We start from the raw sequence: 56286 nt of genomic DNA on the forward strand, positions 1-56286 counted from the left end.
TCAGTCGAACACCGGGGTTTCGACGCCCAGCACCTTGTGCAGCTTGGGGCTGGTGGTGGTGTACTGCAGGTGGATTTTTTTCTCGGGGAACACGTAGGGGGCGGCGCCGAAGGCGGCCAGCGCGGCTTCGTGGAAGCCCGAGAGGATGAGCTTTTTCTTGCCGGGGTAGGTGTTGATGTCGCCGACGGCGAAGATGCCGGGCACGCTGGTCTGGAACTTCTCGGTGTCGACCACGATCTGCTTGCGCTCCAGGGCCAGGCCCCAGTCGGCGATGGGGCCCAGCTTGGGGCTCAGGCCGAAGAACACCAGCAGCATGTCCAGCGGCAGGCGGCGGGTGATGCCGTCGTTGCCGGTGACCTTGATTTCGCTGAGTTTGCCGTCGCGCTCGTCGAAGCCGCTGACCTGGCCGACCAGGAGCTGCATTTCGTGCTGCTCGCACAGCGCGCGCATGCGCGCCACCGAGCTGGGCGCGGCGCGGAAGCCGTCGCGGCGGTGCAGCAGCACCACGCTTTCGGCGCGCTGGGCTTGGTCGGTGGTGGCGAAGTGCAGCGCCCAGTCCAGCGCGGAGTCGCCGCCGCCGACCACCACCAGGTTCCTGCCGGCGAAGGGGGCCGGGTCCTTGACGCGGTAGAACAGCTGCGAGCCCTCGAAGCGCTCGAGGCCCTCGACCTTGAGCAGGCGCGGCTGGAAGGAGCCCACGCCGGCGGCGATGAACACGGTCTTGGTGACGAAGCGGGTGGCCTTGCTGGTGGCCACGAAAAAGCGCCCGTCGTCGAGCCTGCGCAGTTCGGTGACGTCCTGCCCCAGGTGGAAGGTGGGGTGGAAGGGCTCGATCTGCTTGAGCAGGTTGTCGGTGAGTTCCTGGCCGGTGCACACCGGCACGGCGGGGATGTCGTAGATGGGCTTGTCGGGGTACAGCTCCACGCACTGGCCGCCCAGGTGGGGCAGGCTGTCGATGACGTGGGCCTTGATCTCCAGCAGCCCGAGCTCGAACACCTGGAACAGCCCGACCGGGCCGGCGCCCACGATCACGGCGTCGGTTTCAATGGGCTGGCCGGAGGCGGGAGAATCGGCGGCCTGGGTGATTGCCGGGGCGATGTGCATTTCCATGGGATTCGGGATGGGGCCTGGCGTGATGCCGTCTCGGCGCTTCAGCGCTCGAGCAGCGGACGCTTGTCGTTCTTGCCGTTCCACTCCTCCGCATCGGGGAGGGCGGGCTTGCGCTTGGTGATGCTGGGCCACTTGCGCGACAGCTCGGCGTTCAGGGGAATGAAGTCCTGCTGGTCGCCGGGCACGTCTTCCTCCGCGAAGATCGCATTGGCGGGACATTCGGGCACGCACACGGCGCAATCGATGCATTCGTCGGGGTCGATCACCAGGAAGTTCGGCCCTTCCCGGAAGCAGTCCACCGGGCACACATCCACGCAGTCGGTGAACTTGCAGCGGATGCAGTTTTCTGTCACGACGAATGTCATCTCTTCGACCTTGACTTGGATATGGGGAAACTCCTTATTTTAACCCTGGGGTCCCGTCGGTTGATTTGCCGAGTGTCAATCCCTCGCGGGGGCGCGCCGGCCCTCGGGCGCGCGGGAACCCGGCGCGGTTCCTAATCCCATACAGAGTTTCCGGGTATATCGGGAGATTCCGGGGAGGCTTCGGGTGCCTTGCCCGTTGTACAGTCGGCGGGGCGACCAACAGCGATGGGAGACAACACGATGATGGGCCTGATGCAGCAGCATTCGCTGCTGATCTCCGGATTGATCGAATTCGCCGCGCGCTTCCACGGCGACACCGAGATCGTCTCGCGGCGCGTGGAGGGCGACCGCCACCGCAGCAACTGGGCGCAGGTGCGGCGGCGCGCCATGCGTCTGGCGCACGGGCTGGACGCCTGGGGGGTGGAGCGCGGCGAGCGCGTGGCCACGCTGGCCTGGAACGGCTACCGGCATCTGGAGCTGTACTACGGCGTGTCCGGCAGCGGACGAGTGCTGCACACGGTGAACCCCCGCCTGCACCCGGACCAGATCGCGTGGATCGTCAACCATGCGCAGGACCGCGTGCTGGCCTTCGACATGAGTTTCGCGCCCATCATCCAGGCGGTGGCGCCGCAATGCCCGGGAGTGCGCCGCTGGGTCGCGCTGTGCGATGCCGAGGCGCTGCCGGCCGAGCTGGAGCGCGCGGTTCCGGGGCTGCTGAGCTACGAGGCCTGGCTGGCCGAGCAATCCGACGCTCCCTACGCGTGGCCGGCGCTCGACGAGTCCGAGGCCTCGTCCATGTGCTACACCAGCGGCACCACGGGCAACCCCAAGGCGGTGCTGTACAGCCACCGCTCCACGGTGCTGCACGCCATGGCGGCGGCCCTGCCGGACGTCACCGGCCTGTCGGCCCGCGATGCGGTGCTGCCGGTGGTGCCCATGTTCCACGTCAACGCCTGGGGCGTGCCCTACACGGCAGCGATGGTCGGCGCCAAGGTGGTGTTTCCCGGGCCCGCGCTGGACGGCGCCTCGCTGTTCGAGCTGATGGACCAGGAGGACGTGAGCTACTCCGCCGGCGTGCCCACCGTGTGGCTGGGCCTGCTGGCCCGGATGCAGCAGGAAGGCCGGCGCCCGCGGTCGCTGGCCCGCGTGCTCATCGGCGGCTCGGCGGCGCCCATGGCGATGATCCAGGCCTTCCAGGACACCTGGGGCGTCGAGGTGCGCCACGCCTGGGGCATGACCGAGATGAGCCCGCTGGGCACCGCCTGCGCCTTCAAGACCAAGCACGCGTCGCTGGACGCGCAGCAGCGCCTGCAGTTGCAGACCTCGCAGGGCCGCCCGCTGTACGGCGTGGACATGCGCATCGTCGACGCCGCCGGGGCCGAGGTGGCCTGGGACGGACGCTCCATCGGCGAGCTGCAGGTGCGCGGGCCCTGGGTGCTGGCGGACTACTACCAGTCGGGCCAGCCCAGCCCGCTGCGCGACGGCTGGTTTCCCACGGGGGACGTGGTGTCCATCGACCCCGACGGCTACATGCGCATCGTCGACCGCAGCAAGGACGTGATCAAGTCGGGCGGCGAGTGGATCAGCTCCATCGACATCGAGAACGTGGCCATGTCGCATCCGGCGGTGGCGATGGCCGCCTGCGTGGCGGTGCCCCACCCGAAATGGGATGAACGCCCCTTGCTGGTGGTGGTGAGAAAGCCCGGCGCCGAGGTGGAGGCGCGCGAGCTCCTGGCCTTCTACGAGGGCAAGGTCGCCAAGTGGTGGATCCCCGACGACGTGCAGTTCGTCGAGGCCATCCCGCTGGGCGCCACCGGCAAGATCCTGAAGACCCGCCTGCGCGAGCAGCTGCTGGAGTTGCGCACCCAGGCCTGATGGGTGCCCCCAGGGCCGGGCTGCGGATTTCCCCGAAGGTCCGCGGCCGCGGCGGGGCATTGCGAGCGTGAGCTGCGGGACTCGCCGCGGCTTCGCACAATGCCCCGCATGAACCAGACAGGCAGGCCGAGCGGGGCGCTTGCCGGCGATGCGGAGCCGCCGCCCGGCGGCCCCGGCCGGGCCCTGCAATTGCGCGGCGAGGTGTTGACCGGGCTGGGCGGAGAGCGCGCCTGGAGCGTGCTGGCCCTGCGTGGCGAGGAGGCGCTGGATGCGCTGTTCGACCACCAACTGCTGCTGCGCCGCGAGCCGGGCGGCACGCCCTGCGCGCCGCGCGAGCTGCTCGGCCACGCGCTGGACCTGCGTATCGAACTCGGCTTGCCGGGGTTCGGGCCCGCGCCGGCGCCGCGCTGGATCCACGGCCTGGTGTCCCAGGCCGCCTGCCTGCACGAGGGCCCGCGCGGCACCCTGTACGCGCTGCGCCTGCGCCCGCTGCTCGCGCGCTCCCGCTTGCAGGGGCAGTGCCGCGCGTGGCGCGGGCGCAGCGTGCCCGAGGTGCTGCGTGAACTGGTGCAGCCGCTGGGCCTGGCGGTGGTTGAACGCCTGCGCGGGCCCCATGCGCCGCAGGAGTACCTGGTGCAGTTCAACCAAAGCGACTGGGAATTCTTCCAGCGGCTGAGCCGGCAATGGGGCATCCGCTTCTGGTTCGAGCACCGCCGCGGCGCGCACCAACTGGTGCTCGCCGATTACGACAGCGCGGCGCTGGAGCAGCCGGCGCCAGCCTGGCGGGAGCTGGGCGTGGGCCGCGTGGGCGAGCGCGCCGACCACGAAGCGCTGCAGGAGCTGCGCCTGCACCGCGGGCTGGACGGGCGGATCGAGAGCGCCTGGGGCTGGGGCCCGCTGCGCGGCGTGGCCGCCTGCCATCGCCTGCAGCTGCACGACCCGCGCGTGGAGCCCGCGCAGCGCGAGTTCCTGGTGCTGCGCAGCCGCCTGTACCTGCGCGAACAGCAGGCCCAAGCGTGGCCGTGGTCCGCCGGCGGGCCGGCCGACGCCGAGAGGGCCTGCGCCGGCGCGGCGCTGGACGCCGACGGTTTCGGCGACGCCGGGCGGCCCTGGGATTTCTCGGCCCCGCGCGGGCGCGTGGTGGATGGCTGGGAACTGCACGACGAGCTCTGGCTGCGGCCGGTCCGCGGCGCGCTGCAGCCAGGCGCGTGGAGCCCGCCGCCGCGTGTGCGCGGCTTGCAGTCGGCGCGGGTGGCGCAGGCGGGCCGGCCCGCGCCGGCGCCGCAGGGCGCCGAGGGGGAGGTCCACACCGAGCCCCTGGGGAGGGTGCGCGCGCGCCTCGCGTGGGACTGGGCGGGGACGCCCGCGGGGGATTCCGCCGGGCCACGGGCGGGGACGCCCGCGGGGGACGCAGCCGGGGAGCGGGCCGGGACGTCCGCCGGGGACCGCAACGGCGACCCCGGCCCGGCCACCACGCCGTGGATCCGCGTGGCCACGCCCTGGGCCGGCCGCGAACTGGGGCGGGTGCACATCCCGCGCGTCGGCCAGGAGGTGCTGCTGGGCTACCTGGACGGCGAACTGGAGCGCCCGCTGGTGCTGGGCGCGATGTACCACGCAGGGCAGCGACCATGCTGGACATTGCCGCGCAACCGCGCCCTCGGCGGGCTGCGCAGCCGCGAGCTTGCGCCGCCCGGCGCCGAGGGCGAGGGGCCGTTCCCGCGCGGCAGCCAGCTGGTGCTGGACGACACCGCGGGTCTGCTGCACGCGCAGTTGCTGTGCGAGCACACCCATGCCGGGCTCGCGCTGGGCTGCGTTGCGCGGGTCGAAGGCGAGGGCGGCCGAGGGGAACTGCGGGGCGTGGGAGCGGAGCTGCGTACCGACGCCGACGGTTTGCTGCACAGCGTGCAGGGCATGCTGCTGGGCAGCCACGGACGCCTGCCCGACGAAAGCCCCGCCGCCGACGCGAGCGAGGCCCTGCGCGGCTTGCATGAGGCCGCGCTGTGGCGGGCCGATGCACTGGCGGCGGCACGCAGCGCCGGCCTGGATGTGCCGGCGGATGCGGCGACGGATGCGCCGACGGATGCGCCGAAGAGTGCTCCGACGGACGCGCAGGGATTTCCGCAGGCGGGGCCCGAGCTGCTGCTGGACGGCGCGGACGGCCTCACGCTGGCCGCGTCGCGCCATGCGCAGTTCGGCGCCGGCGCGGGATTCGATCTCCAGGCGGGCGAGCGCCTGGGCCTGCACGCCGGCGCGGACCTGCTCGCGGTGGCGGCGCAGGGCCTGCGCGTGCATGTGCACCGCGCCGGACTTCGCCTGCTCGCGGCCAGCGGCGAACTGCACGTGCATGCCTGCGACGGGGCGCTGCTCGCCCTCGCGCGCGACCAGCTGTGCCTGCGCAGCGCGGCGGACCTGCGTGTGCGCGCCGAGCTCGGCATCGTGCTGGGAGGCGGCCCCAGCTTCGTGCGCCTGGACGCGGCCGGTATCGACTACGGCAGCCCGGGGCCGCTGCTGCAGCGCGGCGCGGCGCCCAGCCTGCGGCAGCTGTGAGCGGCGAGCCTCGGGCGCTTGCGATGCATTCGCTGCGCCCGATCCGGCCGATGAGGCCGGCGCGCCACGGCTCGGCGTCAAGGCTGGGCAGGACGAAAGGGCAGCTCGACCAAAGGGCACTTGAACGAAAGGGCATCGAAGCTTGGGGCCGTTGCACGGGCGCCCCGCACGATGGCCGGCGATTGCGTCCAATTCGAGACTCGTGCCTCGACCCGAACGGATTCCATCATGTCGATCCCCTCGCCCCAAGCGGCGCAGCCGCAGCGCTCCACGCGCATCAGCACCTGGCAGCTGGCGCTGCTGTCCACCGGCAGCATGATCGGCTCCGGCTGGCTGTTCTCTCCCTTCTACGGCCTGCAGACGGCGGGCGGCGCGGTCCTGCTGGCCTGGGTGCTGGCGGCGGCGCTGAGCCTGGTGGTCAGCCTGTCCTTCGCGCGCATGTGCACCGCCTTCCCCGTGGTGGGCGGCACCTACCGCCTGCTGGGCATCACGCACCCTCGCAGCACCGCCAACGTGTTTCTCATTCTCGGCTGGCTCAGCTACGTGGTGTTCCTGCCGCTGGAGGCGCAGTCGGTGGTGCAGTACCTGGCCTTCTGGTGGCCGGGCCTGGTGCGCCACCTGGCCCCGGGGGAGGTGCAGCTTTCCTGGAGCGGCCTGGGCGTGGGCGTGCTGCTGATCGTGGGCATCACCTGGTTCAACACCCTGCACATCACGCGCGTGGCGCAGGCGAACGCCTGGGTGAGCCTGTGGAAGGTGCTGGTGCCCGTGGTGGTGGCGCTGGCGGTGATCACGCTGCACGGCCGGCGGGAGCAGTTCGTCGCGCACTGGAGCACCGGGCCGCTGGCGCTGGAGCCGGCCATGATGGCGGTGATCGGCAGCGGCCTGGCCTTCGCCTTCGCCGGGTTCCAGAACGGGCTGATCCTGGCCAACCAGGTGCGTGAGCCGCGGCGCTCGCTGCCCTTTTCGCTGTACCTTCCGCTGGCGCTCGGGCTGCTGCTGTACATGCTGTTGTCGGCGAGCTTCATGGCCACGACGCCCACCGGGGCCACGCAGATCGGCAACGCCGCCGCCCCGCTGCTGGGCCTGGTGTCGGTGCTGGGCCTGGGCCTGCTGATGCCCGTGCTGCTGGCCGACGCCGTGGTCGCGCCCATGGGTACGGCCAACGTGTTCGTGGCGGTCACCGGGCGCATCCTGTACGCCTGCGGCTACGAACTGCGCCCGGGCAGCCGGCTCACCCGGCTCAACCTGCACGGCAGCCCGGTGTTCGCGCTGTGGGTCAACGCGGCGGTGGGCCTGCTGTTCCTGCTGCCCTTCCCGACCTGGAAGGAACTGGTGAGTTTCCTGTCGTCGATGGTCGTGTTCACCTTCCTGGCCGGGCCGGTCAGCCTGCTGGTGTTCTGCCGGGCCAGCTCGCGCAGCACCATCGGCGTGCGCAGCACGCTGCGCGCGCGGGTGGTGGGGGTGGCGGGCTTCCTGTGCAGCACCTGGCTGGTGTACTGGGGCGGGCGCCACAACCTGGCCCTGCTGCTGCTGGCGCTGGTGCTGGCGGTGAGCCTGCACGGCTGGCTGGAAGGGCGGCTCGCCGGCCTGCTGCGCGACCTGCGGGCCAACGCCTACCTGGTGCTGTTCGTGAGCGTGCTGTGCGCCATATCCTGGGCCAGGCACCTGGAATGGCTGGGTTTCCCCTGGGACAACGTGGCCGTGGCCGTGGTCGGGGGGCTGGCCTGCGCCGCCTTCCTGCGCTCGCGCCTGGGTGACGCGCAGATCGAGGCGCAGGTGCAGCGCCTGGGCGAGGAACGGCGCAGCGACGCGATGGCGGCCGCGCAGGGGTGACACCCGGTGGAGTATTTGCCCGAGTTGAGCGATACTGCGCGCTACGGAGGGAAATGTCCATGAGTCAGTCCCAGCAATCTTCGGCGGCCAGCCAGGGCCGTGCCGCGGGCCCGCAGGTGCGCAGCTGGTTCCACGCGGCCACGAACACCGTGTGCCACCTGGTGGTGGATCCGCAGACCCGGCATTGCGCGCTGATCGACAGCGTGCTGGACTTCGACTATGCCTCGGGCCGCACCGGCACGGCCTTCGCCGACGCCATCGTCGAGTACCTGCGCGACGAAGGCCTGCAACTGGACTGGCTGCTGGAGACCCATGCCCACGCCGACCACCTGTCGGCGGCCAGCTACATCCGCGGCAAGCTGGGCGGGCGCATCGCCATCGGCGAACACATCCGCGACGTGCAGAAGGTGTTTCGCGCGCTGTTCCACGACGAGGGCATCGCGCAGGACGGCCGGCCCTTCGACCAGCTGTTCGCCGACGGCGAGACCTTCGCCATCGGCGAGCTGCAGGCGCGGGTGATGCACACGCCGGGGCATACCCCGGCCTGCGTGGTCTACGTGGTCGGGGATTGCGCCTTCGTCGGCGACACCCTGTTCATGCCCGACTACGGTACCGCGCGCTGCGACTTCCCAGGGGGCGACGCCCACGTGCTGTACCGCTCGGTGCGCCGCATTTTCGATCTGCCCCCGCAGACCCGCCTGTACATGTGCCACGACTACATGCCCGGCGGCCGCGAGCCGCGCTGGGTGTGCACGGTGCAGGAGCAGCGCGAGGGCAACGTGCAGATCCACGACGGAGTCGGCGAGCAGCAGTTCGTCGAATTCCGCAAGCGGCGCGACGCCGGGCTGGGCATGCCGGCGCTGATCATGCCGTCCATCCAGGTCAACGTGCGGGCCGGGCGCCTGCCCGAGGCGGAATCCAACGGCGTGAGCTACCTGAAGGTGCCCATCAACGCAGTTTGAACCCAGCGGTCGAAAGCGGGGGCGGCAGGTCGTAGACTTGCCGCTTTTTCGCATTCGCCGCAGCGATGACCCAGCCCGAAGCCAAGTCCGTCCCGAAGCCCGAAGCCCAGGCCGCCGCCAATCCCGCGCCCGTGATGCCCGAGCTCGCCTCCGCCGCCGAGCAGCAGGCGAAGATCCTGGCCCAGCTCGGGGCCGAGTTGCAGTTGCGCGTGCCGCAGATCGCCGCGGCGGTGGAATTGCTGGACGGTGGCGCCACCGTTCCCTTCATCGCCCGTTATCGCAAGGAAGCCACGGGCGGCATGAGCGACGAGCACTTGCGCACGCTCGAGGAGCGTCTGGGTTACCTGCGCGAGCTCGAGCAGCGCCGCGTGGCCATCCTCAAGTCCATCGCGCAGCAGGGCAAGCTCACGCCGGAGTTGCAGCAGGCCATCCAGGCCGCCCAGCAGCGCCAGCAGCTGGAGGATTTGTACCTGCCCTACAAGCCGCGACTGGTCACCCGCGCGCAAAAGGCGCGCGCCGCCGGGCTGGAGCCGCTGGCCGAGCTGCTGTTCGGCGACGCCACGCGCGACCCGCGCACCGAGGCGGGCGCCTTCGTGCGCGCGGAAAAGGGCGAGGACGGCTCGGACTTCACCACCGTGGAAGCCTGCCTGGACGGCGCGCGCGACATCCTGGTCGAGCGCTGGGCCGAGGATCCGGCGCTGGTGGGCCCGATGCGCGAGTGGCTGTGGGGCTGCGCCGAGCTGCGCTCGCGCCTGCGCGAGGGCAAGGAGCGCGAGGCGGCCAATTTCCAGGACTATTTCGACTATTCCGAGCCCATCGCTCGCGTGCCTTCGCACCGCGCGCTGGCCGTGCTGCGCGGGCGCGCCCAGGAATTGCTGGACGTGGCGCTGGAGCTGCCCGAGCCGCCGGCGGGCGTCGGCGCCCTCAACGCCGCGCAGCAGCGCATCGCCGCCCACGTGGGCTGGAGCCATGCCGCTCGCGCGGCGGACGACTGGCTGCAGCGTTGCGTGCAGTGGGCCTGGCGCGTGAAGCTGTCGCTGTCGCTGGAGCGGGAACTGTTCGCGCGCCTGCGCGGGCAGGCCGAGGAGCAGGCCATCGCGGTGTTCGGCGCCAACCTGCGCGACCTGCTGCTGGCCGCGCCGGCCGGCGCGAAGACGGTGATGGGCCTGGACCCGGGCATCCGCACCGGCGTGAAGGTGGCGGTGACCGATGCCACCGGCAAGGTGCTGGACACGGCCACCGTCTACCCGCACGAGCCGCGGCGCGACTGGGACGGCAGCCTGCGGCGCCTGGCCGAGCTGTGCAAGCGCCACGGCGTGGGCATCCTCGCCATCGGCAACGGCACCGCCAGCCGCGAGACCTCGCGCCTGGCCTCCGACCTGGCGCGCGCGCATCCCGAACTGGGTCTGGTGCAACTGGTGGTCAGCGAGGCCGGCGCCTCGGTGTACTCGGCCAGCGCGCTGGCCACGCGCGAATTGCCCGAGCTGGACGTGAGCCTGCGCGGCGCCGTGTCCATCGCGCGCCGGGTGCAGGACCCGCTGGCCGAACTGGTGAAGATCGACCCCAAGAGCATCGGCGTCGGCCAGTACCAGCACGACGTGGACCAGACCCTGCTGGCCAAGCGCCTGGACGCGGTGGTCGAGGACTGCGTGAACCGCGTCGGGGTGGACCTGAACACCGCGTCGCCCGCGCTGCTGGCGCGCGTGGCCGGCCTGAACGGGCGCATCGCCGAGCAGATCGTGCGCCGTCGCGACCAGGCCGGAGCCTTCCGCAACCGTGCCGCCTTGCTGGAGGTCTCGGGCCTGGGCCCCAAGACCTTCGAGCAGGCGGCGGGCTTCCTGCGCATCAACGACGGCGACAACCCGCTGGACCGTTCGGCGGTGCACCCGGAGAGCTACCCGCTGGTGGAGCGCATCCTGGCGGCCGCCGGCCAGCCCATCGAACTCGTGATGGGCGAGTCCTCGCGCCTGCGCGCGCTGCGCGCGGAGGATTTCGTGGACCAGCGCTTCGGGCTGTTCACGGTACGCGACGTGCTGGGCGAGCTGGAAAAGCCCGGGCGCGACCCGCGCCCGGAGTTCCGCGTGGCGCGCCTGCAGGACGACGTGCAGGACATCGCCGACCTGCGCGCGGGCATGCGCCTGGAAGGCACCGTGACCAACGTGGCGGCCTTCGGCGCCTTCGTCGACCTGGGGGTGCATTGCGACGGCCTGGTGCACGTGTCGCAACTGGCCGACCGCTTCGTCAAGGAAGCCTCCGAGGTGGTCAAGGTGGGCGACATCGTGCAGGTGACGGTGGTCGAGGTCGATGTACAGCGCCAGCGCATCGGCCTGAGCATGCGCAAAAACCCGGAGCCGGGAGCCGCCTCGGGGGCGGCCCGCTCGGGCGAGGGGCCGCGGCGCGGTGCTGCCGGGCGCGGCCCGGCGCGCGGCGCCCAGCCGCGCACGCAGGTGGAGTCGGCCATGGCCTCGGCCTTCGCGCGCCTTGGCAAGAACGGCCGCTGAGACGGCACGCACGTTTGCACATCGAAAGGCATTGATACAACGCAAGGTGCCGCGGCCGCTCGCTGCCTAGCATGCCGGCATGCGAGCGCTCGACGGCACGGCTGTGGCGGCGCGGACGGCCTGGCCGCCCGCGGGCGCGGTGCCGCCCGCGCCGGCGGGCTCCGGGCCTGCCGCGGGCGCCGCGGAATGCTTTCATTGCGGCGAGCCGCTGCCGGCGCAGCCGGCGAGCGCCCCGATCGAAGGCCGCACCCGCTGGTTCTGCTGCGGCGGCTGCGCGGCCGCCGCGCAGGTCATCGCCTCCGGCGGGCTGTGCGCCTATTACGACAAGAACAGCGGCCCGGCGCGTCCTGCGCTGGGCCAGCAGGCCATCGAGCGCCTGCGCGAGCAATGGCAGGCGCTGGCGGACCCCGAGTTCCTGCGCGCCTTCGCCACCGACCTGGGCGGCGGCGTCTGGCGCACCCTGGTGGCGGTGGAGGGCATCCATTGCGGCGCCTGCGTGTGGCTGATCGAGCGCCACCTGCTGAGCATTCCCGGCGTGCGCACGGCGGCGGTCAACTACGCCACGCGCCGCGTGCTGCTGGAGTGGGACGACGCCCGCGTGCACCTGGGCGAACTGCTCGAAGCCCTGGCGCGCATCGGCTACCAGCCGGCGCCCAACGTGCGCCACGCCAGCGAGGCCCGGCAACGCCGGGAATCGCGCGTGGCCCTGCTGCGCACCCTGGTGGCCTGGCTGGCGATGATGCAGGTCATGATGCTGGCCTGGCCGGGCTACAGCGCCGGCGGGCTGCTCAATGGCGCCGAGACGGCGATCTTCCGCTGGGCCAGCCTGTCCATCACCTTTCCGGCGCTGCTGTTCTCCGGCTGGAGTTTCCTGGGGGGAAGCCTGCGCGACCTGCGCATGCGGCGCCTGGGCATGGACGTGCCGGTGGTGCTGGGCCTGTGGAGCGCCTTCCTGGCCAGCGCCGCCAGCGTGCTGCGGGGCAGCGGACCGGTGTACTTCGACTCGGTGACCATGTTCCTGGCGCTGGTGCTGAGCGCGCGTCTGATCGAGTCCAGCCTGCGCCGGCGCAGCGCCAACGCCGCCGATGAACTGCTGGAACAATTGCCGGCCGCGGTGCGGCGCCGCGACCCGGACGGGGTGTGGCGTACCGTGGCGGTGGTGCGCCTGCGCGCGGGCGACGTGGTGCAGGTGCCCAGCGCCTCGCTGGTGCCGGTGGACGGCGAGGTGCTCGAAGGCGCCGGCCACGCCGACGAGGCGCTGCTCACCGGGGAGAGCGAGCCGGTGGCCAAGCAGGCGGGAAGCCGGGTGCTGGCCGGCAGCATGAACCTGGATTCGCCGCTGGTGGTGCGGGCGCTGGCGGCCGGGCAGGGCACGCGCATCGCGCAGATGGTGGAACTGCTCAACGGCGCGCTGGTGCACAAGCCGCGCGCGGCGGCGCTTGCCGATCGCGCGGCGCGGCATTTCACGCTGGGGCTGCTGGCGGTGGCGGGCGCCACCGCGCTGTACTGGTGGCAGGTCGATGCGGCGCGCGCGTTGCCCGCGGTGATCGCGGTGCTGGTGGTGAGCTGCCCTTGCGCGCTGTCGCTGGCCATTCCGGCGGCGCTGGCGGCCTCCACGGCGCGCCTGTCGCGCGCCGGCGTGCTGGTGGCGCGCGGCCATGCGCTGGACGCGCTGGCACGGGTGGATACCTGGGTATTCGACAAGACCGGAACCCTCACGCTGGCGCAGGGGCACGCGGTGCGGGTACTGCCCGCCGAGGGTTGGGACGAGGCCCGGGTGATGGAGGTGGTCGCCGCGCTGGAGCAGGGCGTGCAGCATCCGCTGGCGCTGGCCCTCACGCGCCATGCGCAGGAACTGCGGGAGCGCGCCGCGCCGGGCGGCCCCGCGCATGCGCCCGCGCCGGCGGGCGAGCTTCGCATGTTGCCGGGCCAGGGCCTGCTGGGCCGTTGGCAGGAGCGCTGGTACGCGCTGGGCCGGGCGCCGCTGGGCGCCGGCGGCGGCCGGGACGCGGCCGCGCCGGCGGGGGCGACGCGCCTGCAATTGCGCGAACTGGGGGAGGGTGCGCGGGCGCCGGCCTCGCCGTGGGAGGGCGGTGCGCCGGGAAGGCTGCTCGCCGACATCGAGGTCACCGAACAGTTGCGCCCCGGCGCGCGCGAGGCGCTGCGCGAACTGGGCTCGCGCGCGGCCGGCCTGCTGCTGCTCAGCGGGGACAAGCCCGAGAGCGTGCAGGCCTGGGGCGCGCAGGTGGGCATCGCCCAGGCCGAGGGCGCGTTGCTGCCGCAGGACAAGCTGCGCCGGGTGCGCGATCTGCAGGCGCGGGGGCATCGCGTGGCGATGGTGGGCGACGGGGTCAACGACGCCCCCACGCTGGGGGCGGCGGATGTGTCGGTGAGCTTCGCCAACGCCGCGCCCATCGCGCGCGCCGGCGCCGACGTGGTGCTGGGTTTCGACGACATGCGCGCTCTGCCTCTGCTGGTGGACGTGGCGCGGCGCACGCAAGGCGTGATGCGCCAGAACATGGGCTGGGCGCTGGCCTACAACGCCGTGTTCGTGCCGCTGGCCGCGGCCGGGCGCGTCTCGCCGCTGTGGGCTGCCGTGGGCATGAGCCTGTCCTCGCTGCTGGTGGTGCTGAATTCCGCGCGCCTGGCCTGGGCGCGCCGCACGGAGGCCGCATGGACGCATCGCTGATGGTGCTCATCCCCGTCAGCGTGGCCATCGTCGCGCTGATCCTGTGCGTGCTGTGGTGGGCCGCGCGCAGCGGCCAGTTCGACGACCTCGAAGGCCCCGCGCACGCCATCCTGATGGACGACGACAACCCCGTCGCGCCCGCCGAAAAAGGCCGCGAAGCCGGGCGCTGAGTTTCGCGGATGCGTCGCTTTTCGACGCATTTTCACGCGCCTTGACACATGTCAATCGCCCCCTCGGGGCGCTCCGATACCTTGGCGCCATCGCGCTGGAGGGCGCGTCCGTTTCTCACAAATCTGGAAATTCGATGAACCGAATCCGCGGGGTGGAGATGCCATGAGTGCGCAAGCCTTGAGTCCGCAAACCTACAACTATGCGGTGGTCCGCAAGTTCACCGTGATGACCCTGGTCTGGGCCGTGGTCGGCATGCTGGTGGGCATCGTTATCGCCGCCCAGCTGATCTGGCCGGACATGACCTACGGCCTTCCCTGGCTGAGCTGGGGGCGCATCCGCCCGGTGCACACCAACGGCGTGATCTTCGGCTTCGGCGGAACCGCGCTGTTCGCCACCTCCTACTACGTGGTGCAGCGCACCTGCCAGGCCCGGCTGTTCGCGCCGGCGTTGGCGGAGTTCACCTTCTGGGGCTGGACCGCGGTGATCGTGCTGTGCGCCATCACCTATCCGCTGGGCTACACCAGCGGCAAGGAGTACGCGGAGCAGGAGTGGCCCATCAGCATCCTCATCGTGCTGGTCTGGGTGGCCTACGCGATCGTGTTCTTCGGCACGGTGATCAAGCGCAAGACCCGCCACATCTACGTGGCCAACTGGTTCTTCGGCGCCTACATCATCACCATCGCGCTGCTGTACATCGTCAACAACATCAAGCTGCCCGTGAGCCTGCTGTCCTTCAGCAGCTACTCGGCCTACGGCGGCGCGCAGGACGCGATGATCCAGTGGTGGTACGGGCACAACGCGGTGGGCTTCTTCCTCACCGTGTCCTTCCTGGGCATGATGTACTACTTCATTCCCAAGCAGGCCGAGCGTCCGATCTACTCCTACCGCCTGTCCATCGTGCACTTCTGGGCGCTGACCTTCGTGTACATGTGGGCCGGCCCGCACCACCTGCTGTACACCGCGCTGCCCGACTGGGCGCAGTCGCTGGGCATGGTGTTCTCGCTGATCCTGCTGGCTCCGAGCTGGGGCGGCATGATCAACGGCATCATGACCCTGTCGGGCGCCTGGCACAAGCTGCGCGACGACCCGATCCTGAAGTTCCTGATCACCGCGCTGTCCTTCTACGGCATGTCGACCTTCGAGGGGCCGATGCTGTCGATCAAGACCGTCAGCGGCCTGGCGCACTACACCGACTGGATCATCGGCCACGTGCACTCGGGCGCCATGGGCTGGGTGGGCATGATCACCATGGGCAGCCTGTACTACATGATCCCGCGCCTGTGGGGCCAGACCCGCATGTGGAGCGTGCGCCTGATCGACTGGCACTTCTGGACCGCCACCATCGGCGTGGTGCTGTACATCGCCGCCATGTGGGTGGCCGGTGTCACCGAAGGCCTGATGTGGCGCGCGATGCAGCCGGACGGAACGCTGACCTACAGCTTCATCGAGTCCATCGTGGCGGTCAAGCCGCTGTACTACATCCGTCTGCTCGGCGGCGTGATCTACCTGTTCGGCATGTGCCTGATGGTCTACAACAGCTGGCGCACGATCCGCCAGGGCCAGCCCGTGGACGCCCCGATCCCGCAGCTGGCCGGCGCCCACGCCGCCTGATGCGCGCGCAGCGACAACAAGGAGAAATGCCATCATGGCAAGCCTGAAACTCAGCCACGAGGCCATCGAGAAGAACGTCGGCCTGATGATCGTGCTGGTCGCGCTGGTGGTCAGCGTGGCCGGCTTCGTGCAACTGCTGCCGATGTTCTTCGACAAGGCCACGACCACGCCGCTGCCGGGCATGAAGCCCTACACCGCCCTGGAGCTGGCCGGACGCGACGTCTACGTGTCGGAGGGCTGCTACCTGTGCCACTCGCAGATGATCCGCCCGCTGCGTGCCGAGGTGGAGCGCTACGGCCACTATTCGGTGGCCGGCGAATCGGTGTGGGACCACCCCTTCCAGTGGGGCAGCAAGCGCAACGGCCCGGACCTGGCCCGCGTGGGCGGCAAGTACTCGGACGAATGGCTGCGCATCCACATGCGCGAGCCCCGCGACGTGGTGCCCGAGAGCACCATGCCCGCCTATCCCTGGCTGGAGCACAAGCCCGCCGACGACGGCCTGATCCGCCAGCGCATGCGCACGCTGCGCGTGCTGGGCGTGCCCTACACCGACTCCCAGATCGCCGCGGCGCCGGCCGAACTGCAGGGCAAGACCCAGGAAGACGCGCTGGTGGCCTATCTGCAGAGCCTGGGCCGCGAGCTGTCCGGCTCGCATTCCTGATTCGCGGGAGATTCCAGCCATGAACCTGTTGGCCCTGTTCGGAAGCATCACCACGGTGATGGCCTTCGCCGCTTTCATCGGCATCGCGTGGGTGGCCTATGCACCGCGCTTCGCGGCGCGCCACCGCAGCGACGCGCTGATCCCCTTCCTCGACTCGCAGCTCCCGCCGGACTCCGGGCACGAGCCCGAGGCGCTCGCGTCCACCTCCACCAAGGCCTGAGCCGGCCTCCGACATCATGAACCAGTTCACTTCCGCTGCCTGGGCGTACTGGATCGGCGCGGTGACCATCGTCTCGCTGATTGCCCTGTTCGTGTTCCTGCGCGCCACGGCCCGCCAGACGGTGTTCCGCGACGACAAGGGGCAGGTGATCGCCACCACCGGCCACGTGTGGGACGGCGACCTGCAGGAGTTCAACAACCCGCTGCCGCGCTGGTGGATGGGGCTGTTCGTGCTCACGCTGGTGTTCGCCGCGCTGTACCTGGTGCTGTACCCGGGGCTGGCCTTCTGGGGCGGTGCGCTGGGCTTCACCAGCGACAAGATGTACCAGCAGGAGTCGCGCGCCTACGAACAGCGCATCGCGCCTATCTACGCCGCCTACAACAAGCTCGACGTCGCGCAGTTGTCCAAGGACCCGGCGGCCATGGCCACCGGCCAGCGCATGTTCCTGACCTACTGCGCGCAGTGCCACGGCTCGGACGCCGGCGGCAGCAAGGGTTTCCCGAACCTGACCGTGCACGACGAGAAAAGCTTCCTCTACGGCAACCAGCCGGAGACCCTGGTGCAGACCATCACCGAGGGCCGTCAGGGCATGATGCCGCCGATGGGCCAGGCGCTGGGCAGCAAGCAGGCGGTGACCGAAGTCGCCAACTACGTGCGCAGCCTGTCGGGGCTGAGCCATGACGCCAGGCTGGCCGGGCTGGGCAAGCCGCTGTTCGCGGCCAACTGCGCGGCCTGCCACGGCGCCGGCGGCGTGGGCAACCAGATGATCGGCGCGCCCAACCTGAGCGACCAGGACTGGCTGTACGGCTCCAGCCTGCAGACCATCGAGGAAACCATCGATGGCGGGCGCACCGGCCACATGCCCGCGCAGAAGGGCAACCTCGACGCGGACAAGATCCACGTGCTGGCCGCCTACGTCTACGGCCTGAGCCACGGCGGTCATCGATGAGCACGCCGGCGCCTCCCTCTCCGGGCCAGGGCCTGCAGAGCACCGAGGAGGTGCTCTACGAGGCGCGCAAGAAGATCTACGCGCGCTCGGTGAGCGGATTTTTCGCGCGCTGGCGCGTGGCCATGGTCTGGGTCACCCAGATCATCTTCTACGGCCTGCCGTGGCTGCGCTGGGACCAGCGCCAGGCGATGCTGCTGGACCTGGTCCACCGCAAGTTCTACTTCTTCGGCCTGATCCTGTGGCCGCAGGACGTGATCTTCCTGGCGCTGCTGCTGATCATCTCGGCCTACGGGTTGTTCCTGTTCACCGCGGTGGCCGGACGCCTGTTCTGCGGCTACGCCTGTCCGCAGACCGTATACACCCAGATCTTCATGTGGATCGAGCACTGGGTGGAGGGCGACCGCCTGGCGCGCATCCGCCTGGACTCGCAGCCCATGAGCGCGCGCAAGCTGGCGCGCAAGACCGCCAAGCACGCGTTGTGGATCGGCGTGGCGCTGTGGACGGGTTTCACCTTCGTGGGCTACTTCACCCCCATCCGCACGCTGGCGCGGGAGGTGGTGACGCTGGGCCTGGGCGGCTGGGAGACCTTCTGGATCCTGTTCTACGGCTTCGCCACCTACGGCAACGCCGGGTTCATGCGCGAGCAGGTGTGCAAGTACATGTGCCCCTACGCGCGCTTCCAGTCGGTGATGTTCGATCGTGACACGCTGATCGTCACCTACGACCCGGAGCGCGGCGAGCCGCGCGGCAAGCGCAAGCGCGAACTGCCCGCGCGCGCGCAGGGCAAGGGCGACTGCGTGGACTGCTCCATCTGCGTGCAGGTGTGTCCCACCGGCATCGACATCCGCCAGGGCCTGCAGTACATGTGCATCGGCTGCGGCGCCTGCGCCGACGCCTGCGATCAGGTGATGGACAAGATGAACACCCCGCGCGGGCTGATCCGCTACTCCAGCGAGAACGCGCTGGAGGGGCGCTGGAGCAAGCGCCGGCAGTGGACGCACCTGCTGCGCCCGCGCATCCTCATCTACAGCGCCATCCTGGTGGCCATGGTGGGCGTGTTCGTGGGTGGGCTGGCCATGCGCCAGGTCGTCAAGCTCGACGTCATGCGCGACCGCCGCGTGCTGGCGCGCGAGATCCCAGGCGGGCTGCTGGAAAACGTGTACCAGGTGCAGGTGATGAACGCCTCGGACACGCCGCGCCACGTGCGCTTCGAGGTGCAGGGGCTCCCCGGGCTGGTGGTGGTGCGGCCCAAGGAGGGGATCGAACTGGCGGCCTCCAGCAACGTGCTGCATCCGCTGGAGCTGGCGATTCCCGCCGACGGGGCGCGCAGCGGGGTCTACCACGTGGAGATCACCGCGCGCGGCGACGGCGCCGACCCGGTGAGCGTGCACCATGACAGCACCTTCATCGTCCCCTGAGCGCGGCCGCGCCGCGCCGGACCCGGACCCGGGCGCGCGCGCGTGGTGGAGAGTTCCGGTGGTCTGGCTGCTGATCGGCCTGTTCGCCGCGGTCATCGCGGCCAGCGTGGCCACGGTGATGATCGCGCACCGCGCCGCCGACGACGAGATCGAGGCGCCGGCGCGGGTGGCGCCCATCGTGCCGCCCGCGGCGAGCGCGGCCCAGGGCCGGCGCAGTTGAGCCGGCGTGAATCCACCCGCACCCCGGCGGTCCGCGCCGCCGCGCATCGAGGAGTCCGAACATGAGCCGTGGCGATGCCGATTACCTGCGGGCCCTGTGGCCCGCCTTCCTGGTCGCGCTGGCGGCCAGCGCGGTGATGTTCAGCGTGCTGGACCCGGTGCGCCACGCGCCGCCCGCGCTGGCGCACTGGCCGCCGGCGGTGCTGTATTCGCTGGGATTCTTCGGCCAGTGGCTGGCCTGCTGGGCGGCCAGCGCGCTGAACCTGTGGCTGCTGGCGCGGCGCCCGCCGGGCGCGCACGACGTGTTCGAAGACGCCGACGATGCGGAGGAAGGGCGCTGATCCGGGCGGCGCGCCGCGTGCCCTCAGGCCTCGTGGTTGAGCAGTTGGCCCAGGCCTTCGCGGTTGGTGATGCGCACCTGGCGCTGTGCCACGTGGATCAACCCGGCCTGGTGGAAGCGCGACATCAGCCGGCTGACGGTCTCCAGCTTCAGGCCCAGGTAGCTGCCGATTTCCTCGCGGCTCATGCGCAGCACGAATTCGTCGGGCGAAAGCCCGCGTGCCTTGTAGCGCTCGGACAGGTCCAGCAGGAAGCGCGCCAGGCGCTCGTCGGCCTGCATGCTGCCGAGCACGAACTGGTCCTGCTGCGCGCGCGCCAGGCGGTTGCCGATCAGGCAGTGGATCTGGTGCTGCAGCGTGGGCAGTTCGCGCGCCGTGTTCTCCAGCACGCGCACGTCGATCTCGCAGGCCTCGCTGTCTTCCAGCGCGACGGCCTCGGTCATGTACAGGCGCGCGGAAAATCCCTCCAGGCCCATCATTTCGCCGGGCACGTGGAAACCCACGATCTGCTGGCGCCCGTCGGGGCTGCTCACCATCGATTTGAAGGATCCCGCGTGCACCGAATAGACCTTGTCCATCGACTGCCCGCTCTCGAACAGGCGCTCTCCCTTGGTCACGCGCACCGAGTTCTGCATGATGTCGCGCATCAGGCTCAATTCGTCCGCTGGCAGCGCAATCGGCAGGCAAAACCGACTTTGGAAGCACACATCGCAAGGATGCGGCTTGTCCATCCGATGTACGGTGGCGGCGGGAGTCAGTTTCATGGTTTTTGCTCGAAGAGTTATGAGTTTTGTTATATCACGGAAATGGCGAGGATTTCCTGATGCAGATCAGCCTTTTTCTCACACTGTTACTGATGGGACTGACAGGGGGCTTGCACTGCGCCGCAATGTGTGGCGGATTGGTCGTGGCCGGCGAGCGCGCCATGCAGCCGGCGGCCTCCGCGGCGGGCTCCCAGGGCGGGGCCGCGGCTCCCCGCGAGCAGGTGCTGTGGCCGGCCCGGCGCCTGCTGTGGCGCTCGGCCCAGTTGCAACTGGGCCGCGTGCTCACCTACGGACTGCTGGGCGCGGTGGCCGGCGCCGTGGGCTCCGGCCTGTGGGCGGTGCAACTGCGCCCGCTGCAACTCGGTTTGTATGTTCTGGGCAACGCCATCCTGGCCGCCAGCGGCGCCTGGCTGGTGTTGGCCGCGTTGCGCGGCGGCCACGCCCTGGCGCTGCCCCATTTCGCCTGGGGCGCGGCCCTGCGCACGCGGCTGAGTGACGCCGCGGCCTGGGCGCTGCGGGGGCTGCTGCCGCTGTCGAGCCCGCCGCGGCGCCTGGGCGCGGGCCTGCTGTGGGGCCTGTTGCCTTGCGGGCTGGTGTATTCGGCGCTGTCCCTGGCGCTGCTCAGCGGCAGCGCGCTGGGAGGCGGCCTGGGCATGCTGGCCTTCGGCGCCGGCACGCTTCCGCACATGCTGCTGGCCGGCCACCTGTTGCGCCGATTCAGCCAGCGCGCCACCGCGCGCGCCGCGCGCCTGGCGGCCGGCGGCGTGCTGCTGGGTTTCGCGGCCTGGGGGCTGTGGCGCCTGCTGCAGGCCGGCGGCCCCGGCGCGCTGCACGGCTACTGCGCCTGAGCCGCTGCCCGTTGTCCGCGCCTACGCCACGTCGAAGGTGTGCAGCGCCCAGCCGCGGCCGGCGCGCTGTTCCTCGAAATAGCGCCGCAGGGTTTCCGCCACCGCGCGGAAGGCGATGTCCTCCCACGGCACCTCGGCGGCACCGAACAGCGCCGCCTCCAGGGTCTCCGGCCCCGGATCCCAGCGCGGCTCCAGCAGGCGCGCGCGGTACAGCAGGTAGACCTGGCTGACCGGGCGCACGTTGACCACGCTGTACAGGCCGTCGATCTCGACCCTGGCGCCGGCTTCTTCCTCGGTTTCCCGCAGCGCCCCCTGCTCGGTGGTCTCGTCGAGCTCCATGAAGCCGGCGGGCAGGGTCCACAGGCCGTGGCGCGGCTCGATGGCGCGGCGGCACAGCAGAACCTTGTCCTGCCACACCGGCAGCGTGCCCACGATGTTGCGGGGGTTCTCGTACTGGATGTGGGAGCAGGCGGTGCAGACCGCCCGCGGGTGGGTGTCGCCGTCGGGCACGCGGTGCTCGACCGGCGCGCCGCAGAGGTTGCAATGGTGGATCGAGGCGCGGTGCATGCCTGCTATTTTGACAGGCCGCGGCGCTTTTGCGCCCGGCGCGCGCCGGCGCCGCCCCGTATCATCCCGCCTTCGATCCGGCGGCCCTGGCATCGGCCGGGCCGCGCGGAGCGCCCCATCGTCCATGCCGACCATCTCCATTCCCGCCCTGGGCCTGCAATTGCAGGCCGACCCCGACGAAAACCTGCTCAAGGTGCTGCGGCGCCATCGCGTGCCCATCGGCTGGTCCTGCAAGCGCGGCGAATGCGGCAGTTGCAAGTGCGTGCTGGAGCGCGGGGAGGTGGACTTGCGAGGCTACCAGCCCGGGGCCTTGCCGGCGGCGCAGCGCGAGCAGGGCATCATCCTGGCCTGCAGCAGCCGCATCCTGGGCGATGTACAAATAGGCCTCGTGGACACCGACGACTATATCGAACACCCGATCCGCAGGCTGGGCTGCCGCGTGCTGTGGCTGCGCGAGCTGGCGCCGGAGGTGTTCGCGCTGCGCCTGGGCATCGTCGGCGCCTGGGAGCCGGAGCCTGGCGGCGAAGCCGACGCCGGCGGGCCGTTCCTGTTCTCGGCCGGTCAGTATGCGCACCTGAAGGCGCGCGACGCCCACGGCGCGTGGATCGGGCGCGACTTCTCCATGGCCGGCACGCCGGTCGAGGCCGAGTACGACGGGGAACTGGAATTCCACATCCGGCGCACGCCCGGCGGCTCCTTCAGCGGGCTGCTCGGCGGCGCGATCGTCGCTGGCACCGAATTGCGCCTGGAAGGCCCGATGGGGCGGGCCTATTTCCGCCCCCGCCACCAGGGGCCGCTGTACGCGGTGGCCGCGGGTACCGGCCTGGGGCCCATGCTGTCCGTGGTGCAGACCGCGCTGGACAACGGCAAGACCGATCCGGTGGTGCTGTACGCGGGCTTCCGCAACCCCTCCGAGGTCTACGGGGTCGAGTTGATGCGGCAACTGGCGCAGCGCCATGGCAACTTCCGCGCCCACGTGGTGGTCGAGTTCGACGCGCCGGGCGGCTTGCGCGGGGGGCGCGTGGGCGACGCGTTGTTCGCCGACGTGCGGGATTTCGCCGAGGCGAAGGTCTACCTGGCCGGCTCGCCCGCGATGGTCGAAGCGGTGAGCGCGGAACTGCTGGCGCGCGGCGTGCCGGCGCGCGACCTGCACGCCGATGCCTTCTACGCGCCCGCGCCGGAGGCCCTGGCGCCGGCGCAGCAGGACGCCGCGGGGGCTTGAGGGCCCTTCGAGGCCGGCCGGGAAACCAGGGCGGCCCCGCGTTGCCTGGAACTGGCGCGGCAGCCGGCCGCGGGCGGGCCGTTGTTCGCCGGTGACGAAGCGCCGGGGCGCAAGGGGAATTTTCGGGACGCCGCCCGGGCGTGGTTTACAATGCGCTTTCATCGTCGTGCCGGAACAGCACGCTCGGCAGCCGTGAAGCGGCCCGGGCGCCCCGGTTCGATGCCCGGCATGGCCGCCGGCGGGAGTGTTGCAGAGCCTGTTCCCGAAGCGGCCCGCTGCCGGCACGTGCTTCCGACGCGTGCGCGCCTGCGCCGCGGGGCCTGGTGTCTGGAAGCACGGCGCATTTCGAATGCATGTCGAACACCGGCTCGGGAGGGCCGGCCGTGGCGCATCCTGCGCGCGAATCCTTTCACGAATGAACACTGCATGGGCCAAGCGGGTCCTCGAGACCGCGCTGTTGTGTGCGACCCAACCGCTGAGCCTCGCCGCGCTGCGTAGTCTGTTCGACGACGAGCTCGAGGCGGAGATCCTGCGCGCGCTACTGGCGGAGCTGCAGGAAGACTGGCGCGAGCGCGGGGTGGAACTGCGCGGCGTGGTGGGCGGCTGGCGTTTCCAGAGCCGCGAGGACATGCAGCCCTTTCTGCAGCGCCTGAATCCGGAAAAGCCTCCGCGCTATTCCCGTGCGGTGCAGGAAACGCTGGCCATCATCGCGCACCGCCAGCCGGTGACCCGCGGTGATATCGAGGACATCCGCGGGGTCAGCGTGAACGCGCAGATCCTGCGCCAGCTCGAGGATCGCGGCTGGGTCGAGGCCATCGGCCACCGCGAGGGGCCGGGACGCCCGGTGCTGTTCGCGACCACGCGCCAGTTCCTCGACGACCTGGGCCTGCGCGAACTGGCCGAGCTCGAGGAACCGGCTGGCGACGCCGTGGACCCCAAGCAGATCGAACTGCTGGTCGGCGGCGGCCTGCCCGAAGCCGAAGCCCCCGGCGCTGTGTCCGCGCCGGAACCCGAGGTACGCGAGCCGGCTTTGCAGGCGCCCGACGCGGCCGAAGCCCCGATTTCTGCACCCGACGAACAGGCCGAACAGGCCCCGTCCGGCGCGGCCGAGGAAGCGCCCCCTTCGGCGCTCCTGGGCTGAATCCCCCAAGAAGACTCCTTCCATGTCCGATCAAGATCACGAGCACACCCCTTCCGAGCCCTCCGCGGCGCAGCCCGCCACCGCACCTGGGGAAGCTTCCGGAGCTCCCTCCGCGGAGACCGGCTCGCAACCGCGCCGGGATGGCGCGCGCCGCCGCCGCCGCCGCAACGGCAAGGGCGCGCGCGAGGGCGCCGGCCAGGACGCCGCGGAAAACCAGGGTGAATTCGCCGATGCCGAGGCCCCTGAAGGCGGCGCGGGCGAAGGCAGCGGTGACGCCGCGGGCGAACGCGCCGCGCCGGGCCAGCGCTCCCAGCGCCGCGGCCCGCGCGATCGCGGCCAGGGCAATCCGGCCGCGCAAGGCGCCAGCCGCCCCAGCATCCCGCCGGTGCGCATCGAGGAAGTCGTGTCGGGGGATTTCGACCGCGCCGTGGAACTCGCGGACACCGCCGAGCCGGGGGTGCGGCGCGTGCTGGCCCCGTCGCCGGAGGCGCCCAAGCTGCACAAGGTGCTGGCGCAGGGCGGCATCGGCTCGCGCCGCGAGATGGAGGAACTGATCCAGGACGGGCGAGTCTCGGTCAATGGCGAGCCCGCGCACCTGGGGCAGCGCATCCAGCCGGGCGACCAGATCCGGGTCAACGGCAAGCCGCTGAAAATCCGCATCGCGCCGCCGCCGGCTCGCATGCTCATCTACCACAAGCCGGTTGGCGAGGTGGTCACCTTCAAGGACCCGGACGGACGCCCGACCGTGTTCCGCAACCTGCCGCGGGTGCACAACGCCAAGTGGACGGCCGTGGGGCGCCTGGACATCAACACCGAGGGTCTGCTGCTGCTGACCACCTCGGGCGAGTTGGCCAACAAGCTGATGCACCCCAGCCAGGGCGTCGAGCGCGAGTACGCGGTGCGCGTGCTCGGCCAGCTCGACGACGCGATGCGCGCGAGCCTGCTGCAAGGCGTGGAGCTGAGCGACGGCCCGGCGCGCTTCCTGAGCCTGGAAGAGGCCGGCGGCGAGGGCGCGAACCGCTGGTGGCGCGCGGTCATCGCCGAGGGCCGCAACCGCGAGGTGCGGCGCCTGTTCGAGGCGGTGGGGCTGACGGTCAGCCGCCTGATCCGCGTGCGCTACGGCTCCATCGCGCTGCCGGCCGGCCTGCGTCGGGGCGATTTCGCGGAACTCGATCGCGACGATGTGAAGGCACTGATGGCGCGCGCCGGCCTGGGCGCCGGCCAGACGGCGCGGCGCAAGGGTGGCCGCTCGGCGCCCGCCGCCACGCCGGGTGGGCCGCAGCAGGGTGCCAGGCGCAAGCAGGGTGGCCCCCGCCCGGACCGCGGTGAGCGCGGAGACCGTGTGGAACGCGGAGAACGTGCGGAACGCGGAGACCGTGTGGAACGCGGAGAACGTGCGGAACGCGGAGAACGCGGGGAACGCGAGCCCGGTCCGAACAGCTATGCGATGAGCGCGGTGGACGCCCTGTTCGGCCGCGCCAGCCGCGAGGCCCGCCAGGCCAGCCTGCGCAATGCGGCGCTCGAGGAAGGCTCCGAGTTGCCCGAGCGCGAGCCGGGCCCCAATAGTTACGCGATGAGCGCGGTCGACGCGCTGTTCGGCAAATCCGCCGGCGGCCCGGCGCGCTCGCGCGGCCCCCGCAACGCCGAGCGCGCCCGCAAGGGTCCGCGCAAGGGCGGGGCGGGTGGGCGCCAGCCCGACCCGACGCGCTCCGCGCTGGGCGTGGGATCCCCTCAATCCCCGTTCCCGAAGGCGGGGGCCAAACGCAGGAATCATTCCCGCTGAGCCTAGGCCTGGCGTGCAGGACTCGCAGTGCCTTCGCGCAGGGCCTTACAATTTCCGATTAACGTTTTGATTATCTGGAGAGAAAACACATGGAGCGTACGCTCTCGATCATCAAGCCCGATGCGGTGGCGAAGAATTGCATCGGCAAGATCATTGACCGTTTCGAGTCCGCCGGCCTGAAGGTTGTGGCGGCCCGCATGATGCACCTGTCGCGCGCCGAGGCCGAAGGCTTCTACGCGGTGCACAAGGAGCGTCCCTTCTTCAAGGATCTGGTGGACTTCATGGTCTCCGGCCCCGTGCTGGTGCAGGTGCTGGAAGGTCCGGACGCGATCGCGCGCAACCGCGAGCTGATGGGCGCCACCGACCCGAAGAAGGCGGCTGCCGGCACCATCCGCGCGGATTTCGCCGACAGCATCGACGCCAACGCCGTGCACGGTTCCGACAGCGCGGAGAACGCCGCCATCGAGATCGCGTTCTTCTTCCCGTCGAACTGGATCTTCTCGCGCTGAGATCCCCGCCTGCCCGTCCCGCGATGAACCGAGCCGTCAACCTGCTGCAGTTCGACAAGGCCGGCCTGGTGGAGTGGCTCGGCCTCGCGGGGCACAAGGCGTTCCGCGCGCGCCAGCTGATGCACTGGGTGCACCAGCGCGGCGTGGCCGATTTCGAGGCCATGACCGACCTCGCGCGCCCGCTGCGCGCGTGGCTGGAGCAGGGCGCCTGCGTGCAGGCCCTGCCGGTGCTCAGCGAGCAGCGCTCGCGCGACGGCACGGTCAAGTGGCTGTTCGACGTCGGCGCCGGCAACGCGGTGGAGTCGGTGTTCATTCCCGAGGTCTCGCGCAACACCCTGTGCGTGTCCTCGCAGGCCGGTTGCGCGATGGCCTGCAGCTTCTGCTCCACCGGGGCGCAGGGCTTCGCGCGCAACCTGGAGAGCTCCGAGATCCTGGCCCAGTTGTGGTGGGCCGAGTTCACCATGCGCCGCGAACTTGGGCTGCCCAAGGGCGAGCGCGCGATCTCCAACGTGGTGATGATGGGCATGGGCGAGCCGCTGCAGAACTACGGCGCGCTGATTCCCGCGTTGCGGGTGATGCTCGACGACGATGCCTACGGCTTGTCGCGGCGCCGCGTCACCGTGTCCACCTCCGGCGTGGTGCCCATGATCGACCGCCTGGCGGCCGATTGCCCCGTCGCGCTGGCGGTGTCGCTGCATGCCCCCAACGACGCCTTGCGCGACCAGTTGGTGCCGCTGAACCGCAAGTACCCGCTGGCCGAGTTGCTGGCGGCGTGCGAGCGCTACCTGGCGCACGCGCCGCGTGACTTCATCACCTTCGAGTACTGCATGCTCGACGGCGTGAACGACGGGCCCGAGCAGGCGCGCCAGCTCATCGAGCTGATGCGCGGGCGCTTCCCGTGGAAGTGCAACCTGATTCCGTTCAATCCCTTTCCCGGCTCGGGCCTGCGGCGCTCGCCGCCGCAGCGCGTGGCGGCGTTCGCCTCCATGCTGATCGAAGCCGGGATCGTGGCCACGGTGCGCAAGACCCGTGGCGACGACATCGATGCCGCCTGCGGGCAACTCGCCGGGGAGGTGCTGGATCGCACCACCCGGCGCGCTGGCCGCGTGGTGGCGATCGCGGCGTCGGACGCCGCGCCCGCAGCGAACCAGGAACGATCGGCATGACTGCAACCCTGACTCGATTCCGCGCCGCAAGGCTGCGCGGGGCCCGCGCGGCCACCGCGTGGACGCTCGGCCTCGCGCTGGCCGTGCTGGGCGGTTGCGCCGCGCCGGGCGGCGGCGCGAGCGGCAGCGGCAACTACGCGGGCACCGCGCCGGGCACGCAGCCCACGCAGGCCGACAAGAGCGCGCGCATCCGCCTGGAACTGGCCGAGGGCTACTACCAGCGCGGCCAGCCCGACGTGGCGCTGGGCGAGGTCACGCAGGCCCTGCAGGAAGACCCGGGCTACGTGCCGGCCTACACCATGCAGGCGCTGATTCACATGAGCCTGGGACAGAACGACCAGGCCGAGTCCAGCTTCCGCAAGGCCTTGTCGCTGGCCCCCAGCAACCCCGACACGCTGCACAACTACGGCTGGTTCCTGTGCTCGGTCAAGCGCTATCCGGAATCGTTCGAGATGTTCCGCAAGGCGCTGGCCGTGCCCGGCTACCGCAACGCCCAGCGCACCGACCTGGCCTACGGGGTGTGCCAGTACCGCGCCGGAGACCTCCCGGGGGCCGAGAAGACCCTGCGCCAGGGCTTCGCGCTGGACCCTTCCAACCCGGCGCTGTCCACCAACCTGGCGATGGTGCAGTACCTGCGCCATGAGTATCCCAAGGCGATGTTCTACATCCGCCGCGTCAACTCCGGCAACGCCGCCACCGCGCAGACCCTGTGGCTGGGCGTGCTGATCGCGCGCAAGGCGGGCGACGCCGTCAGCTCCAACCAGTGGTCGCAGCAGCTGGTGCAGAAGTACCCCGATTCGGCCGAGGCCATCGCGGCCCAGCAGGGGCACTACGACGATTCCGCGTTGCTTCCGCACTGAGCGCCGTGTCGAATCCGCCGTTTCGAAATACGCAGCCCTCCGACGCCGGCGGCGGCGAGCCCGAACTCGCCGCGCGCCGCCAGGCGGGAGCGCTGTTGCGCGCGGCGCGCGAGGCCGCCGGACGCAGCCTGAACGAACTGGCCACGCAACTGAAGGTCTCGCCCGACAAGATCTCCGCGCTGGAAACGGGCGAGTGGGAGCGACTGCACGATGCGGCGCACGCGCGCGGGCTGCTGCGCGCCGCGGCGAAAGCCGTACGCGCCGATGCCGACGAAGTGCTGCGCCCGCTGCCCCCGGTGTTCGTGCGCGGCACGCCGATCCTGCCGGCGGCCGGTGTGACCATGGGGCCGGCGCGGCCCGCGGAACCCGTGGGTACGCATGGATCCGGCCGTCGTCTGGTCTGGCTGGGGCTGCTGGTCGTGGTGGTGGCGTTGGGCCTGATGGTTCTGCCCCGCGCGGAGCGCCTCGGCTACGTGGCGCAGCAATTGCGCGCCTTGCTGACCCACCGCGCGGCCGGCCCGGGTCCGGGCGTCACGATCGTTCCGGGCTCGCCGCCGGCCGGCCCCGCCTCGGCGGCCGCGTCCGCGCCGGACCTTGCCCCCCCGGCTTCTCCGGCAGGCTCGTCGGCCGTGTCGTCGGTGTTGCCGTCCGCATCGTCTGCCGTGGCCCTGGCTCCGGCGGCCGCGGCCGAATCGGGCCGGGCCGAGGGCGCCCCGGGCGCGGTGCCGGGAGCCCGCCCGCCGGGCGGGGGCGCGTCGGCGGCATCGGCACGCACGCCTGCGGCGTCCGCGCCGGCCCCGGCGGGTGGCGCCAGTGCCTCCGCCGCGGCTGCCGGGCCGCCCGGCCCCTTGCTCAACCTTGGCGCCAGCGCGCAAAGCTGGGTACGCGTACGCTCCCAGTCGGGACGGGTGCTTTACACGGGACTGCTCGCGCCGGGAGCCTCGCAGGACGTGGCCACGCGCCAGGGCGACTTCCCCCTGCACCTGACCGTGGGCAACGCCGCGCAGACCCGCGTCAGCCTCGGCGGCAAGCCGGTGGCGATGCAGGCTGGCGGCGGCAACGTGGCGCGCCTCGTTTTGCAGGGCACGACACCCTGAAGGTCCGGGAATGAACGACATGCTGGGCGTCGCCGCGGGCGACGCGGACATCGACGACGCCGAGCCGCGTCGCCACCTGACGCGCCAGGCCGTGGTGGCCTGGGGCTCGCGCAGCGTCACCGTGGGCGGCGACGCCCCGGTGCGCGTGCAGTCGATGACCAATACCGACACCACCGACGTGGTCGGCACGGCCATCCAGGTCAAGGAACTGGCGCAGGCCGGCTCCGAACTGGTGCGCCTGACCGTCAACACCGACGAAGCCGCGGCCGCCGTGCCGCGCATCCGCGAGCAGCTCGACCGCATGGGAGTCGACGTGCCGCTGGTGGGCGACTTCCACTACAACGGCCACCTGCTGCTCACGCGCCATCCCGAGTGCGCGCAGGCACTGTCCAAATACCGCATCAACCCCGGCAACGTCGGCAAGGGCGACAAGAAGGACCGCCAGTTCGCGCAGATGATCGAGGTGGCCGCGCGCTGGAACCGCCCGGTCCGCATCGGCGTGAACTGGGGCAGCCTGGACCAGGAACTGCTGGCCTCGCTGATGGACGCGAACGCCGCGCTGGCGCGCCCGCGCGATGCGCGCCAGGTGATGTACGAAGCCCTGATCCGCTCGGCGCTGGAGTCGGCGCGGCGGGCCGAGGAACTCGGCCTGCCGGGGCACCAGATCCTGCTGTCGTGCAAGGTCTCGGCAGTGCGCGACCTGGTGGCCGTGTACCGCGAACTGGCGCGGCGCTGCGACTACGCGCTGCACCTGGGCCTGACCGAGGCGGGCATGGGCACGCGCGGCACCGTGGCCTCCGCGGCGGCGCTGTCCATCCTGCTGCAGGAGGGGATCGGCGACACCATCCGTGTGTCGCTGACGCCGCAGCCGGGCGAGGCGCGCACGCAGGAAGTCGTGGTCGCGCTGGAAATCCTGCAGGCGCTGGGGCTGCGCACCTTCACCCCCAGCGTCACCGCCTGCCCGGGCTGCGGGCGCACCACCAGCAGCGTGTTCCAGGAACTGGCGCGCGACATCGACGCCCACCTGCGCGAGCGCATGCCCAGCTGGCGCCGCGAGTTCCCGGGCGTGGAGGGCCTGCGCGTGGCCGTGATGGGCTGCATCGTCAACGGTCCCGGCGAAAGCCGGCACGCCGACATCGGCATCAGCCTTCCCGGCACCGGCGAGCAGCCGGCCGCGCCGGTGTACGTCGACGGCGAGAAGCGCCACACGCTGCGCGGCGAGGACATCGCGGCGCAGTTCATCGCGCTGGTCGACGACTACATCCGCCGGCGCTGGGGCGTGCGCGCCGAGGCGCAGCTCTGAAGCCCCGAGCCGGCGGGGCCCCGGGCGGCCGCCAGGCCGGCCGCGGCCGCGCGGCCTTCCCGATCCGCATTCCGATCCGTATCCCGATTCCCCACATGAATCCCAAGCTCAGCGCCGTCAAGGGCATGAACGACATCCTGCCGCCGGAATCGGCGCGCTGGGAATGGTTCGAATCCCAGGTGCGCGAACTCATGCGCGCCTACGGCTACCGCAACGTCCGCACTCCCATCGTCGAGCCCACCGCGCTGTTCGTGCGCGGCATCGGCGAGGTCACCGACATCGTCGAGAAGGAGATGTACAGCTTCACCGACTCGCTCAACGGCGAGGCGCTGACCCTGCGCCCGGAGAACACCGCCTCCCTCGTGCGGGCGACGATCGAGCACAACCTGCTGTACGACGGCGGCAAGCGCCTGTGGTACACGGGCCCGATGTTCCGCCACGAGCGCCCGCAGCGCGGGCGCTACCGCCAGTTTCACCAGGTGGGCGCGGAGGCGCTGGGTTTCGCTGGTCCCGACGTGGATGCCGAGCTGATCCTCATGGTGCGGCGCCTGTGGACCATGCTCGGCCTGCACGGGCTGCGCCTGGAGATCAACTGCCTGGGCCAGGCGCCCGAACGCGCCAGCCACCGCGCCAAGCTCATCGCCTATTTCGAGGCCCACGCGGCGCAACTCGACGAGGACGCGCGCCGGCGCCTGCACAGCAATCCGCTGCGCATCCTGGATACCAAGAACCCGGCGATGCAGGAACTGGTGCAGGACGCGCCGCGCCTGCTGGACGAACTCGGCGAGGAGTCGCGCGCGCATTTCGAGGGCCTGCAGGCGCTGCTGCGCGCGGCGGGACAGGATTTCGTGGTCAATCCGCGCCTGGTGCGCGGGCTGGATTACTACAACCTGAGCGTGTTCGAGTGGGTCAGCGACCAGCTGGGCGCGCAGGGCACGGTGTGCGCCGGCGGGCGCTACGACGGCCTGATCGAGCAGATCGGCGGCAAGCCGGCTCCGGCCTGCGGCTGGGCGCTGGGCATCGAGCGCGTGCTCGACCTGCTGGCGCAGGCCGAGCGCCAGCCCGAGGCCCCGGCGCCCGACGCCTACGTGGTGCTGGCCTACACGCCGGCCCTGCCGCGCGCGCTGCAGGTGGCCGAGGAACTGCGCGCGGCCGGCCTGGCGGTGCTGATGCATGCCGGAGGCGGCAGCCTGAAGTCGCAGATGAAAAAGGCCGACGCCAGCGGGGCGCGCCACGCCCTGATCTTCGGCGAGGCCGAGTGGCTGGCCGGCGAGGTGAGCGTGAAGTCCCTGCGCGCCGGCGGTGAACAGCAGCAGCGCAGCGTGGCCTTGCAGCCTGCGTCGCTGCTGATCGATGGCCTGACCGGGGCCTGAGCCGCGAAGCGGCAACTAGAATGCCCGATCGCCAACCCGTGCCGAGCCCATGAGCTACAACCTCGAAGAACAGGATCAGATCGACCAGCTGCGTGCCTTCTGGCAGCAGTGGGGTACCGCCATCTCGGCCCTGCTGCTGGTCGCGGCGCTGGCCTGGGCCGGCTGGAGCGGCTGGCACTGGTGGACCCACCGGCGCGCGGCGCAGGCCTCGAGCCTGTACTCCCAGCTCAGCCAGCGCATCGCCGCCAGCGACCTGAACGATGCCGCGCCGATCTTCGGCAAGCTGCGCCAGGACTATGGCTCCACCGTGTACGCGCAGATGGGCGCGCTGACGCTGGCTCGTGCCTACGACAACGCCGGCCAGGCGGCGCAGGCGCTACCGGTGCTGGGCTGGGCGGCGGCGCACGGCCCGGTAGCGGCGCAGCGCGCCGCGGCCATGCTGAACCTGGCTGCGCTGCAGATCGACGCGCACCAGTACGAGGCCGCGCTGGCCACGCTGAAGACCCCTCCGGCGCCGGCCTTCGAGGCGCTGTTCCTGACCCGGCGCGGCGACGTCTACGCCGCGCAGGGCCAGCGCGAGCAGGCGCGCAAGGCCTACGAGCAGGCACTGTCCCGGCTGGCGCCCGACGCGGCGCTGCGCCAGCTGCTGCAAATCAAGATCGAGAGTGTCGGGGGAGCCGAATGAAGCGCGGACTGTGGATGGCGCGTCTTGCGCGCGTGGTGGGTGCCGGCGTGGCGCTGGGCCTGCTCGGCCTGTTGGGGGCCTGTTCGTCGGCGCCCAAGCAGCCGGACCCGACCCCGCTGGGGCCGGTGCCCCCGATCCTGCGGGTGGACACCGTCTGGCATGACAGCGTCGGCCCGGTACCGTCGACCTTCCACGCCGCGGTGGCGGGCGCCCGCGTGGTGGTGGCCTCGTCCAACGGCGACGTGCTCTGCCTGAGCACCTCCGACGGGCGCGAACTGTGGCACAGCCACGTCGACGGCGGCATCAGCGCCGGCGTGGGCAGCGACGGCAACTTCAGCGCCGTGGTGAACGCCGTCAACCAGGTCGTCTCGCTGGGCCCGCAGGGCCAGGTGCTCTGGCGCTACCAGTTGCCCAGCAGCGTGATCACGCCGCCGGCCGTGTTCGGCGGCATCATCGTCGTGCAGGGCGCCGACCAGCATCTGTGGGCCTTCGACGCGGCCACCGGCGCCAAGCGCTGGGACGACGAGTTCAGCGCCCCCGCGCTGTTGCTGCAGCGGGGCTCGGGCATGGCGCTGGCCGACGGTGACGTGGTGCTGGGCGACGCGCGCGGCCGGCTGCACGCCGTGCGCCTGGCCGACGGCACCGCGCTGTGGGACGTGCAGATCGGGCGCCCGCGCGGCGTCACCGAGGTGGAGCGCCTGGTCAGCATCACCGGGACCCCCGCGCTGGCGCAGGGCGTGGCCTGCTCGCGGGCCTACCAGTCCGACCTGGGCTGCGTGGACATGACCAGCGGGCGCCTGCTGTGGTCGGCGCGCGCGGACGGCTACAGCTCGGTGAGCCAGAACGGCCAGGAACTCGCGGCCGCGCAGGCCGACGGGGTGGTGCAGGCCTACGCGGTGGCCGACGGCAAGCAGCTGTGGCACAACGACCAGCTCAAGTACCGCAAGCTCGGCGCCCCGCTGCTGGCGGGCCACACCGTCGCGGTGGGCGACCTGCAGGGCTACGTGTCCTTCCTCGACGCCAAGGACGGCCAGATCATCGGCCGTGCGTCGACCGACGGATCTCCCATCGACTCGCCGATGAGCCTGGCCGGCAACACGCTGGTCGTGGTGACCAGCAAGGGCGGCATCTACGGGTTCCTGCCGCGCTGAGGCGCGGTCCGAACCCGATCGCCGGATAGGAAACGATGGTTCCCGTGCTCGCCCTGGTCGGCCGCCCCAACGTGGGCAAGTCGACCCTGTTCAACCGTATCACCCGTTCGCGCGACGCCATCGTCGCCGACATTCCGGGCCTGACCCGCGACCGCCACTACGGCCGCGCGAAATGGCGCGACCAGACGCTGCTGGTGGTCGACACCGGCGGTTTCGAGCCGGTGGTCGACACCGGCATCGTCGCCGAAATGGCGCGCCAGACCCGCCAGGCCATCGCCGAGGCCGACGTGGTGGTGTTCCTGGTGGACGCCCGCACGGGGCTGGCGCCGCAGGACCAGCACATCGCCGTGTACCTGCGCAAGACCGGCAAGCCGGTGCTGCTGACCGTCAACAAGTCGGAAGGCTTGAGCCCCGCGGCCATGGCCGAGTTCCATGAACTCGGGCTGGGCCAGCCGCTGCCGGTCAGCGCCGCGCACGGCCAGGGCGTGGCCCCGCTGCTGGATGCGGCCTGCGCGCTGTGCCTGCGCGAAGCCGAGCCCGAGCAAGCCGAGCTCCAGGGACCCGAGGAGTCCGGGGCCGCGGAACAGGCCGCGGCCGAATCCGGCGCCGCGGCGCCCGAGGACGGCGGCGAGGCCGCCGCGGGCCAGGCACTCCCGGCACGCGCTGCGCCGCTGCTGGCGCCGCGCACCATCAAGCTGGCCATCATCGGGCGCCCCAACGTGGGCAAGTCCACGCTGATCAACGCGCTGGTCGGCGAGGAGCGGGTCATCGCCTTCGACCAGCCCGGCACCACGCGGGATGCCATCGAGGTGCCTTTCGAGCGCGACGGCGTCTCCTACACCCTGATCGACACCGCGGGGCTGCGCCGGCGCGGCAAGGTGTTCGAGACCATCGAGAAGTTCTCCGTGGTCAAGACCCTGCAGGCCATCGAATCCTGCAACGTGGTGGTGCTGCTGCTCGACGCCAGCGAGCCGGTGTCGGACCAGGACGCCCACATCGCCGGTTTCGCGGTGGAGGCGGGCAGGGCGCTGGTGGTGGCGGCCAACAAGTGGGACATGACAGACGCCTACCAGCGCCAGCGCTTCGCGGCCAGCGTGGTCGAGCGCCTGCCTTTCCTGGGCTTCGCGCACCGACACGAGATCTCGGCGATTTCGCGCAAGGGCCTGCGCCCGCTGCTGCGCTCGGTGGTGGAGGCGCACCGCGCGGCCTTCGCCAAGCTGTCCACGCCGCGCCTGACCCGCGAGTTGCAGGAGGCGGTGGCCTTCCAGCAGCCGCCGCGCGCCGGCACCGTGCGCCCGAAGCTGCGCTACGCCCACCAGGGCGGCCAGAATCCGCCGGTGATCGTGATCCACGGCAATTCCCTGGACAAGGTGCCGAACAGCTACACGCGCTACCTGGAGTCGCGCTTCGCGCGCGTCTTCAAGCTCGGCGGCACGCCGCTGCGCATCGAGTACCGCACTTCGCGCAACCCCTTCCAGAACTCCCGGGACTGAGGCCTTCCGGGCGGATTCCGGCGCATGACCTCAGGGGCAGGCGGGACGTGTCGGGCAGCGCCCGGAAGGGGCAGGCCTTTGTGCTATGTTCGTCGGGGTGGAAGTATTTTCCATAAAAACACAACCGGAGTTTTCCATGAGCAATAAAGGGCAGTTGTTACAAGACCCCTTCCTGAACCTGCTGCGCAAGGAGCATGTCCAGGTTTCGATCTACCTGGTCAACGGCATCAAGCTTCAAGGTCACATCGAGTCCTTCGATCAATACGTGGTCCTGCTGCGCAACACCGTCACGCAGATGGTGTACAAGCACGCCATTTCCACCGTCGTTCCGTCCCGTCCCGTGAGCTTCCAAGTCGGTGCAAGCGAGTCCGAAGCTGCAGCCTGAACCAGCGTCCCCGGGGCCGGGCTGGGCCGGGCCCCCTTCCCGAGGGGGCCCGGCCCAGCCCGGGTTGCCCGCGGCCTCCCCGGGCCTGCCAGCAGCGGTGCTGGTGGGTGCCGACGTGGGGCAGCCCCATCCCGATCCGCAGTTGCTGGAGTTGCACGAACTCGCCGTGTCGGCCGGATTGCGGCCGGCGGGCAGCAGCTTCAGCCGCAGGCGCCACATCGACCCCGCGCTGTACCTGGGATCGGGCAAGGTGGTGCAGATCAAGGATCAGGTGCTCGAGGCGCAGGCCGGCTGCGTGCTGTTCGACGCGGCGCTGTCGCCGGTGCAGCAGCGCAACCTGGAGCGCGAATTCGGCGTTCCGGTGTGGGACCGCACCGCGCTGATCCTGGAGATCTTCGCCCGCCGCGCGCGCAGCGGCGAAGGCAAGCTGCAGGTGGAACTGGCGCGCCTGCGCCACGCCGCCACGCGCCTGGTGCGCGGCTGGACCCACCTGGAGCGCCAGCAGGGCGGCATCGGCCTGCGCGGCGGCCCGGGCGAGAAGCAGATCGAACTCGACCGCCGCATGCTCGAGGACAAGATCAAGCAATTGCAGCTGCGCCTGCGCAAGCTGCAGCGCCAGCGCTCCACCCAGCGCCGTTCGCGGCGCCGCGGCTCGCAGTTGCAGGTATCCATCGTCGGCTACACCAACGCCGGCAAGAGCACTCTGTTCAACGCGCTGACCCATGCCCGCGCCTATGCGGCCGACCAGTTGTTCGCCACCCTCGACACCACCACGCGCAGGCTGTGGCTGGGCGAAGGCCTGACGGCCGTGCTCTCCGACACCGTGGGATTCATCCGTGAACTTCCCCACAGCCTGGTGGAGGCCTTCAAGGCGACCCTGGACGAGGCCGCCGAGGCGGACCTGCTGCTGCACGTGGTGGACGCATCCAACCCGCAGGCCGAGCAGCAGATCGAGCAGGTGCAGCAGGTGCTGCGCGAGATCGGCGCCGAGCAGGTTCCCCAGATCCTGATCTACAACAAGATCGACATGCTCGACGGGCCGGTGCCGCCCACGCGCAGGCGGGCCGCGGGGCAGCTCCGTGCTAGCATCGACAGCTTCGATGTGAGCGCGCTGAGCGGGCTCGGGCTCGACGCGTTGCGCGAGCGCCTGGCCGAACTGGCGCGCAAGCAGCTGCTTCATGCCGAGGCCGCCGACGCATGTTCCGGGGCCGAGGCGCCGGCGCCGCAGGCCGACATCGTGCATCCCGTCTGACCTCCCTTTCGTTCCCGATGCGATTCGTTCCGATCCGTACTCCGCAGCGCGGCCCGCTGCGTCCGCGCCCGCTGCACGCCGGCGAAGGCGACCCGGATTGGGGCCGCGGCGGCCGTGGCGGATCCGGTTCGGGCGACGGCCGCGGCGGCGTGCCCCCGGAAGGGGAGCGGCGCAACCCGCGCGGCCAGGGGTCCGGGGGCCCGCCCGACCTCGACGAACTCTGGCGCGATTTCAACCGCAAGCTCAACGGCCTGTTCGGCCGGCGCCGCGCCGGCGGCGGCGGCGGAGGGGGCCTGCGCCCGCCGCGCCGTCCCGGCGGCTTTCCGGCCTCTCCGCGCACCCTGGGCCGCGTGCTCGCCGCGCTGGTGGTGGTGTTCGCGCTGGGCTGGCTGGCCTCGGGCTTTTTCGTCGTGCAGCAGGGCCAGGTGGCGGTGATCAGCCGCCTGGGCAGGGTCTCGTCGGTGGACCAGGCCGGGCTCAACTGGCATGTTCCGGCGCCCTTCGGCAACGCCGTCGTGGTGGATGCCGATGCGCTGCATACCCAGCCGGTGGGCGATTCCTCGGTGGGCACGCTCAGCGGCGCGCCCCGTTCGTCCATGCTGACCTCCGACGGCGACATCGTCGACCTGCGCCTGAGCGTGCAATGGCGGGTGGGTAACGCGGTGGATTTCGTGTTCGGCGACCGCGACCCTGAAGCCGCGGTATCGCAGGCGGCGCGCGAAGCCATCCGCGGGGTGATCGGCGGCACCAGCCTGCGCCAGGTGATGCACGGCGACCGCTCCGCCATCGCCCGCGACGCGCAGGCGCGGGTGCAGAAACTGCTCGACCGCTGGCACAGCGGCGTGCGCGTGACCGACCTGAGCATCCAGCGCGTGTCCGTGCCGGAGCCGGTGCGGCCGGCCTATGACGATGCGGCCAAGGCCGAGCAGGACGTGCAGCGCCTGCGTGCGCAGGCGCAGGCCTACGCCCAGGAGGTGCTGCCGCGTGCGCAGGGCACGGCGGCCGCGCTGGTGCAGCAGGCCGAAGGCTACAAGTCCAGCGTGGTGGCGCAGGCCCAGGGCGATGCATCGCGCTTCGACCTGGTCTATGACGAATACCGCCGGGCTCCCCAAGTGGTGCGGGAGTCCCTGTACCTGCAGACCATGCAGCAGATCCTCACCAGCGTGACCAAGGTGCTGGTGAGTTCGCACGGCTCCAACAACCTGTTGTACCTGCCGCTGGACAAGCTGCTGCGCGAGGCGCCGGTGCCGGGAGCCTCGGCCCCGGCCGCCGCGGCCCTGGCGGACCAGCGTGGCGCGGCACCGCTGCCCGGCCTGCCGGCCTCGCTGCCGCAACTGCCGGCCTCGCCCGCGCAGGCAGCCTCCTCCGCGCAGCCGGCATCGCCCGCCTCGCAGGCCTCTCCCGCGCGCGGCGGCCGCGACTCGCTGCGCGAGCGCGAGTCGCGCTGAAGCTCCCGCGCCCCCTGAAATCAGGCTACCGCCGATGAACCGTCTTGCCCTTGCCGTCCTCGCCGCCGTGCTCGTGCTCGCGGCCGCCAGTTCGAGCGTATTCGTCGTCAACCGCGGCCAGTTCGGCGCGGTCTACGCGATGGGACGCGTCGACCGCGTTCAAAGCCAGCCCGGCCTGTATTTCAAGTGGCCCGCGCCGATCGAGAACGTGGTGCTGCTGGACGGCCGCCTGCGCACGCTGCGCAGCGTGCAACCCGACGCCTTCGCCACGCGCGGCAAGGACGACCTGGTGACCGGCTGGTTCGTCAAATGGCGTGTGCGGGACCCGCAGGCCTACCTGCGTGCCTTCGGCGCCGGCGAATCGGCGGCGGACGACCGCATCGGCGCCGCGCTGCGCTCGCAGCTGGGCTCCGACCTGGCCGCGCTGGACCTGAAGGGCGTGCTGGCGGCGCAGGACGGCGAACTCGAATCCAGGCTGAGCGCCCAGCTCGCCAAGACCCTGGGCGCAAGCGGCATCGAGGTGACCGACGCCGGGCTCACCGAACTGGACTACACGGCCGACGTGACCGACTCCGTCTACCGGCGCATGGCCGCGGCGCGCAAGCTGGAGGCCGACCAGACGCGCGCGCAAGGCCAGGCCGAGGCCGACAAGATCCGCGCCGAGGCCGACCGCCAGCGCGAGGTGCTGCTGGCGCAGGCCTACCGCAAGGCGCAGACCCTCAAGGGCGAAGGCGACGCGCAGGCCGCGCGCATCTACGCGGCCTCCTTCGGCAAGGATCCGGAGTTCGCCGCCTTCTACCGCAGCCTGGAGGCCTACCGGGCGAGCTTCAACAGCCGCAGCGACGTGCTTGTGCTCGACCCGTCGAGCGACTTCTTCCGCTACATGCGCAGCCCTGGCGGGCGGCCGGCGGACAGCGGCGTGCGCAAGCGCTGAAACGCCACGGGCTTGCGCCCGTGCCCCCCGCCGGCCCCAAGCCCTAGAATGCGGGCTGGCCATTTTTCGAACATCCGGTCTTCCCTTGCCCTGCATGACTGCCTGGCTGCTCCCCGAGCGCTTCTCCGATGTGCTGCCGCGCGAGGCCGCGGCCATCGAGCAGCTGCGTCGCACGCTGCTCGACCATGCCACCAGCCACGGCTACGAGCTGGTGATCCCTCCGCTGCTCGAATACGTCGAGTCCCTGCTCTCGGGCACCGGGCAGGACCTGGAGCAGCAGACCTTCAAGCTGGTCGACCAGGTCTCCGGCCACATGCTGGGCCTGCGCGCCGACATGACGCCGCAGGCCGCGCGCATCGACGCGCACCTGCTCAACCGCCAGGGGCTGGTGCGCCTGTGCTACTGCGACAGCATCGTGCACACCCATGCGCAGGGCGTGTACGCGACGCGCCAGCCGCTGCAGTTCGGCGTCGAGCTCTACGGCCACGCCGGGCTCGAGGCGGACCTGGAGGTGCAGCACCTGGCCCTGCACAGCCTGCGCCTGGCCGGCTACGACAAGCTGGCGCTGGGGCTGTCCGACGCGCGCCTGGTGCGCGGCGTGCTGGGCGGCCTGGTGGCCGGCCCGCTGCGCCTGTCGGCGATGCTCGAGGCGCTGTCGCGCAAGGACGTGCCGCGCCTGCGCGAGCTCACCGCCGCGCTGCCGCAGGCGCAGCGCGAGCCGATCCTGGCGCTGACCGAACTGTTCGGCGACGCCGGCGTGCTGCAGGAGGCGCGCCGCGTACTGCCCGCCCGCGAGCCCGTGCTGCGGGCGCTGGACGACCTGGAACGCCTGGCCCGGCTGCACGAGCAGGCGGGTTGCGACGTGCAGGTGGACCTGGCCGACCTGCGCGGCTACCACTACCACAGCGGCGTGATCTTCGGCCTGTACGCGCCGGACCGCCCGGACGCGCTGGCGCGCGGCGGGCGCTACGACGAGGTCGGAGCCACCTTCGGGCGCTCACGCCCGGCCACCGGCTTTTCCATGGATCTGCGCGAGCTGGTGCGCGGCATGCGCGCCCCGGCGCCGCGCGCCGCCGTGCGCGCGCAGTGGTCGGAGGAACCCGGCTACGTGCAGGCCGTGCGTGCCCTGCGCGAAGCCGGAGACGTGGTCATCGAGCTGCCGGCGGGTGCCGAGTTCGAGGGCGAGAGTTTTCGCCTGGACCGCGAACTCGTTCGCGCCGAAGGCGGCTGGGCGGTGCGCGCATGCGCGCCGTCGGCAGCGGCCTGAGGCGCGCGGCGGCGCGCGGACCCTATCCCATTTTCATTTTCCGAAAAGGCAAGAAGTGTCGTGAGCACAGGACGTAACGTGGTCGTCGTGGGCAACCAGTGGGGCGACGAAGGCAAGGGCAAGGTCGTCGACTGGCTGACCGACCAGGCACAGGGCGTGGTTCGCTTCCAGGGCGGCCACAACGCCGGGCACACGCTGGTGATCAACGGCCAGAAGACGGCGCTGCAGCTGATTCCGTCGGGCGCCATGCGCCCGGACGTGATCTGCTACATCGGCAACGGCGTGGTGGTCGACCCCGAGCACCTGATGAAGGAAATCGCCCGCCTCGAGGCCGCCGGCGTGCAATTGCGCTCGCGCCTGCACATCAGCGAAAGCTGCCCGCTGGTGCTGCCCTCGCACGTGGCGCTGGACGTGGCGCGCGAAGCCAGCCGCGAATCCCGCGGCGTGGGCAAGATCGGCACTACCGGCAAGGGCATCGGCCCGGCCTACGAGGACAAGGTGGCCCGGCGCGCCGTGCGCGCGCAGGACCTGAAGCATCCCGGGCGCCTGGCCGACAAGCTGCGCGAGGCGCTGGACTGGCACAACTTCGCGCTGCGCGAGTTCCTGCACGCCCCTACGGTGGACTTCGACTCCACCTACGCGCGCCTGCTGGAGCTGGCCGAGCCTATCGGCCCCATGCTGGCCGACGTGGGCTACCACGTGCACCGGAGCCGCCAGCGCGGCGACCGCCTGCTGTTCGAAGGCGCCCAGGGCACGCTGCTCGACGTGGACCACGGGACCTACCCCTTCGTCACCTCCAGCAACTGCGTGGCCGGCAACGCCGCCGCCGGTTCGGGCGTGGGCCCCGGGGAGATCGACTACGTGCTGGGCATCACCAAGGCCTATACGACCCGCGTGGGCAGCGGCCCCTTCCCGTCGGAGCTGCCCATCGACCAGCCGGGCACGGTGGGGCACCACCTGCACACGGTGGGCCAGGAGCGGGGCACGGTGACCGGGCGTCCGCGGCGCTGCGGCTGGATCGACACTGCCGCGCTCAAGCGCGCCAACATCCTGAACTCCACGACCGGCCAGTGCGTCACCAAGCTGGACGTGCTGGACGGCCTGACCGAGATCCTGCTGTGCACCGGCTACCGGCTGGACGGCCGCGACATCGACATCCTGCCGCTGGACGCCGACGACATCGCGCGCTGCGAGCCGCGCTACGAGCGCATGCCCGGCTGGAGCGATACCACCGCCGGCCTCACCCGCTGGGAGCAGCTGCCGGCGCGCGCGCGCGCCTACCTGGAGCGCGTGGCCGAGCTCAGCGGAACGCCCATCGCGATGGTGTCCACCGGCCCCGACCGCGACCACACCATCGTGTTGCAGCACCCCTTCGGCGCCTGAACCGCCAGCGATCCCCACCATTGTTCCGCGCCGTGCCCCGGCGCAAGAGGCAAGAGGCCATGCTCAGCGAAGACGGCAAGAACATGTACGTGTCGTGGGACGAATACCACGCCCTGATCGAAAAGCTCGCGCTGAAGATCCACAAATCGGGCTGGGAATTCGACCAGATCCTCTGCCTGGCGCGCGGCGGCACGCGCCCGGGCGACGTGCTGTCGCGCGTGTTCGACCGTCCGCTGGCGATCATGTCCACGAGTTCCTACGCCTCGGGCGCGAATGCCGAGCGTTCGCGCGTGGAGATCGCGCACTACATCACCATGCCCCGCGGCGAGCTCAGCGGGCGCGTGCTGCTGGTCGATGACCTGGCCGATTCCGGCGAGACGCTGCGCGCCGTGGCCGACCGCCTGCGCGCCGGACCGTTGAACATCACCGAGCTGCGCACCGCGGTGATCTGGGTGAAGGGCATTTCCACCGTGCTGCCCGACTATTACGTGGAAATGCTGCCCTCCAGCCCGTGGATCCACCAGCCCTTCGAGGAATACGACACGCTGCGCCCGGCCAAGCTGGCCGAGCGCTGGAAGTTCTAGGCCCGGCCCGCTCGGCGCGGCCCGCTCAACGCGGCCCGCGGCGGGGCTTGGCGCGCGCGGTCCTGCGCACGCGCGGCGATGCCGCCGCCTCGGGCGGCGCGGGGATGCCGGCCGCGGATTGCAGCGAGGCGATCTGCCCGCGCAGTTCCCCCAGATCGGCGCGCAGGGCCTTCATGTCGCGGTAGATCTCGTGCTGCAGGCGCCGTTCGCCTTCGCCGATCAGGAAGGCCGCCACCGAGGCCGTCACCAGCGAGAACACCGCGTAGCCGACCACCACCACCAGCACCGCCAGCAGGCGCGACGAGGTCGCGGTGGGCACGATGTCGCCGTAGCCGATGGTGGCCGCGGTGGTGAAGGCCAGCCAGAGCCCGTCGTCGAAGGTGTGCGCGGTGGGCTCGAGCCAGTAGAAGCCCAGCCCCGCCAGCAGCACCGCGCCGGTGCCCAGCGCGAAGGCATAGGCCACGGCGTTGGCCGCCACCATGCGCCGCAGCCCGCTGAGCATGCGGGCGAACACCAGGCCCACGAAGGCGGCGCGCGCCAGGCGCACCAGCGGGATCCATTCGCTGTCCAGGCCCATCAGCGCAAGGCCCGAAGCGAGCACGATGAACAGGTTCAGCCAGTTGTACAGCAGGTAGCGCAGGCGCTGGCGGCCGAGCATCAGCATGGCCGCGGTCTCCAGCGCGAAGGCGCCGAAGATCAGCGCGTCCATCACCACGCCCAGCCCGCGCAGCGGATGCCCGGGCTGCAATTCCTCGAGGTAGAAGGAGGGAACGGCCAGCAGCGCGATGCCGATCATCAGGGGGTGCAGGCGCTTTTCCAGCGCGTACACGCGCGCCGGTTCGCCCGGCGGCGCGCCGTTGAGCCCCATCCAGAACACCAGGTCCAGCGCCATCGCCGCTTCTTCCCGTCCGCTTCCTTCTGTCCGCCTACTGCGCCCTGGCGGGATTGTGCCCCGGCGCGGGTGGAGTGCGGCAGCGCGAAACGCGCGTGGCGTGCCCGAGATCAAGCGGAGGCGATTTCTCCGGGGCTCCCGGCACGGCCCAGCTGCGCGAACAGCGTCTCGATGCGCTGCAACTGGGCCTGCAGGGCCTGCGGCGGCGGCTCACGCCCCTCGAGTACGTCGCGCGTCCACGCCAGCGTGTCGGCGGGGCTTTGCGCCGCGGCCCGCGCGCGCAGCGCCACGGCCTCGTCGCCGGGGGGCGCCTCGTCGGCCTCGCTGTGCACGCATCCCTGGGCGTCCACCCGCAGCCACTGCGAGGGGCGCTCCGGATGGGCCGGCACCTCGCCCTCGCAGCCGCGCGAGATCAGCGCCGGCTGGCGCAGCGCGCCCAGCACGTGGGTCATGCGCGGCGCGTAATCCGCGTGGGTGTAGCTGGCCAGCAGCAGGCTGGGTCCGCGCAGCGGTGCCAGCAGCTTGGCCACCGCGTGGGCGCTGTTGCGCACGCCCAGCTCCTCGCGCCAGCGCAGCACCCGGCGCAGCTCGGGGCTGAGCTGCTCCAGGTCCAGGTACACGGCGTCGCCGCGCTCCAGCGCCTGCGCGGCCTGCTCGCGCCCGTCGGCCACCGGCAGGCTCAGCGCGCTCCACAGCGGCAGCGTGTGCGCGCGCCCGTCCGGCTGCTGCGCGCCCAGCACCAGCACCGGCACGCCGCGGCGCCTCAGCAGCTCGGCCAGCAGCGGCACCTGGTTGGGCAGGCGCCGCGTGCCGTTGAGGCTGCTCAGGCACACCGCCGCGCGCGAGGTCGGCAGCGCGGGCACGGCGTCCAGCACCGCGCGGGTGAAGCCTTCCAGTTCCTCGGCGCTTTCCGATTTCATGCGCAAGGCCACCAGCGCGGCGCCCGCCTGGGCGTCGCCGAGCTGGCCTTGCAGCAGCCACTCCATCAGCGTGCGCGCCTGGCCGGACTCGAGGTCGCGGCTGCCGCGCGGGCCGCGGCTCAGCGCATGCAGCCACGGGAGCACCTGCGTGCGCGCGGGTGGCGTGGAAGGGGCGGGCAGGGTGTCGAGGCCCTGCAGCGCATGCCGGGCCAGGGCCTGGATCACCAGCTCGCTGTCGCCGGCGGCCGGAAGCAGCTCCACGCGCATGCCGGGATGGAGCTCGTGCACACGCCGCAGTTCCTGGGTGACGTCGCGCTCCAGGTGGGCGCCGGTGCCCAGGAACAAGGGCACCAGGCACAGCTGCTCGCAGCCTTCGCGCGCGGCGCCCTCCAGCGCCTGGCCCAGCGAGGGTTCCATGGCTTCCAGGAAACACAGGGCCACGTCGGCGTCCGGGCGCATCGTGCGCAACGCGGCAAGCACCGACTGGAAGGGTTCGGCCCATTGCGGGCGCCGGGATCCGTGGGCGAGCAGAAGCAGGCGGGCAGGGCGGGAAGCTTGCATGGGGGATGACGCGTCGAGGGTTCCACCCGCCATTGTGCGCGGCAACATCACACTGCGGCAGGTCAATGCCGGCGGATCCATGTGAGGCAGAATGTCGAAACGTAGCAAAACGTAACTATCGATTCGGGAACACGGCCGGGGGGCATGCGTGAAACCAAGGAGTCCATCATGCGTTTGTCTTCCGCGGCCGGGCGCGAGCCGGCCGACCTGCTGCTGGCCGGAGCGCTGCTGCTGGCAGTAGGCCTGCTGTTCTATCTCGGGCTGGCGCGCCATGCCCTTGAACCGCTGCTGCTCGCGCTGCATCGCGAAGGCTGGCGGCGCATCGTGCTGGAGCCGGCGCTGGTGCTCGGCTACCTGGGGCTGGGCCTGAGCGCGCTGCGCGTGGCGCTGTGGGCCGCGTACCGGCCGGTGGCGTGCGCCTCGCACGCCGAGGCTCCGATGCTCACCGTGGTCATTCCCGCCTACAACGAAGGGGCGATGGTGGCGCGTTCCATCGATTCGGTGGCGGGCGCGGACTATCCGCCCGGGCGCCTGCAGGTGCTGGCGGTGGACGACGGCAGCCGCGACGACACCTGGGAGCACATGCAGCGCGCCGCCGCGCGCCACCCGGGCATCGTGCGCACCCTGCGATTCGCGGCCAACCGCGGCAAGCGTGCCGCGCTGGCCGCTGGCTTCCGCGAGGCGCGCGGGGAGGTGTTGGTGACCATCGACTCGGACAGCGTGATCGAGCCCGGCACGCTGCTGGCCATGGTCGCGCCCTTCCGCGATGCGCGCGTGGGCGCGGTGGCCGGGCGCGTGGCGGTGCTCAACCGCTTCCAGGGCCTGATTCCGCGCATGCTGCACGTGCGCTACGCGCTGAGTTTCGATTTCCTGCGCGCCGCCCAATCCACGCTGGGCAACGTGGTGTGCTGCCCGGGCGCGCTGTCGGCCTACCGCGCCAGCGCGGTGCGCCGCGCGCTGCCGGCCTGGCTCGACCAGCGCTTTCTCGGCCAGCCTTGCACCATCGGCGAGGATCGGGCGATGACCAACCACATGTTCGAACTGGGCTACGACGTGCGCTACCAGAGCAATGCGGTGGTGCACACGATGGCTCCCACCAGCTACCGCGGCCTGTGCAGGATGTTCCTGCGCTGGAGCCGCAGCCAGTTGCGCGAGGACTGGCGCCTGCTGGGCCTGCTCGGCTCGCGCCCGCTGCCGGCACGCCTGGTGGCGGGCCTGGAACTGCTCGCCACCGACCTGGGCTACGTGTTCGGGCTGGGGGCGCTGGCGCTGGCCGCGCACGCCGCCGTCGGCGAGCCGAGGGTGCTGGGCTACATGGCCGCGGCGGTGGCGCTGGGCGCGGCCCCCGGCGCGCTGTACTTCCTGCGCATGGAGCGCTCCATGGAATGGCTGTACGGCCTGGCCTACGGCTACTTCTCGGCGCTCGCGCTGTTCTGGATCATGCCCTACGCGGCCGTCACGGTGCGTGCCAGGGGCTGGCTGACGCGTTGAGGGCGGCGCCCAGGCGCCGCGACAGCAGCTGGGCATAGGAGCGCAGGGTCTGCGCCAGCGGGCCGCCGGGGTCGGAGTCGAAGGCCGGCGTGGGGCCGATGAGGGTCAGCGCCAGCACCATGTGGCCGCGCTGGTCGAACACGGGCGCCGACATCGCGCTGATGCCGGGCAGCAGGCCGTCCACGCTCAGGCTCACGCCCTCGGCGCGTACGCGCGCCAGCTCGGCCTCGAACTCCGGATCCGGCGCGCTCTGGCCGGGCACCTCGCGCAGGCGCTCGCGAGCGTGGAAGGCGGCGAAGGCCTTGCCAGTGGCCGTGTTGCGCAGGCTGGTCACGGTGCCCGGGCGCATGCGCACGTGCACCGCGCTGGGCGCTTCCTCGATGCGCACGATGGTCGGCCCGTGGTTGCCCCACAGCGCGATGGCGGCGCTCTGCGCGGTGGCCTGCGCGAGTTCCACCAGCACGGGCTCGGCCAGGCGCACGGGGTCGTATTGCTGCAAGCTGATCAGGCCCAGCTCCATGGCCAGCGGCCCCAGGCCGTAGCGGCCGGTGGAGTCCTGGTCGATGAGTCCGAGCTTGCCGAAGCTGACCAGGTAAGGGTGCGCCTTGCCCGGGGCCATGTCGGCGGCCTGCGCCAGTTCCTTCAGGGACAGCGCGCGTCCATGGTCGGCGAGGGCGCGCAACAGGCGCCCGCCCACCTCGATGCTCTGGATGCCTCGCGAGCCGCGCGCGGGGGCGTCCTCGTCGGAATCGGGTTTATACCTATGCTGATTCATTAGGGATTGACTAAGCTGCGTTCAACAGATTCATTTCAAAACATTCTTCGGGTTTTGTCCATCGGCGCCGCCCCTCAGCGATGGCACGATGGCTCCGAAATCAGCGCGGCGCATCCATGGCACTCGGTTACGTGCATCCCCATTTCGCGGCCCGCGTCCCTCCCCGCCGGGAGCCGGGCGCGCGCCATCCCCTGGTCATCGTCGGTGCCGGCCCCATCGGGCTGGCCGCCGCCATCGACTGCGCGCAGCAGGGCCTGGACGTGGTCCTGCTGGACGACGACGACAGCGTCAGCGTGGGTTCGCGCGGCCTGTGCTACGCCAAGCGCAGCCTGGAAGTCCTCGAGCGCCTGGGCGCCGGCGAGGCGGTGCTCCACAAGGGCGTGACCTGGAACACCGGGCGCGTGTTCCACCGCGAGCGCGAGGTCTACAGTTTCGAACTGCTGCCCGAGCCGGGGCACGAGATGCCCGGCATGGTCAACCTGCAGCAGTACTACCTGGAACAGTACCTGGTGGAGCGCGCGCAGCAGCTTCCCGGCATTTCGCTGTGCTGGAAGAACCGCGTCGAGGGCATCGAGCAGGACGCCGAGGGTGTGCGCCTGCGCGTGGCCGGGCCGCAGGGCGAGTACACCTTGCTGGCCGACTGGGTGATCGCCGCCGACGGCGCGCGCAGCCCCTTGCGCAAGATGCTGGGGCTGGACGCCGAGGGCAAGGTGTTCAACGATCGTTTCCTGATCGCCGACGTGTCCATGCACGCCAGCTTCCCGGCGGAGCGCTGGTTCTGGTTCGACCCGCCCTTCCACCCGGGCCAGTCCGTGCTGCTGCACCGACAGGCCGACGAGGTCTGGCGCATCGACTTCCAGCTCGGCGCCGCCGCCGACCCCGAGCTCGAACGCCAGCCCGAGCGGGTGATCCCGCGCATCCGCGCGATGCTCGACCACCAGGGCTACCACGACGTGGACTTCGACCTCGAATGGGTCAGCGTGTACACCTTCCAGTGCCGGCGCATGCGCAGTTTGCGCAACGCGCGGGTGCTGTTCGCCGGCGACGCCGCGCACCAGGTCTCGCCCTTCGGCGCACGCGGCGCCAACTCGGGGCTGCAGGACGTGGACAACCTGGCCTGGAAGCTGGCGCTGGTCCTGCGCGGCCTGGCGCCCGAGTCCCTGCTGGACAGCTACGACGCCGAGCGCTCGGCCGCGGCCGACGACAACATCGGCAACTCCACGCGCTCCACCGATTTCATCACCCCCAAGACCGAGGCGGCACGCCGCTACCGCGAGGCCACGCTGCAATTGGCGGTGCACCACCCCTTCGCGCGCGCGCTGGTGAACTCCGGGCGCCTGTCCACCCCCACCCATCTGTGGGATTCGGCGTTGAACACGCCCGATGCCGACCGCTTCGACTGCATGCTGCGCCCCGGCTCGCCGCTGGCGGATGCCCCGGTGGAACGCGAGGGGCGCGCCGACTGGCTGCTGCGCCACACCGGCGGCGGCTTCACGCTGCTGCTGTTCACCGACCGCGCCGAGAGCCTGCGGGAGACGGTGCAGGCGCTGCGCGAACTGGGCGAGGGGCCGCTGGCGCCGCGCCTGGTGGTGCTGGCCGAGCAGCCGGGGCAGCTGGAGGGCGTGCAGGTGCTGCACGACGCGCAGCACCTGGCCGCCGAACGCTGCGACGCGCGCGAGGGCACGGCCTACCTGATCCGCCCCGACCAGCATGTGGCGGCGCGTTGGCGCCGCGTGGACGCGCCCCTGGTGCGTGCCGCGCTGGCGCGCGCGACCGGGCATTGAGCCGGTGGGAATCGGCCCCGCCCCCGCGTAGCGTTGCACCCAGCTATTCTTCGATTCGTTTGGTATTCACCCATGGAACTCGTGCTCCAAGCCCATTTCCACGATCCGGCCTCGCCCAGCCCCTACGAGCACGTGGCGGCCGATGCCTTCTACGCCGAACTGCTGGCGGCGCACGAAGGCCTGGACGCCGCCGCGTCGGCGATGCTCGATGCGCGCATGGTGCTGCTGCTGGCCAACCACGTGGGCGACCTGGGCGTGCTGCGCCAGGCCCTGCTCCTGGCGCGCGAGCCTTCGTGAAGCCACCCCCATCGTTTGCAGCGCGGCGGCCGCGAGGCCCGCGCGAACCCAGTCGTCCCGCATGCGCGCGCGCAGCGGGGCTTTCACCCCGGAGGAGACCTTTCATGAAAACCGTCCATCTCGTGCTCGCCGCCGCCGTCGGTCTGGCCTGCGCAACCAGCGCCCAAGCCGACGTCAAGATCGGCGTGGTGCTGTCCCAGACCGGCCCGGCCGCATCGCTGGGCATTCCCGAAAAGAAGACCGTCGAGCTGTTCCCCAAGCAGATCGACGGCCAGAAGATCGAGTACATCTTCAAGGATGACGCCTCCGATCCGACCACCGCGGTGAAGGCGACCAAGGAACTCATCGACAGCGACAAGGTCGACCTCGTGATCGGCTCGTCGATCACGCCGAATTCGATGGCCATGCTCGACGTCATCGGTGCCGGCAAGACCCCGAACATCTCGCTGGCCGCGGGCCGCCCCATCGTGTTCCCGGTCACCGGCAACCGCGTGTGGGCCTTCAACACCCCGCAGACCACGGGTCTGATGGCGCGCGCCGTGGTGAAGAACCTGGTGGCCGAAAAGGTGAAGAGCGTGGCCTTCATCGGTTTCGACGACGCCTACGGCGAGGACTGGTGGAACAATTTCTCCAAGGACGCGAAGGCCGCGGGCATCCAGGTCGTGGCCAGCGAGCGCTTCAACCGCACCGCGACCTCGGTGACCGGGCAGATCCTGCACATCCTGTCGGCCAAGCCGCAGGCGGTGCTGATCGCCGCCTCCGGAACCCCGGCCGCGCTGCCCGAGCGTGAGCTCAAGAAGGTCGGCTACAAGGGCCAGATCTACCAGACCCACGGCGTGGCCAACCCCGACTTCCTGCGCGTGTGCGGCGCCGACTGCAACGGCACCATCGTGCCGGTGTCGCCGGGCGTGGTGGCCGAGCAACTGCCCGCGGACAGCCCCATCAAGGCCTCGGCGATGAAATTCGCCACCGCCTACGAGGGCGCCTACGGCAAGAACTCGCTGTCGCAGTTCAGCGCCAACGCCTGGGATGCCATCACGCTGCTGGAGCACGCGCTGCCGGTGGCGCTCAAGCACGCCAAGCCCGAGGACACGGTGGCCTTCCGCGCCGCGCTGCGCAACGCCCTGGAGGGCCTGAAGGACATTCCCGGCGCCGACGGCATCTACTCCATGAGCCCGACCGACCACAACGGCCTGGACGACCGCGCCGTGGCGCTCACGCGCATCGAGAACGGCACCTGGAAGCTGATGAAGTAAGGGCCTTCGGGCCGCCAGGCCCGAAGCTCCAAGCCCGGACGCCACGCCTGAACCGCCACGCCTGATCGCACCATGGACCTCGGCATTGCCCTCTACCTCGGCCAGAGCGGACTGACGCTCGGCGCCGTCTACGCGCTGCTGGCGCTGGCCCTGGTGCTGGTGTTCGCGGTGACGCGGGTGATCTTCATCCCGCAAGGCGAGATCATGACCTTCGGCGCGTTGTCGCTGGTGGCCATCCACGCCGGGCGGGTGCCGCAGGCGGTGTGGCTGCTGCCGGTGCTGGGCGTGCTGTCCAGCGTGCTGGATGCGCGGCGCGCGGGGCAGGGCGGGGCGGCGGCGCTGGCGCGCATGCTGGGCGCCAACCTGGGCCCGGCCGCGCTGGCGCTGGCGGCTTGCTACGCGCTGCCGCTGGGCAAGCTGGACTATGCGCTGCAGATCGTCGTGGCGCTGCTGGTGACGGTGCCTCTGGGCCCGCTGCTGTACCGGCTGGTGTACCAGCCGGTGGCGCAGGCCTCGGTGCTGACCCTGCTGCTGCTGTCGGTGGCGCTGCACCTGGCGATGAGCAGCCTGGGGCTGTACTTCTTCGGCCCCGAGGGCTCGCGCCTGCCGGCCTTCACCGACGGCAGCTTCCAGCTGGCGGGCATGCCGGTGGACCAGCAGACCCTGTGGATCATCGCGCTGTCGGCGGTGCTGGTGGTGGCGCTGTTCGCCTTCTTCAACTACACGCTGTGGGGCAAGGCCCTGCGCGCCACGGCGGTCAGCCGCACGGGCGCGCAGCTCATGGGCATCTCGCCGGCCTTCGCCGGGCGCACGGCCTTCGCGCTGGCGGCGCTGATCGGGGCGTTGTCGGGGATTTTCATCGCCTCGACGACCATCATCTATTACGACTCGGGCTTCGTCATCGGGCTGAAGGGCTTCGTGGCGGCGATCATCGGCGGGCTGTCGAGCTACCCGCTGGCGGCGCTGGGGTCGATTTTCGTGGGGCTGGTGGAGTCCTTCTCCTCCTTCTGGGCCAGCGCCTACAAGGACGTGATCGTGTTCTCGCTGATCCTGCCCGTGCTGCTGTGGCGTTCGCTGGCGCAGGGCTCCGGGGTGCATCAGGAGGACGAGGAATGAAGCCCAGGCACTGGATGACGGCCGGCTTCGTGCTGTTGCTGGCGATCGCGCCGTGGACGGTGGGCAGCTACGGACGCACGCTGCTGGACTACATCGGGCTGGCCACCATCGTGGTGCTGGGCCTGGTGCTGCTGACGGGGGTGGGCGGGCTGACCAGTTTCGGGCAGGCGGCCTTCGTGGGCATGGGGGCCTATACCAGCGCCTACCTGTGCACGGTGCAGGGCTGGAACCCGTGGTGGGGGCTGGTGGCGGCGCTGCTGCTGGTGACGGTGGCGGCGCTGGTGCTGGGCTGGCTGACCTTGCGCATGAGCGGGCATTTCCTGCCGCTGTCCACGCTGGCCTGGGGCCTGAGCATCTACCTGGTGTTCGGCAACGTGCAGGCCATCGGCGGGCAGACGGGCATGAGCGGCATCACGCCGCTGAGCGTGCTGGGGTGGAAGCTGAGCACGGCGCTGCAGTACCACTACCTGATCTGGGGCGTGGTGCTGCTGATCGTGTGGACCGTGCACAACATGCTGGATTCGCGCGAGGGGCGGGCCATGCGCGCGCTCAAGGGGGGCACGCTGATGGCCGAGGCGATGGGGGTGAACACCACGCGCTTCAAGACCATCCTGTTCGTGCTGGCGGCGCAGTACGCCTGCGTGTCGGGCTGGCTGTACGCGCACATGCAGGGTTTCGTGAACCCCACGCCCTTCTCGCTGGGCCAGGGCATCGAGTACCTGTTCATGGGGGTGGTGGGGGGCATCGGTGACCTGTGGGGCGCCGTGCTGGGCTCGTCGCTGTACTCGCTGGTGCGCCAGTGGCTGCAGGACCTGCTGCCGCACCTGCTGGGGCGCAGCGGCAACTTCGAGGACCTGGTGTTCGGGGTGCTGATGATCCTGATCCTGCAGCGCGCACCCGAGGGCCTGTGGGCCAGGGTGCGCGCGCTGGGAGCGCGCTGGAACACGGCGGCCTCGCTGCCGCCGCGCCCGAGCGCGCCGGTGCTGGCCGAGCGGGCGCGTCCGGCCGCGGGCGAGGTGGTGCTGCAGGTGCGCGAGCTGAGCAAACGCTTCGGCGGGCTCATCGCCAACCACGCCATCAGCTTCGAGGTGCGCGCCGGCGAGGTGCTGGCGCTGATCGGGCCCAACGGGGCGGGCAAGAGCACGCTGTTCAACTGCATCTCCGCGGTGGACCGCGCCAGCTCGGGCGAGGTGCGTTTCCGCGAGCGCGCGGTGCACCGGCTGGATGCGCGCGCGGTGGCGGCGCTGGGCATGAGCCGCACCTTCCAGCACGTGCGCCTGCTGCCGCGCATGAGCGTGCTGGACAACGTGGCGCTGGGCGCGCACCTGCGCGGGCACCACAGTTTCGTGGCCTCGGCCTGGCGCCTGGACCGCGCGCAGGAGGCCTCGATCCAGGCCACCGCGTGGCAGCAGCTGGAGCGCTGCGGGCTGGCCGAGCACGCGCACGCGCCGGCCGGCAGCCTGCCGCTGGGCCTGCAGCGGGTGGTGGAGATCGCGCGCGCGCTGGCGACCGACCCCTGCCTGCTGCTGCTGGACGAGCCGGCGGCGGGCCTGCGCTACCTGGAGAAGCGCAACCTGGCGCAATTGCTGGAGCAGTTGCGCGCGCAGGGCCTGGCCATCCTGCTGGTCGAGCACGACCTGGACTTCGTCATGGGCCTGGCCGACCGCGTGGTGGCGATGGACTTCGGGGAGAAGATCGCCGAGGGGCTGCCGCGCGAGGTGCAGAAGCACCCGGCGGTGATCGAGGCGTACCTGGGCGGGCTCGACGAGCCGGCCGTGCAAGGAGAGGCAGCATGAACGGCGGGGCCGCGGGGGACGCGAAGCAGCAGGCGCTGCTGAGCGTGCGGGGCCTGAGCGTGAGCTACGGCAAGGTGCAGGCGGTGCGCGGCGTGGACCTGGAGGTGCCGCGCGGCAGCATCGTCACGGTCATCGGCCCCAACGGCGCGGGCAAGACCACGCTGCTGGGCGCGGTGATGGGGCTGCTGCGCGCCGGCGGACAGGTGCTGTTCGAGGGGCGCGACCTGGCGCGCGCCGACGCCCAGCAGCGCGTGGAGGCGGGCATCGGGCTGGTGACCGAGAAGCGCGACCTGTTCGGCTCCATGAGCGTGCATGACAATTTGCTGCTGGGCTCGTTCCGGCGGCGCGATGGACGGGCGGCGCGCCAGCGTGAGCTCGAGCGGGTGTACGAGCTGTTCCCGCGCCTGAAGGAGCGCCGCGCGCAGGCGGCGCAGACCCTGTCGGGCGGGGAGCGGCAGATGCTGGCGCTGGGGCGCGCGCTGATGGGCGCGCCGCGCCTGCTCATGCTCGACGAGCCCAGCCTGGGGCTGGCGCCGCGCATCGTGCGCGAGGTGCTGCACGCGGTGGCGCAGCTGCGCGACGCCGGCATGAGCGTGCTGCTGATCGAGCAGAACGCGCGCGCGGCGCTGCAGGTGGCCGACTTCGGCTACGTGCTGGAGCTGGGCGAGGTGTCCATGCACGGTCCGGCGCAGCAGCTGCTGCACGACCCCAAGGTCGAAGCGACGTACCTCGGCATGCTCAAGGAATAGCGGCGGGGCCGGGCCGGGCCGGCCGGCGGCCGCGCCGGGCACGCTCGCATCGCGCCGCGTGGATGTATGCTGGCGAGGGCCGTGCTGCGGCGCGGCCTCGCCTTCGAGGAATTCGCCTGGACTCCGCCATGAACGACCGTATCCCGTCCGCCGCGCTGCGCCGCGAGGCCCCCGCCGAACTGCTGGGCGCGCTGGCCGCGCGCTTCGGCGACGCCTTCAGCACCGCGCGCGCCGTGTGCGAACAGCACGGGCGCGACGAATCGCCCTTCGACGCCGCGCCGCCGTCGGGCGTGGTGTTCTGCGCCTCGACCGAGGACGTGGCCGACGCCGTGCGCCTGTGCGCCGCGCACGCGGTGCCGGTGATCGCCTTCGGTGCCGGCTCCTCGCTGGAAGGGCAATTGCTGGCCGTGCAGGGCGGCATCACGCTGGACCTGACGCGCATGAACGGCGTGCTCGAGGTCGCCGCCGAGGACATGCTGGCGACGGTGCAGGCCGGCGTGACGCGCCTGCAGCTCAACGAGGAACTGCGCCACAGCGGCCTGTTCTTCCCGATCGACCCGGGGGCGGACGCCACGCTGGGCGGCATGACCGCCACGCGCGCCAGCGGCACCAACGCCGTGCGCTACGGCACCATGCGCGACAACGTGCTGGCGCTCACCGTGGTGCTGGCCGACGGACGCGTGGTGCGCACCGGCACGCGCGCGCGCAAGAGCAGCGCGGGATACGACCTCACCCGGCTGTTCATCGGCAGCGAGGGCACGCTGGGCATCGTCACCGAGGTCACGCTGCGCCTGCATCCGCAGCCGCAGGCGGTGGCCGCGGCGGTGTGTTCCTTTCCGGGCGTGGCCAACGCGGTGGATTGCACCATCGAACTGATCCAGGCCGCGGTGCCGATCGCGCGCTGCGAGCTCATGGACGCGCATGCGGTGCGCGCGGTCAACGCCCACGACCACCTGGGCCTGCCCGAGCAGCCGCTGCTGCTGATGGAATTCCACGGCAGCCCCGACGGCGTGCGCGAACAGGCGCAGACCGCGCAGGAGATCGCCGCGGGTCACCAAGGCTCGGACTTCGCCTGGGCCGACACCCCGGAGGAGCGCACGCGGCTGTGGAAGGCCCGGCACCATGCCTACCTGTCCGCGCTGCAGACGCGCCCGGGCTGCCGCTGCGTGACCACCGACACCTGCGTGCCCATCTCGCGCCTGGCCGAGAGCATCAACGACACCGTGGCCGAGGCCGACGCCGCCGGGCTGCCGTACTTCGTGGTCGGCCACGTGGGCGATGGCAACTTCCACGTCGGCTACCTGATCGACCCCGAGCGCCCCGAGGAGCGCGACCTGGCCGAAAGCCTCAACGCCAGCCTGGTGCGCCGCGCGCTGCGCCTGGGCGGCACCTGCACCGGCGAGCACGGCGTGGGCCTGCACAAGCAGGAATTCCTGCGCGAGGAGGCCGGCGAACTGGCCATCGACCTGATGCGCGCGGTCAAGCAGGCGCTGGACCCGGCGGGCATCCTCAATCCGGGCAAGATCTTCCGCTGAGGCGCGGCGCGCGGGGCGTCTTCCCGGCACGTGCGGAGTCGATCCATGTGCGGCCGCTACGTCCTGAAAAGCGCCCCGCGGCGCATCCTGGAGCAGTTCGGCATCGCCGACGGGCGCGGCGAGACCTCGCGCAGCGAGGAGTGGCGCCCGCGCTTCAACCTCGCACCGGGACAGTTCGCGCCGGTGCTGCGCTCGGATCCGGCTGGGCCCTGCCTGGACATGCTGCGCTGGGGCCTGGTGCCCGCGTGGGCGCATGACGAGAGCTTCGCACAGCGCACGGTCAACGCGCGGGGCGAGACGGCCAGCCGCCTGCCGGCCTTTCGTGCGGCCTTCAAGGCGCGGCGCTGCATCGTGCCGGCCGACGGCTTCTACGAATGGCAGTACGTGCAGGGCAGCCCGCACAAGCAGCCCTGGTACATCAGCCGCCGCG

At 71.3% G+C, this 56286-nt stretch carries 50 protein-coding genes (1 of these 50 only partly in view); 43 read left to right on the top strand and 7 right to left on the bottom strand.

The genetic code is table 11. From position 1 onward, the window contains the following. Nucleotides 1–1110: an NAD(P)/FAD-dependent oxidoreductase gene (locus D466_RS0103805; RefSeq protein WP_018912377.1), complete on the bottom strand. Its 1110-nt coding sequence runs from the start codon at nucleotides 1108–1110 to the stop codon at nucleotides 1–3. Between the two features lie 41 nt (nucleotides 1111–1151). Further along, nucleotides 1152–1475, bottom strand: a complete 324-nt coding sequence (fdxA, locus tag D466_RS0103810) for a ferredoxin FdxA (protein WP_018912378.1) — start codon at nucleotides 1473–1475, stop codon at nucleotides 1152–1154. Nucleotides 1476–1715: 240 nt separating this feature from the next. Between fdxA and D466_RS0103815 the strand changes: the two genes are divergently transcribed. From D466_RS0103815 to D466_RS20445, 14 genes are all read left to right on the top strand, one after another. Further along, nucleotides 1716–3350, top strand: a complete 1635-nt coding sequence (locus tag D466_RS0103815) for a 3-(methylthio)propionyl-CoA ligase (protein ID WP_018912379.1) — start codon at nucleotides 1716–1718, stop codon at nucleotides 3348–3350. A 108-nt stretch (nucleotides 3351–3458) separates the two neighbouring features. Continuing rightward, nucleotides 3459–5897 (top strand): type VI secretion system Vgr family protein, encoded by a 2439-nt coding sequence (locus tag D466_RS0103820; protein WP_026284855.1) that lies wholly within the window; start codon nucleotides 3459–3461, stop codon nucleotides 5895–5897. A 228-nt stretch (nucleotides 5898–6125) separates the two neighbouring features. Beyond that, nucleotides 6126–7730, top strand: coding sequence for an APC family permease (locus D466_RS20440; RefSeq protein WP_018912381.1), 1605 nt, complete (start codon nucleotides 6126–6128; stop codon nucleotides 7728–7730). A gap of 59 nt (nucleotides 7731–7789) precedes the next feature. After that, nucleotides 7790–8692: an MBL fold metallo-hydrolase gene (locus D466_RS0103830; RefSeq protein ID WP_156003986.1), complete on the top strand. Its 903-nt coding sequence runs from the start codon at nucleotides 7790–7792 to the stop codon at nucleotides 8690–8692. A gap of 134 nt (nucleotides 8693–8826) precedes the next feature. Further along, nucleotides 8827–11193, top strand: a complete 2367-nt coding sequence (locus D466_RS0103835; protein WP_156004018.1) for a Tex family protein — start codon at nucleotides 8827–8829, stop codon at nucleotides 11191–11193. Between the two features lie 79 nt (nucleotides 11194–11272). Continuing rightward, nucleotides 11273–13882, top strand: coding sequence for a heavy metal translocating P-type ATPase (locus D466_RS0103840; protein ID WP_018912384.1), 2610 nt, complete (start codon nucleotides 11273–11275; stop codon nucleotides 13880–13882). Beyond that, complete coding sequence (gene ccoS, locus D466_RS0103845; RefSeq protein WP_018912385.1) at nucleotides 13867–14052, top strand: cbb3-type cytochrome oxidase assembly protein CcoS; 186 nt, start codon at nucleotides 13867–13869, stop codon at nucleotides 14050–14052. Before D466_RS0103840 ends, ccoS begins: the two co-directional genes overlap by 16 nt. A gap of 163 nt (nucleotides 14053–14215) precedes the next feature. Then, the gene (gene ccoN, locus D466_RS0103850; protein WP_018912386.1) at nucleotides 14216–15664 is read left to right on the top strand and encodes a cytochrome-c oxidase, cbb3-type subunit I; all 1449 of its coding nucleotides are present in this window, start codon (nucleotides 14216–14218) and stop codon (nucleotides 15662–15664) included. 43 nt (nucleotides 15665–15707) lie between these two features. Next, nucleotides 15708–16325 (top strand): cytochrome-c oxidase, cbb3-type subunit II, encoded by a 618-nt coding sequence (gene ccoO, locus D466_RS0103855; protein ID WP_026284857.1) that lies wholly within the window; start codon nucleotides 15708–15710, stop codon nucleotides 16323–16325. 19 nt (nucleotides 16326–16344) lie between these two features. After that, on the top strand, nucleotides 16345–16545 hold the full coding sequence (locus D466_RS0103860; protein ID WP_018912388.1) for a hypothetical protein: 201 nt from the start codon (nucleotides 16345–16347) through the stop codon (nucleotides 16543–16545). 16 nt (nucleotides 16546–16561) lie between these two features. Next, the gene (gene ccoP / locus D466_RS0103865; RefSeq protein ID WP_018912389.1) at nucleotides 16562–17494 is read left to right on the top strand and encodes a cytochrome-c oxidase, cbb3-type subunit III; all 933 of its coding nucleotides are present in this window, start codon (nucleotides 16562–16564) and stop codon (nucleotides 17492–17494) included. Then, nucleotides 17491–18912, top strand: coding sequence for a cytochrome c oxidase accessory protein CcoG (gene ccoG / locus D466_RS0103870; protein WP_018912390.1), 1422 nt, complete (start codon nucleotides 17491–17493; stop codon nucleotides 18910–18912). Before ccoP ends, ccoG begins: the two co-directional genes overlap by 4 nt. Then, entirely contained in the window at nucleotides 18887–19132 is a 246-nt protein-coding gene (locus D466_RS23800; protein WP_156003988.1) for a hypothetical protein, read from the top strand. The genes ccoG and D466_RS23800 overlap by 26 nt, the downstream gene beginning before the upstream one ends. 61 nt (nucleotides 19133–19193) lie before the next feature. Continuing rightward, nucleotides 19194–19472 carry a hypothetical protein gene (locus tag D466_RS20445; protein ID WP_018912392.1) on the top strand — a complete coding sequence of 93 codons (279 nt, stop codon included), beginning with the start codon at nucleotides 19194–19196 and terminating at the stop codon, nucleotides 19470–19472. A gap of 23 nt (nucleotides 19473–19495) precedes the next feature. Here the strand turns inward: D466_RS20445 and D466_RS0103885 are convergent, their stop codons facing one another. Then, nucleotides 19496–20116, bottom strand: coding sequence for a helix-turn-helix domain-containing protein (locus D466_RS0103885; protein WP_018912393.1), 621 nt, complete (start codon nucleotides 20114–20116; stop codon nucleotides 19496–19498). Between the two features lie 209 nt (nucleotides 20117–20325). On the opposite strand from D466_RS0103885, the gene D466_RS0103890 reads away from it, so the two are divergent. Next, a complete protein-coding gene (locus D466_RS0103890) occupies nucleotides 20326–21081 on the top strand; it encodes a sulfite exporter TauE/SafE family protein (RefSeq protein ID WP_255325875.1) in 756 nt (251 codons plus the stop codon). 21 nt (nucleotides 21082–21102) lie between these two features. On the opposite strand, the gene D466_RS0103895 is transcribed toward D466_RS0103890, so the two are convergent. Beyond that, the gene (locus D466_RS0103895) at nucleotides 21103–21648 is read right to left on the bottom strand and encodes an NUDIX hydrolase (RefSeq protein ID WP_018912395.1); all 546 of its coding nucleotides are present in this window, start codon (nucleotides 21646–21648) and stop codon (nucleotides 21103–21105) included. 124 nt (nucleotides 21649–21772) lie between these two features. Between D466_RS0103895 and D466_RS0103900 the strand changes: the two genes are divergently transcribed. The 19 genes from D466_RS0103900 (at nucleotide 21773) to D466_RS0103990 (ending at nucleotide 42684) form a co-directional block, all read left to right on the top strand. Continuing rightward, nucleotides 21773–22870, top strand: a complete 1098-nt coding sequence (locus D466_RS0103900) for a 2Fe-2S iron-sulfur cluster-binding protein (protein ID WP_018912396.1) — start codon at nucleotides 21773–21775, stop codon at nucleotides 22868–22870. Nucleotides 22871–23285: 415 nt separating this feature from the next. After that, nucleotides 23286–24011 (top strand): SMC-Scp complex subunit ScpB, encoded by a 726-nt coding sequence (gene scpB, locus D466_RS0103905; RefSeq protein ID WP_018912397.1) that lies wholly within the window; start codon nucleotides 23286–23288, stop codon nucleotides 24009–24011. Nucleotides 24012–24033: 22 nt separating this feature from the next. Then, the gene (gene rluB / locus D466_RS20450; RefSeq protein WP_018912398.1) at nucleotides 24034–25794 is read left to right on the top strand and encodes a 23S rRNA pseudouridine(2605) synthase RluB; all 1761 of its coding nucleotides are present in this window, start codon (nucleotides 24034–24036) and stop codon (nucleotides 25792–25794) included. A gap of 89 nt (nucleotides 25795–25883) precedes the next feature. Then, nucleotides 25884–26303 carry a nucleoside-diphosphate kinase gene (gene ndk / locus D466_RS0103915; protein WP_018912399.1) on the top strand — a complete coding sequence of 140 codons (420 nt, stop codon included), beginning with the start codon at nucleotides 25884–25886 and terminating at the stop codon, nucleotides 26301–26303. 23 nt (nucleotides 26304–26326) lie between these two features. Then, the gene (rlmN, locus tag D466_RS20455; protein WP_018912400.1) at nucleotides 26327–27469 is read left to right on the top strand and encodes a 23S rRNA (adenine(2503)-C(2))-methyltransferase RlmN; all 1143 of its coding nucleotides are present in this window, start codon (nucleotides 26327–26329) and stop codon (nucleotides 27467–27469) included. Next, nucleotides 27466–28329 (top strand): type IV pilus biogenesis/stability protein PilW, encoded by an 864-nt coding sequence (gene pilW / locus D466_RS0103925; protein WP_018912401.1) that lies wholly within the window; start codon nucleotides 27466–27468, stop codon nucleotides 28327–28329. Before rlmN ends, pilW begins: the two co-directional genes overlap by 4 nt. Nucleotides 28330–28334: 5 nt before the next feature. Further along, on the top strand, nucleotides 28335–29426 hold the full coding sequence (locus D466_RS22640; RefSeq protein WP_018912402.1) for a RodZ domain-containing protein: 1092 nt from the start codon (nucleotides 28335–28337) through the stop codon (nucleotides 29424–29426). 19 nt (nucleotides 29427–29445) lie between these two features. Continuing rightward, nucleotides 29446–30729 (top strand): flavodoxin-dependent (E)-4-hydroxy-3-methylbut-2-enyl-diphosphate synthase, encoded by a 1284-nt coding sequence (gene ispG, locus D466_RS0103935; RefSeq protein WP_026284861.1) that lies wholly within the window; start codon nucleotides 29446–29448, stop codon nucleotides 30727–30729. Nucleotides 30730–30824: 95 nt separating this feature from the next. Beyond that, entirely contained in the window at nucleotides 30825–32102 is a 1278-nt protein-coding gene (hisS, locus tag D466_RS0103940) for a histidine--tRNA ligase (protein WP_018912404.1), read from the top strand. A 49-nt stretch (nucleotides 32103–32151) separates the two neighbouring features. Next, a complete protein-coding gene (locus D466_RS0103945; protein WP_018912405.1) occupies nucleotides 32152–32787 on the top strand; it encodes a tetratricopeptide repeat protein in 636 nt (211 codons plus the stop codon). Next, nucleotides 32784–33938, top strand: a complete 1155-nt coding sequence (bamB, locus tag D466_RS0103950; RefSeq protein WP_018912406.1) for an outer membrane protein assembly factor BamB — start codon at nucleotides 32784–32786, stop codon at nucleotides 33936–33938. Before D466_RS0103945 ends, bamB begins: the two co-directional genes overlap by 4 nt. A gap of 35 nt (nucleotides 33939–33973) precedes the next feature. Further along, a complete protein-coding gene (gene der / locus D466_RS0103955; protein ID WP_018912407.1) occupies nucleotides 33974–35431 on the top strand; it encodes a ribosome biogenesis GTPase Der in 1458 nt (485 codons plus the stop codon). A 136-nt stretch (nucleotides 35432–35567) separates the two neighbouring features. Next, nucleotides 35568–35816, top strand: coding sequence for an RNA chaperone Hfq (hfq, locus tag D466_RS0103960; protein WP_026284862.1), 249 nt, complete (start codon nucleotides 35568–35570; stop codon nucleotides 35814–35816). 64 nt (nucleotides 35817–35880) lie between these two features. After that, nucleotides 35881–37068 (top strand): GTPase HflX, encoded by a 1188-nt coding sequence (hflX, locus tag D466_RS20470; protein ID WP_231385655.1) that lies wholly within the window; start codon nucleotides 35881–35883, stop codon nucleotides 37066–37068. A 17-nt stretch (nucleotides 37069–37085) separates the two neighbouring features. Beyond that, nucleotides 37086–38516 (top strand): FtsH protease activity modulator HflK, encoded by a 1431-nt coding sequence (hflK, locus tag D466_RS0103970; protein ID WP_018912410.1) that lies wholly within the window; start codon nucleotides 37086–37088, stop codon nucleotides 38514–38516. Nucleotides 38517–38550: 34 nt separating this feature from the next. Then, nucleotides 38551–39450 carry a protease modulator HflC gene (gene hflC / locus D466_RS0103975; protein WP_018912411.1) on the top strand — a complete coding sequence of 300 codons (900 nt, stop codon included), beginning with the start codon at nucleotides 38551–38553 and terminating at the stop codon, nucleotides 39448–39450. A 94-nt stretch (nucleotides 39451–39544) separates the two neighbouring features. Beyond that, nucleotides 39545–40717 (top strand): ATP phosphoribosyltransferase regulatory subunit, encoded by a 1173-nt coding sequence (locus tag D466_RS0103980; protein ID WP_018912412.1) that lies wholly within the window; start codon nucleotides 39545–39547, stop codon nucleotides 40715–40717. A gap of 60 nt (nucleotides 40718–40777) precedes the next feature. Beyond that, a complete protein-coding gene (locus tag D466_RS0103985; RefSeq protein ID WP_026284864.1) occupies nucleotides 40778–42100 on the top strand; it encodes an adenylosuccinate synthase in 1323 nt (440 codons plus the stop codon). Nucleotides 42101–42159: 59 nt separating this feature from the next. Next, on the top strand, nucleotides 42160–42684 hold the full coding sequence (locus tag D466_RS0103990) for a phosphoribosyltransferase (protein WP_018912414.1): 525 nt from the start codon (nucleotides 42160–42162) through the stop codon (nucleotides 42682–42684). A gap of 25 nt (nucleotides 42685–42709) precedes the next feature. Here D466_RS0103990 and D466_RS24665 read toward each other — a convergent pair whose 3' ends face one another. Together D466_RS24665 and ybiB are read right to left on the bottom strand one after the other, a co-directional pair. Then, nucleotides 42710–43576, bottom strand: coding sequence for a potassium channel family protein (locus D466_RS24665; protein ID WP_018912415.1), 867 nt, complete (start codon nucleotides 43574–43576; stop codon nucleotides 42710–42712). A 110-nt stretch (nucleotides 43577–43686) separates the two neighbouring features. After that, nucleotides 43687–45057 (bottom strand): DNA-binding protein YbiB, encoded by a 1371-nt coding sequence (gene ybiB, locus D466_RS23805; RefSeq protein WP_196803419.1) that lies wholly within the window; start codon nucleotides 45055–45057, stop codon nucleotides 43687–43689. Between the two features lie 168 nt (nucleotides 45058–45225). On the opposite strand from ybiB, the gene D466_RS20485 reads away from it, so the two are divergent. Then, the gene (locus D466_RS20485) at nucleotides 45226–46548 is read left to right on the top strand and encodes a glycosyltransferase family 2 protein (protein ID WP_196803420.1); all 1323 of its coding nucleotides are present in this window, start codon (nucleotides 45226–45228) and stop codon (nucleotides 46546–46548) included. On the opposite strand, the gene D466_RS0104010 is transcribed toward D466_RS20485, so the two are convergent. After that, nucleotides 46514–47323, bottom strand: coding sequence for an IclR family transcriptional regulator (locus D466_RS0104010; RefSeq protein ID WP_018912418.1), 810 nt, complete (start codon nucleotides 47321–47323; stop codon nucleotides 46514–46516). The genes D466_RS20485 and D466_RS0104010 overlap by 35 nt on opposite strands. Before the next feature lie 116 nt (nucleotides 47324–47439). Between D466_RS0104010 and D466_RS0104015 the strand changes: the two genes are divergently transcribed. The 8 genes from D466_RS0104015 to D466_RS0104050 form a co-directional block, all read left to right on the top strand. After that, the gene (locus tag D466_RS0104015; RefSeq protein ID WP_018912419.1) at nucleotides 47440–49107 is read left to right on the top strand and encodes an FAD-dependent oxidoreductase; all 1668 of its coding nucleotides are present in this window, start codon (nucleotides 47440–47442) and stop codon (nucleotides 49105–49107) included. Nucleotides 49108–49179: 72 nt separating this feature from the next. Then, on the top strand, nucleotides 49180–49404 hold the full coding sequence (locus D466_RS0104020) for a DUF2783 domain-containing protein (RefSeq protein WP_018912420.1): 225 nt from the start codon (nucleotides 49180–49182) through the stop codon (nucleotides 49402–49404). A gap of 104 nt (nucleotides 49405–49508) precedes the next feature. Continuing rightward, nucleotides 49509–50660: an ABC transporter substrate-binding protein gene (locus tag D466_RS0104025; protein WP_018912421.1), complete on the top strand. Its 1152-nt coding sequence runs from the start codon at nucleotides 49509–49511 to the stop codon at nucleotides 50658–50660. 72 nt (nucleotides 50661–50732) lie between these two features. Continuing rightward, on the top strand, nucleotides 50733–51776 hold the full coding sequence (locus D466_RS0104030) for a branched-chain amino acid ABC transporter permease (RefSeq protein ID WP_026284865.1): 1044 nt from the start codon (nucleotides 50733–50735) through the stop codon (nucleotides 51774–51776). After that, nucleotides 51773–53572: an ATP-binding cassette domain-containing protein gene (locus D466_RS20490; RefSeq protein WP_156003992.1), complete on the top strand. Its 1800-nt coding sequence runs from the start codon at nucleotides 51773–51775 to the stop codon at nucleotides 53570–53572. The genes D466_RS0104030 and D466_RS20490 overlap by 4 nt, the downstream gene beginning before the upstream one ends. Then, complete coding sequence (locus D466_RS0104040; protein ID WP_018912426.1) at nucleotides 53569–54321, top strand: ABC transporter ATP-binding protein; 753 nt, start codon at nucleotides 53569–53571, stop codon at nucleotides 54319–54321. Before D466_RS20490 ends, D466_RS0104040 begins: the two co-directional genes overlap by 4 nt. Nucleotides 54322–54449: 128 nt before the next feature. Further along, a complete protein-coding gene (locus tag D466_RS0104045; RefSeq protein WP_018912427.1) occupies nucleotides 54450–55856 on the top strand; it encodes an FAD-binding oxidoreductase in 1407 nt (468 codons plus the stop codon). 45 nt (nucleotides 55857–55901) lie between these two features. Next, a protein-coding gene (locus tag D466_RS0104050) for an SOS response-associated peptidase (protein WP_018912428.1) crosses the window boundary here: on the top strand, nucleotides 55902–56286 show its 5' portion. It continues 326 nt past the right edge of the window; only the first 385 of its 711 coding nucleotides appear in the window; it begins with the start codon at nucleotides 55902–55904; its stop codon lies beyond the right edge, outside the window.

The organism is Thiomonas sp. FB-6 (genome assembly GCF_000377645.1).
Taxonomy (GTDB): Bacteria; Pseudomonadota; Gammaproteobacteria; order Burkholderiales; family Burkholderiaceae_C; genus Thiomonas_A.

Excerpts from the sequence above, each read along its gene's own strand:
- D466_RS20490 (WP_156003992.1), top strand. The coding sequence starts at position 51,773 with ATGAAGCCCAGGCACTGGATGACGGCCGGCTTCGTGCTGTTGCTGGCG.
- D466_RS0103895 (WP_018912395.1), bottom strand. The coding sequence starts at position 21,648 with ATGCACCGCGCCTCGATCCACCATTGCAACCTCTGCGGCGCGCCGGTC.
- ccoG (WP_018912390.1), top strand. The coding sequence starts at position 17,491 with ATGAGCACGCCGGCGCCTCCCTCTCCGGGCCAGGGCCTGCAGAGCACC.
- ccoN (WP_018912386.1), top strand. The coding sequence starts at position 14,216 with ATGAGTGCGCAAGCCTTGAGTCCGCAAACCTACAACTATGCGGTGGTC.
- D466_RS20440 (WP_018912381.1), top strand. The coding sequence starts at position 6,126 with ATGTCGATCCCCTCGCCCCAAGCGGCGCAGCCGCAGCGCTCCACGCGC.
- D466_RS0104045 (WP_018912427.1), top strand. The coding sequence starts at position 54,450 with ATGAACGACCGTATCCCGTCCGCCGCGCTGCGCCGCGAGGCCCCCGCC.
- D466_RS0103890 (WP_255325875.1), top strand. The coding sequence starts at position 20,326 with ATGGGACTGACAGGGGGCTTGCACTGCGCCGCAATGTGTGGCGGATTG.
- D466_RS0103980 (WP_018912412.1), top strand. The coding sequence starts at position 39,545 with ATGACTGCCTGGCTGCTCCCCGAGCGCTTCTCCGATGTGCTGCCGCGC.
- fdxA (WP_018912378.1), bottom strand. The coding sequence starts at position 1,475 with ATGACATTCGTCGTGACAGAAAACTGCATCCGCTGCAAGTTCACCGAC.
- D466_RS0104025 (WP_018912421.1), top strand. The coding sequence starts at position 49,509 with ATGAAAACCGTCCATCTCGTGCTCGCCGCCGCCGTCGGTCTGGCCTGC.
- hisS (WP_018912404.1), top strand. The coding sequence starts at position 30,825 with ATGAATCCCAAGCTCAGCGCCGTCAAGGGCATGAACGACATCCTGCCG.
- hflK (WP_018912410.1), top strand. The coding sequence starts at position 37,086 with ATGCGATTCGTTCCGATCCGTACTCCGCAGCGCGGCCCGCTGCGTCCG.
- pilW (WP_018912401.1), top strand. The coding sequence starts at position 27,466 with ATGACTGCAACCCTGACTCGATTCCGCGCCGCAAGGCTGCGCGGGGCC.
- D466_RS0103840 (WP_018912384.1), top strand. The coding sequence starts at position 11,273 with ATGCGAGCGCTCGACGGCACGGCTGTGGCGGCGCGGACGGCCTGGCCG.
- scpB (WP_018912397.1), top strand. The coding sequence starts at position 23,286 with ATGAACACTGCATGGGCCAAGCGGGTCCTCGAGACCGCGCTGTTGTGT.
- D466_RS0103945 (WP_018912405.1), top strand. The coding sequence starts at position 32,152 with ATGAGCTACAACCTCGAAGAACAGGATCAGATCGACCAGCTGCGTGCC.
- rlmN (WP_018912400.1), top strand. The coding sequence starts at position 26,327 with ATGAACCGAGCCGTCAACCTGCTGCAGTTCGACAAGGCCGGCCTGGTG.
- ybiB (WP_196803419.1), bottom strand. The coding sequence starts at position 45,057 with ATGCAAGCTTCCCGCCCTGCCCGCCTGCTTCTGCTCGCCCACGGATCC.
- ccoP (WP_018912389.1), top strand. The coding sequence starts at position 16,562 with ATGAACCAGTTCACTTCCGCTGCCTGGGCGTACTGGATCGGCGCGGTG.
- D466_RS0104030 (WP_026284865.1), top strand. The coding sequence starts at position 50,733 with ATGGACCTCGGCATTGCCCTCTACCTCGGCCAGAGCGGACTGACGCTC.
- D466_RS0104040 (WP_018912426.1), top strand. The coding sequence starts at position 53,569 with ATGAACGGCGGGGCCGCGGGGGACGCGAAGCAGCAGGCGCTGCTGAGC.
- D466_RS24665 (WP_018912415.1), bottom strand. The coding sequence starts at position 43,576 with ATGGCGCTGGACCTGGTGTTCTGGATGGGGCTCAACGGCGCGCCGCCG.
- der (WP_018912407.1), top strand. The coding sequence starts at position 33,974 with ATGGTTCCCGTGCTCGCCCTGGTCGGCCGCCCCAACGTGGGCAAGTCG.
- ccoS (WP_018912385.1), top strand. The coding sequence starts at position 13,867 with ATGGACGCATCGCTGATGGTGCTCATCCCCGTCAGCGTGGCCATCGTC.
- hfq (WP_026284862.1), top strand. The coding sequence starts at position 35,568 with ATGAGCAATAAAGGGCAGTTGTTACAAGACCCCTTCCTGAACCTGCTG.
- D466_RS20445 (WP_018912392.1), top strand. The coding sequence starts at position 19,194 with ATGAGCCGTGGCGATGCCGATTACCTGCGGGCCCTGTGGCCCGCCTTC.
- ispG (WP_026284861.1), top strand. The coding sequence starts at position 29,446 with ATGCTGGGCGTCGCCGCGGGCGACGCGGACATCGACGACGCCGAGCCG.
- D466_RS0103900 (WP_018912396.1), top strand. The coding sequence starts at position 21,773 with ATGCCGACCATCTCCATTCCCGCCCTGGGCCTGCAATTGCAGGCCGAC.
- D466_RS0104010 (WP_018912418.1), bottom strand. The coding sequence starts at position 47,323 with ATGAATCAGCATAGGTATAAACCCGATTCCGACGAGGACGCCCCCGCG.
- ndk (WP_018912399.1), top strand. The coding sequence starts at position 25,884 with ATGGAGCGTACGCTCTCGATCATCAAGCCCGATGCGGTGGCGAAGAAT.
- D466_RS0103860 (WP_018912388.1), top strand. The coding sequence starts at position 16,345 with ATGAACCTGTTGGCCCTGTTCGGAAGCATCACCACGGTGATGGCCTTC.
- D466_RS0103830 (WP_156003986.1), top strand. The coding sequence starts at position 7,790 with ATGAGTCAGTCCCAGCAATCTTCGGCGGCCAGCCAGGGCCGTGCCGCG.
- D466_RS0104015 (WP_018912419.1), top strand. The coding sequence starts at position 47,440 with ATGGCACTCGGTTACGTGCATCCCCATTTCGCGGCCCGCGTCCCTCCC.
- D466_RS0103885 (WP_018912393.1), bottom strand. The coding sequence starts at position 20,116 with ATGCGCGACATCATGCAGAACTCGGTGCGCGTGACCAAGGGAGAGCGC.
- D466_RS0103835 (WP_156004018.1), top strand. The coding sequence starts at position 8,827 with ATGCCCGAGCTCGCCTCCGCCGCCGAGCAGCAGGCGAAGATCCTGGCC.
- D466_RS0103990 (WP_018912414.1), top strand. The coding sequence starts at position 42,160 with ATGCTCAGCGAAGACGGCAAGAACATGTACGTGTCGTGGGACGAATAC.
- D466_RS0104020 (WP_018912420.1), top strand. The coding sequence starts at position 49,180 with ATGGAACTCGTGCTCCAAGCCCATTTCCACGATCCGGCCTCGCCCAGC.
- D466_RS23800 (WP_156003988.1), top strand. The coding sequence starts at position 18,887 with ATGACAGCACCTTCATCGTCCCCTGAGCGCGGCCGCGCCGCGCCGGAC.
- D466_RS0103815 (WP_018912379.1), top strand. The coding sequence starts at position 1,716 with ATGATGGGCCTGATGCAGCAGCATTCGCTGCTGATCTCCGGATTGATC.
- D466_RS20485 (WP_196803420.1), top strand. The coding sequence starts at position 45,226 with ATGCGTTTGTCTTCCGCGGCCGGGCGCGAGCCGGCCGACCTGCTGCTG.
- D466_RS0103805 (WP_018912377.1), bottom strand. The coding sequence starts at position 1,110 with ATGGAAATGCACATCGCCCCGGCAATCACCCAGGCCGCCGATTCTCCC.
- hflC (WP_018912411.1), top strand. The coding sequence starts at position 38,551 with ATGAACCGTCTTGCCCTTGCCGTCCTCGCCGCCGTGCTCGTGCTCGCG.
- D466_RS0103820 (WP_026284855.1), top strand. The coding sequence starts at position 3,459 with ATGAACCAGACAGGCAGGCCGAGCGGGGCGCTTGCCGGCGATGCGGAG.
- rluB (WP_018912398.1), top strand. The coding sequence starts at position 24,034 with ATGTCCGATCAAGATCACGAGCACACCCCTTCCGAGCCCTCCGCGGCG.
- bamB (WP_018912406.1), top strand. The coding sequence starts at position 32,784 with ATGAAGCGCGGACTGTGGATGGCGCGTCTTGCGCGCGTGGTGGGTGCC.